The sequence below is a fragment of the Eikenella corrodens genome, from assembly GCF_003990355.1.
GTDB classification, from domain to species: domain Bacteria; phylum Pseudomonadota; class Gammaproteobacteria; order Burkholderiales; family Neisseriaceae; genus Eikenella; species Eikenella corrodens_B.
This window is the reverse complement of the sequence record NZ_CP034670.1, coordinates 2264853-2322523: the sequence shown is the minus strand read 5'-3', so window position 1 is coordinate 2322523 and position 57671 is coordinate 2264853. Positions and strand designations below refer to the sequence as shown.

Sequence of the window (57671 nt, the reverse complement as noted above, 5' to 3'; positions counted from 1 at the left end):
GTTCATTTGTTACTTCGGGCACAATATGATGATTCGTTGCCTCCCGAAGTTTACCAGGGGCAGTTTCACTAAAATCAACACTTCCTCTAATTCTCTGCCCCAAAGGCGATCCGGAAGAACTCATCCTTGACTCTATGGATTGCAAAGTCTTACGCATTCCCTCTCTATTTGCTGGTATAGCCGAGAATGCCCTTCCCGGGGTTGTCATAAATGATCCTGCTGTTGCATATCGTGCAGTACTCGATGATCTGAACAGCATGCCAGCTTTCGGAGCGGCAGATACCCCAGCCGCACCAAGGGAAATGAGAAGTGAAGTTGTTTCAGCAGAATCGCGCGACATCCCTGTTGCCATAAAGGTCTGCACGATTCTTGTTGGTTGTTGCTCACTAGCCCTGCGACCAAAATTGCGTGCTCCGGTAGTCATTTCATCCCCACTCGCGATGATACCAACTCCTGCTCCCATACAACCGAGTCCGGCAGATTCGGCGCAAGCGGCACCTCCCAGAGTTACCGATGAGGCAACTCCTAGTGTTCCAAACACCATCTGAGCTCCCGGTATGACATATCGGAAGAAAGCGCTCTTATCCATTGCTTCCAGACGCTGTCGCTCCCCTCGTATAAAGCTCTCTACCAAATCACTATGATTCGCCAAAAAGCGTTTGGATTGATTAGTTAAATCTGGATATTTATCAGATAATTCTTTATCCTGTAAAAAATTTACAATATATCCAATATATGCCCGGCACTCATTTATTCTAGATCTGTTACCACAAGTGGTATCAATCTGATCTTTCAAAATACGATAAATTTCTCTTGCTTCCTGTTCGGAATGACTAGCGGCTACCGGAGTAAGATAATAATTATTCTCCACCGCATTCCTCCCCACCACCCCGCCAACCTGGGCATTGGCCAGCACATCTACGGCATTACCACCACCATCGCGGCTACCCGACACCCCGCCAACTACGGCCGCTACCGCGCTGCTCAAGGTACGAATCCGTTCCTTATCCTGTTCGGGCAGCAGGTCGGGGCGTTTGGCCGCTTCTTCTCCGTACAGGGTGCGGGTCAATACCATGGCCGCGGCTTCTGCTCCGGCTCCGGAGGCGGCGCCGGCAGCGGGGTCGCCGCCGTTGCTGTAGGCGAGGGCGGCGCCGAGGATGGCGTGGCTGAGCAGTTGGGCGGCTTTGTTCGGATGGCTGCCGTTCTGCCCGAAGGTGTCGCCGATCAGGGTGGCGGCATAGGGGGCGAGGGTGTTGCTGGCTACCTGAAGGCCGCTTTGACCGCCCAGGCTGCCGGTCAGTACGGTGGTGACGGCCTGGAGGGCGCGGTTCTTGCTTCCGCCCACGCCCCATTCCTGTTTGGTTTGCTCCGCCTGTTTGATCCGTGCGCCGGCTTCGGCCTGGGCAACGGTGTCGCCGCTGGCTTCGGCCTGCCGGAAGTCGCGTTCGGCCTGCTGTTTCTGCCGCTCGGCTTCTTTGGCCCGGTTGCTGCTGTAGGTTTGGGCGGCACCGATGATGTCGGCGCTGGCTTGGGAGACGGTGCGCTGCCGTTGCAGCAGGCGCTGCAGGTCGGGCAGTGCGGCGACGCTTTCGTTGGCACCGTCCAGCCGGGTGCGGATGCCGAGTGCTTGGGCGGTGGTGCGTTCGCCGCCGATGCGGATGTCGCCTTCGCTCAATACGGCGTAGGTGGTGCTCTCGCTGCTGCCGCTGTCGCTCTGCGGCAGGCCGGGGTTGTATTGGGGGCCGTCGCTGTAGCCGATTTCGGGTTTGTAGCTGCCGTCTTTCTGTTTGATGCCGGGGTTGTGGCCGTAGCTGCCGGAGATGGCGGCGCTTTGGGCGGAGTAGTCGCTGTGGTTGTGCAGGTTCTCAAAGGTGAGGCGGTTGGCGGTGAGTTCGTTGTGCCCGGCCGGAGCGGCGGAGGCGATGGCGCCGCCTTTGAGGTGCACTTGGTCGGCCCGGATGTGATAACCGCCTTGGCCGGCAAACAGGCCGCTCTGTTCGGCTACGCTGCGGCTGCTGCCGCTGGTTTGGGCGGCGCTGTAGTTGCCGCTTACCTCCCAGGCGGTGCCGAAGGAGACTTGTACGCGCACGCCGCCCTGGCTTTGTTTGCTGCTCTGTTCGAGCTGGTCTTGCAGGCTTTCTACCTGCAGGCGGCCGCCGACATGGGCATCAATGCGTTCGGCTTGGGCACGGGCGCCGGAGAGGGTGGTGTCGCGTTGGCTGTTGATCACTAGGTGTTTGGCTTGCAGCCGGGTTTGGCCGTGGCTTTGGGCGTCGAGGTGGTTTTCTCCTTTCCCGCCGCCGACTTCGACATAGGCGTAAATGCCGGTTCCGGCGCCAACTGAGACGCCGACCCCGCCGGATACGCCGAGGTGGCTGTTTTTGCCGTCGGCGCGTTGGCGGTTGCCGCCGGCTTCGAGGATGATGTCGCGAGCGGAGTCGAGGCTCAGGGTGTCGCCGGCTTTGGCTTGGGTATTTTGCAGCCGGATGTCGCCTTCGCGGCTGGTGAGGCTCAGGTTGTGGCCGGCGGCCAGGGTATTGCTCTGGCTGTGCTCATGGCTCTGTTCCTGTTGGCTGCGGGCGGTTTTGAAACCGAAACCGACTTCGGCTTTAAACAGAGCGCCGTTGCCGGCGACGGTGGAGTAGCCTTTGGCGGCGGCGGCCATGCCCTGCAGGGCGCGGGTGCGGCCGTCTTCTTTGCCCTTGACGGTGCCTTCTACGGCGTTGATCAGGTCGAGGATGGGGGAGGAGATTTTGGCGAAGTTGCCGATTTTGACATCGCGCTCGGCAGAGTAGCGGCTGCCGCGGTTGTGGTCGGTCAGGATGTCGATGCGCTTGGCCTGAATATCGATATCCTGTGCCGCTACGACGTCGGCCACCTGCTGTACGTAGTTTTCACCGGCATGCATGCGTACGCTGCCGTTCAGGCTGCCGAGCTGGCTGCGTACCTGCTCGACCTGCTGTTGCCGCTCTTGGCGGGTGTGTTTCATCCAGCCGTTGAAGTGCTCGGTGTCGGAAATGACGGCCGAACCGATGCCGCTGCTGATCTCGCGCTCGCTGCTGCGGCTGCTGTTTTGGCTGGACAGCAGGCGGATGTCGCCGCCGGCACGGAGGGTGAGGTCTTGTTCGGCTACGGCACTGCTGCCGATCAGGCTGATGTCGCCCCGTTCGGCCTGCAGACTGGCCCGTCCGCCTGCCGACAGTTGGGTGCCGGTGAGGCGGCTCAGCTCGGCATCGCCCTGTGAGCGGTCGTTGAAGGTGCCGCCGGCAGTGAGGTGGTCGCGGTTGTCGATGGAGAAGCCGCTGCGCCGGCTGCGGGAGTGTTGGCTTTGCTCGTCGGCGGCAAAGCCCAAGCGGATGTGCTCGGCTGCCTGCAGCACGGCGTCGCCTTCGGCACTCAGCTTGGCCCCTTGGCTGTTGATGCTGCCTTGTGTGGCGACGATGTTCAGGTTCTTACCGGCGGTGGCGGAGGTGACGACGGCTTCGCTGTGCTGCCGGGATTTTTCCGAAAGGGAGCGGCTGCGCCCGCCGGTCACCACCACCGGGGTGCTGGCGGCCATAACGGCTTTGCTCATGGCGCTCTCGTGCTGCATCCATTTGCCTACCCAGCTGTTGCTGTAGCCGCCGTTGCCTTTGGTGCGCTCGTAGGCATTTCTGGCTGCAGTGTAAACATCATAAGTGAAGCCGACGGCAAAGCCGGACTGTTTGCTGCGTTGCTCGGTCTGCCGGCTGCTGCTGACATGGCCGGCATCCAGGTTGACTTCTTTGCCTTGCAGGTGCAGGTTGCCGCCGGCAGCCAAACGCGCGGCTTGGGCATCCAATTCCTGTCCGGCGACGATGACGGTATCGCCACGGATACTGCCGACCTGGGATAGGGTCAGGCTGCGGTGTTGTGCGTTTTGCTGCAGGCTGTTGTCGGATTTGCTGTAGCCGATGCTGGCCACGCCGTCTTTGAAACCGCCCACCAGGCCGGAGCGCTGCTCGCGTTCGTAAGTTTGGCTGGCGGCGGTGTTTTCTGCGGCACGGATCTGGATGCGCCCGTCGGCGGTGAGCCGGTTTTGCTCGTTAGCAATCACTTGGCTACCTGAAACGGTCATGTCCCGACCGGCATGCAGTTGGAGATGGTCGGCCAATACGCTGCTGCCGACGGCGGTTTGCGCTTCGGTGCGAATGTTGCTGGTATTGGTTTGTTTGCGGCCACCGCCGGTACGTCCGGTATGTTTGGAGGCATCATCCACCAGCTCGGTTTGTGTGCCGCTGCCGATAACGATATCCCGACCGGCTTGGGCCAGCACGGTTTCACCGCTGATGTCGGCGGCATCGGTCTGCAGATCGCGGCCGGCAGACAATAGCAGCTGGCCACGGGTACGGATCGTACTGCCGGCATCCCGTTGCTCGCCACGGATGATGTGGTTATCGTTGTCGAAATGGTTTGTCTGCAACTGTTCGGTACGCTGTGTACCGAGGGTAATGTCCTGGCCGGCACGCAGCAGAGTACGGCCATTTTCGGATTGGTTGGCCAACTCGGCGGCATCCAAACGAATATTACCTTGGGCAGTAGCCGCCAACGTACCATCTTTACCGGCTGTCAGATAAATGCCGGCCACACGGTCGAGATAGGTAATATGACCTTGACCGTTGGCACTGCTAGCCAGCGTACTGCGGCTGTTGATGTCTCCACCGGCCTGCAACAGCATCGTTTGGCCGGCATCCAGTACCCCGCCGGTATTATTGATGTCGCCCGATGTGCGAACCTGTAGGCGGTCCGCACTGATACGGCCCGAGTTTTCCAGTGTGCCGGCATTCAGATACATTGCCTGCCGGCCGGCAATCGTGCCGCCATTATGCAGTGTTTTGGCGATATTGAGTTCGGTTACATTCCCGGCCAGCAGGGCACCGCCGCCGTTTACATCACCCGGCCGTACCCGTAGATAAACTTGCGGTACCCATACCTTTTGACTGCCGCCATTGGGCAGGGAAACCGTTTGCTCCACCAACCACACAATATCGCTCGTCAAGCGGGCAACCTGCTCGCTGCTGAGGGCGATACCGGGGGTCAGATTGAAGGATTTAGCCGCCGTCAGGCCATTGTTCATCAAGGCCTTAAATTGTTCCTCATCATTGCTGTAGCCATTCAAGAAACGGTGGCCGGTCAGCTTGGCAATCTGCTCACGCAGCAGGCGTTGTTCATAGAAGCCGTCACCCAGCCGTTTGTGTATATTGTCTTGATTGAGCCCCAATTGACGCAGCATATAATCGCTACCGAGCCATTGCCGGTAGTTGGTAAACCGAGGATCGGTTTCCACCAGATAGTGCGGTGAATCAGGGTTGACGATAAAGAAACTGCTGCCAGGCAGCTGAATAGCCGTCGTATCAACCCGCACTGATACATCCGGTACATTGGCTGGACGATTGTCCGGAGCCGAAGTACTGGGTAGGGTGGTGGCAAATTCACGATAAGCATGCGAACCTAAAGAGAACTGGCGGACTTGCGGGGCTGGGCGATAGGCTTGTTGACTATGCCCGGTGCTGTCGCGACCCTTTTCCCGATGCCGCCAGTAACTGTGCAAAACCCCTTCGTCGGTTACCGTGGCGGTACCGAAGGTCTCATGTTGGTGCGCATTGCCTTGGGCAGTAGAAACAGCCAATTGGCCGCCGGCAATAATTTGGCTGTCCGAATTGTGCAGTTCATCGGCATCAATTTCCAAACGACCGCCGGCAATGATTTTGCCCGGAGCGGTTTCCTGTACTTCGGTCTGCCGGGTAACCCGGTCGTAATCGTATTTGTGCCAACGTTCATGATTGATGCCGTCTGGTGTATGCAGGTGGTCGGATTCATCGTTATAGACATACCACCCCTGCTGATGCTGCGTACCCTCCTTAAACCGCTCATTACGCCCGTGAGCCTCATATTCGACATGCCGCTCACGGGCGGTTTCAACAATATCAGTGACCAGATGGGCATTGGTATTGCGCACGACTTGCGCGGCAATCCATCCTTCTCCTGCCGCTTCAATCGTGGCACTGCGGTTATCGACTTGTTCGGCCTTGCCTTGCGCCAAATTATTGGCTGTTAACCGGGCACCGATAGACAGCTGATTGGCGCTATACAATACGGCCTGCTCCCGGTTATTCAAACTGCGTACACCGATATCCAGGCGTTCCCGAGCGGCCACAACGGCAGCTTGTGTATTTTGCCCAACTGTTTCTTCTCTGTTGGTGAGTGTATCGGCTGAAATGGCGACATGATTGCCAAATATCCGACCGGTGCCGATGTTGTCGAGCGTTTGCCCGGCCTGTATTTTAGTTAGGCCGTTACTATTAATCAGACCCCGGTTGCTTAGAGTTTGTGCAGCCGCCACTTCGACAAGTTGGCCAGCTTGTATTGTGCCAGCTGCTGTATTATCGACTTTGGCAGCATGAAGCTGCAGCTGATTGCCAACTGCCAAATCAGCCGTGTTAGTTAGTTTGCCTTGAGTGGTAAGGGTTGCGTCACGGCCACTCTTTACGGTCTCGGTTAACAATAAATCCCGTTGCGTAGCCAAAGATAAATCACGCCCTGCTGCCACGGTGCCGCTTTGATCCATTTGCTTGGTCTGTATACGGATATCTTGAGCGGACAGCAGTTGTCCATGTTGATTTCGAACCGTTTCCCCAGATACCTCTAATTGCTCCACGGTTTCTACTTTACCGGCTCGATTATCAAACGCCCGGCTGGAAACATCCGCTTGGACGGCACGAATCTCACCATTTTGGTTGTCTAGTAATTGCCCGGTCGCAGAGAGTTGATTGAGGCTGAGTACACCTTGGTTTTGTAAGGAGCGTCGAGTATGCAGATTGGTGGCACCATTGGCCTCGATTTGCCCGCTGTTGTCCAAGCGTTCAGCGGCATGGATACGGCCATCAGCCAACAGTGGCAGTGAGGTGGTGGTATTCGGCTGCTGCACCAGCTCTCCGGTGCCGGCGGCCTGCCCGGGCAAGGGGGCGCTGCCATTGCTGCCGTTGTTCTGATTGCCAGATGGATTGCCATCCGGCCGGGCTGTCCCGATATGGGCTTCGGCAGTATTGCTTAGCGCCTGGGTGTCGATAGACAGAGACTGCAAACCGGTTTGGCTGATCTGCCCTTGATTATTTAACCGACGGGTATCGATATCCAACCTGGCAGCCTGAATCTGCCCGTTTTGCTGGTTACGTATCGTGTCGGTATGATTCAGCAGCATCTGTCCAGATGCCGCCAACACACCTTGATTGGTGATTTGTTCTGCTTGAACGGTTAAATCTTGTTGTGCCGATACAGTGCCGGTATTTTCCAGGGAATGCGCCTGGATATTGACTGCTGCTGTCGATTGATCTGCTGTGTTGGCATGTGTTTTGGCCGCCGCAATACTGCCTGTACTCTCCAATTTCCCATCGGCTGAAATGCGGATGCCGCCGGCTGTCGCAAACATTTGCCCGGCATTGTTGATACCTACCCCGCGGTCGGTACTGACCAAGGAAATTTTACCGGCATACATACCCCCTAAGCTGCCAGTATCAATAGCAATGGCCGGGGTGGTCGATGAGTTGGATACCGGTTGGTAAGCTCCTCCAGCAGAAGAGTCATAATTCCCGGCAACTACCTCCAAATCCTTCGCCCATATTCCGGCCTGAATCTGACTGGCTTGCGACAGAATTCGGGTATAGTCGGCCGTAGAGGTGTCTAGACCGCTACCGGTCACCGCAATGTCGCCGCGGCGCACCCGGAACCCTTCTAAATTGGCACCTTGAATCACGGGCATCCCGGTAGTCAAGGTCACACCGGACGCATTGATAAAGCCGGCACCATTGACCTGGATACCGGCCGGATTAGCCATCACCACCTCGGCACGGCGGCCGGCGATTTCGATGTATCCGTTCAACAAAGAGGGATTGCTGCTGTTTACTTGGTTGACAATAATCCGTGCTTCCCCTCCAGCCAGTAAAGGGTTGCCTTGTATCCAGCCAGCCAGTTGTGTCGGCACATTGCGCCGGCTGTTATTGAGTACGGCACCGCGGTTGTCCACGTCAAATCGGCGGTACTCATTCACAGAAACCCCGCCGGCAGATGGGGTTTGAATATTAACCTGCGGCAATCCGTTCCCAGTCTGCAAAATAACCGGTTGATGAGCCGCCGGCGCGGTTTTATCCGCCTCAATGCCTGCCGCGAATACAGGTGGAACCAAGACCGCAACAGACAAGGAGGCAATAATCAGGGAAAAAGACAATAAAGAACAGGCAAAGCCGTGACCGCCTCGACTAGCAACACCAGAACCATGACCACCAGAATCCCCTATACTTTTTCCTTCCCGCAACGTGTTTTCAGCAACAACGACGACACTGTTACGTTTTTTGTTAAAAATCACTTTATGCAGATTCTTGTTCATGATGGTATGTAGTTATAGGTTAGGTTGAGAATATGAAGGGGAAGCAGCAAACCGGTCAATACGCAATTGAATGTTCGCGATTTTTTAGTTCATGACAAACATAAAGCAGGCAGAACCGGCATGAGCTCGCTTGCGGACAAACAAACTTTATTGCAAGCAAATGATATGCCACCTTATGGAGACAAGGTGAATTTAAGCACTGGATAACCTATTCGCATCCAAACTTCGTAGATTTAGATTCCAAGCATAGACAAGCACTATTGATTTATATGTTAGCGTCCAATGAATAACTAAAATGCAGAAACCACTAGCACTGTTTACCATTTACCCGCCCTATCTGTCGGTCAATACCAACCGTCGGCAGAAGGCTTCCCAATCGGCAAGGGGCACAACGTACGTGCCGTCTGCTAACGGATGTATATCGGCAGCGCAGGCGGTGTGCCAATAGGTGTAAAACGGTAGTTTGGCGATGTCGGCTTCCGATATGGCAGGAGCATTATCCTGTTCTGGCGTATGCACAATCGGCAGGCCGAAATAGCTGTATTGGCCGTCTGCGGATTTGTCGCCTGTGTGGCCGGTTTGGCCGCGGTGTTTACCGGTACGAACAAACCGGCGGCAGAATGCGTTCCAATCGTGCAGAAAAACGGCGGCTTGTCCGTCTATCAGGCTTTGGGCCGAACCGATGCTGCTGTCCCGCCAAAACGGGTAGAACGGCAATTCGGCGATGTGGCGCTCCATGACGACCGGACAATCGCCCCGTCCTGCCGGCCGCATTACCGGAACGCCGAAACAAGCGGTTTCAGGTAAGGCATGTGCAGGCTGCATGAAGGCGTTTTGCAGGATAACGGCCGCTTCGGCAGGTTCGATACCCAAACTGTCTATGGCAGGCTGCAAGGTTGCAGGCAGGTCGCAAAAGCAGCCTGCACCTTCAGGCAGGCAATACACCGAGTTGTGCGTATGGGCCAGCGGTGCCGCCCATCGGGTAACGGGCGAGGTGCGGATTCGGCTGCCTGCGGCAAAGCGCCCCGAACCGTCTTGGGCGACCGTGCCGTACACCACGGCATACTCGGATTTGCCGGGCGTGTGGTAGCGCGTGAAGGTCCAGTCGGTGAGCTTGCAGGGGGATGTGGCGCAATCGTGGAAATGCACGGATTGAATGCTGGGGATTGGTGTGGAGGCGGTAACGGCTTGTGCAGCAGTGCTTTTACTGTCCAGTTTATTGCTAAAGCCCGACAATCCTTGGGATAAGATGATTTTATCTTCGCGCATGATAGGACTCCTCGGATGGAGGCAGATTAGGCTACCTGAAAAACAGCGGCAAGTATGTTTTGGTAGAAATAGCCCCAGTTTACGATGATGCCACTGATACCTTCCATTTCAAAATGACGCTCACCCACGATGAAAGGTAGGACGATGAATAACGTGAATAATCCAAACTGTATCTTTTTAAGCTGCTTTTCATCAAACCAGTAGCGGCATATTTCTATCACGATAAACCCAATGTTAATGCCAATGAAAAATACAGATGCGATTAAACTGATAAACGGGATCATGATAAAGCGGTAATAGTCTCGACCCAATTCATCTTTCTCTGCCGACATACCTTGCGGTTTGGTGTGCAATTCCTCTGCCTTGGTCGTTAATATCTCTAGAAAATATCCGGCCAATTCCGCCTGTTCTGCCTGTGTGGCCGTGTAAGTATCAGGAGCATAAAGCGGGATCCCTTTCGCATTTAATTGGTGATATTTAACAATATCAGGATGCTGAAAAACTCTTCTGACGACAGACCTGGCAGCAGGCTGGCTCGAAATCCCAGTTTTTCGCTCATACTATCAAGCCATTTTTGCTTGGCTCTGTTACTATGTCTAACGGCATTACCGTATTTCCGGCTGGCATTTTGATATTCATAAAAAGCTTTTCTTAGTCTATCCGTTATAGGAGACAAAATCCCTGAGTTATATTGATATAGGAAGAAATTATTATTGTGGGTCAAACATTGTAAATAATCAGACAGAACTGGCTTTATTTGGGCTTCACCGAGTTTGATTTTATAGGATACAAACGGGAAAAAAGCAGTATCTACAGGATTATAATCTGAGCTAATCCCTATTCCATTACGGCATGATTGTGCATGTCGGAGTAATACACTATGTTTCTGTTTTTGAGGAAGATACTCAAAAACTATGTAATCCGGTTCACTACCTGAAATGGGTTGAATGGTGTCATGCTGAAACAGGTATTTAAACTTTGTCCAAGTGGAGAATTCCGTTTTCGTACCTTCAATATGGGGGTAGACCATTGTAGTTGTAGCAGCAAATGACCATAGCGCGTCCGCCCTGTCTTCGTAAGTGGAAGAACGGACAATTTGTTTGATTAGCATATTTTGGGCAAATGACGCAATCGGAATAGCAACCACACTCAATATCAAGATATACAGCATGATTATAATGCTTACAATAATAGGGTGTTGATAAACCTCTTTAACGTTACGGTTCATGCCCCACCTCATTAACCACCATGAAATGCCCATACCAGATAAGATTTTGCCATACAACTCCAAAGCAGCCAAAGAGAGGGGAGTAAACGTCCGGCTCATACTATCAAACAACCAAAAATTAAATTTAAGAATAAAAATCAAGAATATAATATGTACAATAATGACAGCAATAAGGGCTTTTTTCATATGTGGATAGTTATATGATGAATGGAAATCGGCAGTTGCTTAAACTTATTTGCAGATCGTTTTTGGCTTGATCAAGCGGCAAGATATAAAGCTTTTGTTCAGCATCCGCATCATATCTTACTCGAGCTTCATGACAGTGATAGCTTGAATATCTAAGATAAAGGCTACACATATTGGAAAACGTCGTATTGTTTACACTTTTCCTCCATTATCAAAAACATAGAGATTTTTTTCGTGCTGATTGATATCCTTGATAATATCAAATATCTGCTGAATCGGCTGTTCAAGAAAAAGCTGAAAGTGTAAACAACACTGTTGATTTCTACAACTTTTCGGCATCAATATATATTGTATAATCCCGGTTCTGGTCGAATATCTGTTTTACTAAGAAAAGTATCGCTGTTATCTTCCATAACCCAACCATTATCGGTTAGATAAACAGTAGCATACTGCGGTGCCTTTATTCTAGACATAGCTGTTTGAACTTTTTGATTATTGAACCACGGAGCCTGGTCGCCGAGCGTCGCAGTGTAAGCAACCTCTGAATACGTGCGTTTGCCATCGTTGACTGGCTCGCTGAATGATTCAACCTTGATGGTGTATCTACCTGTACAAAAAGCTGTATATCTATTGTTGAGGACCTTGCGCAAAAATGGTTTCCCCATTTCACTTACCTTAAAGGTATGCCCATCATTAGATTCCGGGTCAATCAAACCAGCATCAGTTAAAATGTCAATACGTTCTTGGGCAACATCATAAGGACTGTCGCCAATAGAAATCTTTTGGCTGTCCTCATCAAAACTAATACCTAGCGGCATTCCTCTCAGTGCATTGATGGTTAAACATTTTCCTGCGCTGTGGTTTGCCCTACCTTCGTCAAAGCCTTTCTGGATAGCTTCCTGAAAATTGCTATTATTAGCATCCTTTTTAGAGCAAGCGACTAATGATACAGTCAACATAGCAATACAAACTAATTTTTTCATCCTTGCTTCCCTTTTCGAAGAAAAAGTGAGTTAAAAGAAATAGTAACCGGTATTTAGGCTACCTGATGATTTTCAGGTAGCGTAAACGTTGGATTAAGGGTTAAGGATTAAAACCAAGCCTTTTTACCTTGTACGTACACGCATTCAAATTCTTCATCGCTACACATCAGGTATTTGATGCCGTCAATCAGGCTTAACACGCTGATCACGAGTATCGGGATTAACAAAAAAGATCCCAGTACGCTGACCAGCAGATAGATCAAACCTACCTTATTGATACCCAAATAAAACTTATGTGCACCCAAGCAACCCAAAAATATGGCCAGTAAAGCCGCTACCAAGCGTTTGCTGATGCCGGTGTTGGATGTGGTTGTACTGGGTGCATTATTTTGGCTTTCAGTCGTCATGACTATGTGCTCCTTGTGGAAAGATTAAAAAGGAAAAAAACGGTTGGCAGTGTTTAATATGCTGTCCAGCCTGAATCGGTGCGTACCAGCACAATAGTAGTTGAACCGGTATTGGCAGGTATTTTCATTCCATTGATTTCATATTCGCCGATTTCGTAGCTGATCGGGCACTCAAAGCGCTTTCTTTCCGTGTCGGCCTTAGCGCAGCTTCCTGCTTTGCTGACAGACAGATTGCTTTGTATCTTTTCCGCGATTTCGGACAGATTGGTGTCACCGCCCGTCATCTGATCTGCCGTCGAATAAATATTCATCTGTGCCGCCAATGTTTTCGCCAGCGCTCCTTTAATGTCGCTATTGCTCGGCTCGCCACCGCACGCGGTCAACAAGCTCACTAAAGGTAATAGGCATATCCACTTCTTCATCAAACGTTCTCCCGTAAAAAATCACACAGTTATCAGGTAGCCTGAAGGGGAGGCTCAAGTTCAAAGATATAGGTTAACAACCTGCATTATCCTATTATCCCAAATTTGGGAATATTGAGCAATGCACTATGATTTTCTTATGAAAAGAATGCGTCCCTCCCTTTATTCCCCCGAAATGGCATGGCTGCGGCAAACCTTAGTCGGCCGCCGTTTGGAGCTGAATTTGACCCAAAAAATGTTGGCAGAACGCATGGGGGTCATTTTGTCGTTTATCGGGAAGGTTGAAACGGGTGAGCGGCGCTTAGACATTGCCGAGTTTGTGAGATACTGCCAAGCACTGGAGCTGAACCCCAGCCTTGTACTGGAAGAGTTCTGTGCCAAACTGGAAGAGCAACATCCGCCTATGATGATGTAGCGCCTCCTTAATGGAGCAGGCCGGTAATGGATACGCATTCATCCTCTGTCTGTGACACATTGCCATATAGCAACGGCAGATGATGATGCAACCTAATTTCGGCATATTGCCTGTTGGCCAAGAACGCCCGGGCCAGAGCCAAGCCCAGCTTTTTTTTGGCATCACGTGGCGACTCTTTTGCCAAAGCACGGATCACTTCGTCATTCAGTTTAGCCGGGGTGCAGTATTCCATCCGGTATTCGGCACGGTAGGAGGCATAAAAACCATCAATCATCCGGTGCATTTGTTCCGTTGTCGGCAACGCGATGTGATAGACGGTTGCCCGAGACAGGATACTGGCCGGAATGCGGTTCAAACTGTTCGCTGCCGTGATCCAGTTGATATAAGCAGCATTAATCGGCAGTTCTAGGAAATCATCGTGAAATTTTCGGGCAGTTTCCGATTCCCATAGCGAGTGCAGTACATTTAAAGGGGAAGGATAGCGCTCGTCTTTCACAGCTTTTTCGATTTCATCAATAAAAAACAGGAAATTGGCAGTATCGCTATCCGACATTCTCTGCACCACCGCACCTGGTGCGCCGTTGGCCCATTTGCTGCTCGTCCCGCTTAAGGCCGCACCGGTGGTCACGTTTTCAAACGATTTCTCGAAGAGGGGCAAACCCAAAGCCACAGCCAACTCGCTGACAAAATGACTTTTGCCCGTTCCCGGATCGCCAACCAATATCATCGGCTGGCAGGCCAAGGCTTGCCCTATCCTTCCCTGCAGCACGACTTGTGCCTGCACATCCAAAATCACTTCTTTGAAATTCGGCATTTTCTGTGCCAACGAATTCAATTTCGCCAGTACATACTCAATATTTTTAAATAAAACCAACTTCTTGGGCTTTACCAATTTTTGCAACATGGCTTTATGGGCAAAGACGCCCTTTTGTTGGCCACATCGCGTGATCAACTGCCGCAGAGACGGTTGTTGCTCCTCATCCACCAAGCAGATTGTTGGAAAGGGATCAGCTGGCTGATCTTCGATTCCTCGGCGGTTGCTCCGACCAGAACCATCAGAACCATGATGATTCAATGCATTCGATTCAGCTGGTGCAAACATCTCCTGCGTTTCTTCATGGGTGGCCACAATGGTGTCAACCCGGATATCGTTAGAGAAGGCCATGGAGGCTCCTTAAATAATCTGTAAATAAGTTCATCTAAGAATTACTTCAGAGAAAATATCAAAAATGCTTTAGTTTGTCAATTAATGTTTTTCAAGTTTAATTTATGAGTGTTATTGGCGGGATTCTACAAATCCTACTAGATGATTTTGTTTAGTACAGATACTTACAGTAGAATCAGTTCTGTTATCCGTAGATGACTCTTGGAAAATGATTGAACAAAAAGAATCAGAGAAAGAATTAGTTGTATTTGACTCAGCGCATTTGGCAGCTTGGTCTGCCCGAAAAATGCGCAAGGCAGCGAAGGCCGAGAAGGCAGCTGCCACCATGGAGGAAGAGTGGAGTGAGCAGATCCTGTTAAACGAGATCCTGAGGGTCTGCCTGCAGAAGGCGGCCGATCTGCTTGGCGTATACAATCCAGATGGCTTGGCCATTACCATGAACGACTGTATCACCTGGGCCGTGGAGGCTGCCATCGCCAAAACGGCTGAGCAGTACCAATTTTATGACAATACATTTAATTTTATAGAAGCACCCGTCATCAACGGCTGGAACAATTTCCGTTTTACCTGCCGTTTTTCCAATGAAAACTTGAAGCAGGAAATGGGGGCGGCACTAACCTGCTGGCGGCGCATGAGCGGCTACAATGTCAGTTCCAGTGTGTTTATCAATTTTGCGATCGTATTATTTTTGCAGCATACCGGCTTTGTATTCTACGATCTTGATGGGCAGGAAATAGCAGACGCTTTCAACATCCTGGCAGCACCAGAATCACAGCTGGGTAAGATCGAAGTACGTTTGGGCAACAGGCCGCAAGTTGTTTTCAGCCAGCGTGCATACGGAGGACGTTTTTTCCCCGCCGTGTTTTATCCGGTCGGGCTACCTGAAAATCCAGCAGAAGAAATTGAAGAATGGGAAGATTTGGCCTTACGGCTACCCCTAACTTTGTACCGCGTGGTAAACATGTGGGCAAGTGCCTGCCAACTGGAAGCAACAGAACGACTACAGCAATACGATCCCGCTGCGGGCATAGCCGTGCAAACTGATGAACGGACTTGGGATTATTCATTTGAAGAAGCCGTCCGCATGGCTATAGACATATATATCCGGCTGGAAGAATACGCGCAGGCGAAACAAAAACCGGTTTGGGGTGAAGCTTGGCAGACAGTATTGCCCGGATCCGGTTTGCCTGAAGCACTGGCACCCAAAACCACCGCACACCCCGAAAAAAACATCGAGTATGTGCGCGTCATTCCGCGAATTGCCAAAGCTAAGCTGGCACAATGGAGACAATATTCCGGTTCGGACAATAATAAAGCGATGATGGCCTTGACCACCATGTTGCAGCTATACGGGCTGTATGTCAGTGATGCCGAAGATGATGGTCTTCCGCCTTTGCAGGTAATGAGTTTATGGCAATATTTCCGCATGGCCAAAGGGCATGAGCTGTACGTCCTGCGCGAACGGGATCTGTTACACCTGCGAGATGACCGCATGACCAACCCGATACGGATTCTGGATGAACTGTTTTACCGCTACGACCAAGATTATTTCATCGGCTCAACAACAGAAAATGAGGAAGTCTCCGCCGAGAGTGTCGTAAAAAGAAGGATACAGCGTTAGCTCGAAAATAGTTTCAGGTAGCCTCAAACATAGGCCGCAGGCACGGCAACCAAATTCTCTGCCAACCAGATTTTTTGCGGGTACTGGTTGATGATCGTGCCGTGGGCGATGCCCAATTCGTTTGCCGGCAGCGTGTTGCGCAGCAGGTTGAAAGCGGCGGCCATTTTTTTATTGGGATTGGCGGTGGCTTTGATTTCAACGGGGTACAGCATCTGCTGATGTTCGATCAGTAGGTCGATTTCTTTTTGATTAGTATCGCGGTAAAAATAAATCGGTGGTTCCTGGCCTTGGTTGTGGAAGGATTTGATGATTTCACCCACGACAAAAGTTTCAAAAAACTGCCCGCTCTTGGCTCCGTTTTGAATGGTTTCCGGCGTCAGCCATTTGGTCAGGTAGGCCATCAGACCCGTATTCAACATATAGACTTTCGGGGTTTTGATGGCGCGTTTGAGGTGGTTGTTGCCGTAGGGTTGCAGCAGATAGACGATGCCCGATGTTTGCAGCACGGTGAGCCAACGCTTGACGGTATCCACCGATACGCCGGTTTCCTGGGCCACGCTGCTGTAATTCAATAGCTCCCCGCTGCGTGCGGCAACAGCAATCATAAACCGTGTGAAATCGCCGCTGCTGCCTACATTGACCAATTGGCGCACGTCGCGTTCGATATAGGTGGCGACATACGAGGCATAGTAAACCTGCCAGTCGGTCTCGGGCTGCTCGTATAAGCGCGGCATATCGCCGCGGTGGATAATCTGCCAGATATTTTCGTGTTCGGGTAACCTGGATACAGGGTTTCGGTCGGCCAAGTAGCCTTCGTCCGGCACAAAGGCCGCCTGAAAATCATCGCCGCGCATTTCGCGCCACGACAATCCGTTTAATTTCAATACCGCAATACGCCCGGCCAGGCTTTCGCTGACGTTTTGCATCAACTCAAAAGCCTGCGAACCGGACAGCAGGTACAGGCCGTTCTGCTTGCGCCGGTCTATATCCATTTTCACCAGGGGGAACAGCTCGGGGGCGTATTGGACTTCGTCCACAATCAGCGGCGGCGTGTGGTTCAATAAAAACAGTTGCGGCTCGTTTTTGGCTTGGTCGAGCAGCAAGGGATCATCTAAGGTAAGGTATCCGTATTCTGGCGCAATGTGCTGAAGCAGCGTAGATTTACCGACCTGCCGCGCACCGGTCAGCAACACGGCGGGGAATTGGGCGGACAGCTTTTGCAGGACGGATTGCAGGTGACGTGGGTAATACATAATAAAATCTAGTTTAATTTAAGACTGAATCTTAGATTAAACTAGATTTTTGTGCAATACATCTTATTTTGTGTAGCAATGATGCCGTAGGCCTCACCGCGAAACAGCCGCTATATACACTCCTCGTTATACAGGCGGACATAGTCCTCGGATGTGATGTGCCGCTCATCCTAGCTGTTGGGCAGATAATCAACAATAGGGATCGGGCTGCATAACACGGTAGATTCTCCGGCGGTACAAAAGGTGCGTGAAGAGTTAACAGCATTAAGCGATCAGCGAGCATAACAGGAAGTAGCTGATGATGCTTACAGATACGCTAACCCGACTAAAAACAGAACCGCTCTTTCCAGTTAGGCAAGCTGACCGACAAAGGCACGTCCGAACCACTGCTGAAACCAGAACATGCTCTTTCGCAGCTACAGAGCGTTTTTGACAGGGTTCAGATGGCGCTAAGGGGTGAACTCATGGACACAGTACGCAGGTCTCTCTGCTTCAAGCACACTCAACAGAACAGCAACGGATACTGCGTTCAACCCGTAGTGATATCAATGCGGTCTTAGCGGCAGTGCAAGGTATCAAATATCCTTTCCATTACGGCTTCTCCGGCAACGCCGAATACAGCCAAAGCAAAATCGACGCCGACCACCTCAGCGCCAGCGAACAATCCGGCCTGTATGCCGGCGACGACGGCTTTCAGGTAGCCGTATCCCGCCATACCGAGCTCAACGGCGGCCTCATCGTTTCCAGCCAAAGCGCCGAACAGAACGGCCGCAACCGTTTCCAAACCGGCAGCCTCGGCCAAAGCGACCTGGCCAACCACAGCCGCTACAGCGGCAAGAGCTTCGACTTCGGCATGAGCGGCGGCATCAACGGCAAAGGCAAACAGGAAATCGGCGACAGCGGCAACATCCGCTGGGCCGCCTAAGGGCAGAGCGACGCCAACGGCATCACCCAAGGCAGGGGCGGCCGCTTCAGCCAAGGCTTCGGCTTCGGCAAAGAGCAGGACAGCCAAAGCAGCAGCACCCAAGGCAGGGGCGGCCGCTTCAGCCAAGGCTTCGGCTTCGGCAAAGAACAGGACAGCCAAAGCAGCACCACCCGAAGCGGCATCGGCACGAGAAACATTCAGATTACCGACGCCGCCGAACAGCAGCGCCGCAGCGGCCAGAGCGTACAACAGGCTGCGGCAGGCATCTACACCGATCGGCGCAGCGAGACCGCCGATGCCACCGCAGGCTACCTGAAAAACGGCTTTGACCGCGAGCGGGTGGAAAAAGAACTGGTCTTGCAGCAGAGCGTCATGCAGCAATTCGATCAACAAACCCGGCTGGGTATCCGCCAAGCCATCATCAACCGTGCCACCGACAAATACATTCGGGCAATGGAAATCCGCGCCCAAAACAACGGGGTGGAAACTGCAGAATCCCGAGTACTGGAAGCCGAGGCTGCCAAACTGGAACGCAACGCTTCATATTTGGATACAGCCTTAGGCATTCTTTGGGCAGGCAAGCCCGACGTGGCCGCCGCACAGGTAACCGCCCAGCATGCCCAATACGCCAAGAATGCCGCCACCCACATCACCGCCGGGCAGATTTACCGGGTTGAATGCACAGGGCCGAACCTGCAATATTTCTGCCGCGACATTTACAACACTCTAGAGGGCGCAGCCAAACATGATGGTAGTCTGATAACCGAGGAGGCCAACGAAAAAGTTCCATTTGATGGCGTTGCCACCCAAATCTTCGATCCGAGAAGCATCATGACAGGCGGCACCATCGTCCGCAAGAATCCCGGCATTTACAACAATAAAGAGCAGGCCTTCCGAAACGCTGTCCTACACAATCCCCGGGCAGCACAGAACGGCACACTCTATGTGGTGGTAAACAACCCTTCTGCCGGCGTTGTCCCCGGCCTAAGCGAAGTCGTCTTCTATGCCGGTTACGACAAAATCAACGAAATGACGGGTGCTCACCTGCCTCTGACCAACGCACAGAAGACAAACGTGCAGCTTAATCTGCTGGCAAGCCAAACCAACACCAAAATCCGTGGTAGCGACCACAGCCGGGGTACGCTCACAGAAAGTGTCAGCCTGCAATACACCAACAACATATTGGGGGTAAGAAATATCCCGCTGGAAAGCGTCAAATTCCACGGGCCGGCAGCCAACGGAGTACGCTTTTTACGCCAATTGCGCGAAAACGGCTATCAAGACAGCAATGGTGTGGCAACCACCTTGTTCCTGGCCAGTAATAATACCGATTTTGTGGGCGGCGGAGTTGGTGCCAATCCCACAACTGCCGGGACATGCGTAGGTTTGCCTTTTGGTAAATGCTATAACCATAGTAGTTATAATGGTTGGGAGACGATAGAAAGAAACTTAAAAGATGCAAATGGTCAAGATATTTTGGATGCTAGAACAGGTAAAGCCATTGTTAATCCAGAGTTTAGAAAAGTAGATGATACTGTTGAAACTCTAAATACGCTAGATGGATCTGGTAGGTATATTAATCCAACTCTACCTAAAATTTTTACGCAGGGAGCAGATGGCAACTTATACACTATTGATCGTTTTGGTAACGTAAGCGCATACGATCCAAGAACTTTAGATAAAATAGAAGGGGTAAAACTTCCTCAAGCAACCAAAATACGGATTAATGGAACAGACTATTTTGAATTCCAAGGAAGGAGATATCATGCAAAACCATTCAATTAATTCTCTGGCAATAATAGTGATATCCAGTCTGCTGCTCAGTGCTTGCAGTATGTCTGATTGGTGGAATGGGCATTATGCAACAAGAGCTGCATTTATTGATTCTATGAGAAAAGAATCAGCCTACTATGCCGCCGAATCGCCGGAACAACGAGAGTTACGTAGAAAAAATCGCTTAATTTGTGATAAAGAAACTGGTTATAACAGGTGTATGCGCCGCTTAGGAACGCCTGTTTGGCACGATGGATTGGATAAGTAATCTTAGTTAGGGCGGTAAATAGAGTTTTATCAATCCATCTCGCTATCTAAAGTTCTTACGCATGGAGCAGATGGCAACTTATACGCTATTGATCGTTTCGGTAACGTAAGCGCATATGATCCAAGAACTTTAGATAAAATAGAAGGGGTAAAACTTCCTCAAGCAATCAAAATACGGATTAATGGAACAGACTATTTTGAATTCCAAGGAAGGAAATATCATGCAAAACCGTTCAATTAATTCTCTGGTGATAATATTGATATCCAGTCTACTGCTTAGTGCTTGCAGTATGTCTGATTGGTGGAATGGGCATTATGCAACAAGAGCTGCATTGACTGATGCTTATAATGAGCAGGTAGCTTATTATGCTGCCGAATCACCGGAGCAACGAGAGTTACGTAGACATAATCAGCAGATTTGTAATGCAAAATACAAAGATGCAGATGCCGCCTATGATAATTGTATGCGCAGATTGGGAACACCAGAATGGCCAGGTTAGAAAATTGAAGTAGATATCATGCAAAAGCATTCAATTTATTCCATGAAGATAATATTGGTATCCAGTCTGTTGCTCAGTGCTTGCAGCATGTCTGATTGGTGGAATGGGCATTATGCAACAAGCGCTGCTATACAGCGAAGTATACAAAGAGAGAATGCTTATTATGCTGCTGAATCTCCTGCTACAAAGGCCCTACGTGAGAAGAACCACCCTATTTGCTGGTCTGAAGCGGTACATGAAAAAGATAGGTCTCTATTTACTCCTGTGTATGATAGGTGTATGCGCCGCAGGGGTACGCCTATGTGGCACGATGGATTGGATAAATGATCTAGTGAAGATAATAGGATAGAAAATAGCATTAGGCTACCTGAAAAATCCCCTTTGTCTCGTCCTTCAGCCTAACCGTTCTTTAACAACCAGCTACTTCAACCCTGTTTGCAACCCCAAAGGCTACCTGAAATTTTCAGGTAGCCGCTACTTGTTTTCTTACCCACCACAGCGACCGACACCAAGCTCGCCGCCAATTCCGCCGAGCAGAGCAGCCACGGCCGCGTCAACATCAGGACCGTCCCCAAAGCTGCCGGCAACACCGGTAGCGGCAGTAATGGCAAAGGCGACGGCGAGCGCACCACCTACCGCCACAGCCACATCGGCAGCAGCATGCAGGGGGGGAGAGGACGCAGTCGTGGGGATGTTCGGATGGGATGGGGCTGGCGGGGATATTGGGCACGGCATGTTCTTTGAGGGGTAGTTTTTAGCTTCCCAGAAACTCAGCCTCGGCTGCGCCAAGACATCGTTTTCAGGTAGCCTCAAATATAGGCTGCGGGCGATATGTGATATAAATACAGTTCAATTTAAGTTTAAATCTTAAATTGAACTGAATCCTTACACAATGTACGGATATGTTATGCGGCAGCCCCGCCTGCTTAGGCTACCTGAAATTCCTCCGAGTAAGCGCTACACCTCAATCAAACACCCGTCCCGATAACCGTTGCGCCCGATTTCGTTGGGATAACCCAAAGGATTGATGACCACGCGGCAGCCTTGAATATTGGCATCATCGCTGTGTGCGTGTGCCCGGCAAACCAGTAGGCAAAGCCGGTCAAATCGACATCGTTGATGAAATAGGGATTGAGCGGCGATTCGGCAAACTGCGGGGCGGTGCAGGCTGCATTCGGCGGGAAGTGGGTCAGGACGACGGTGTCGGCCGCGCCGCGAAACCGCCGTATCCATGCCCATTCTTCGTTATACAGACGGACATAGTCCTCGGGCGTGATGCGCCGCTCGTTTTGGCTGTCGGGCAGGTAATCAAAAATATAGGCGAAATCGGCCACGGAAACCTGTGCCAGATGGCAGTTTTGCTCAAACTGTCCGGCGCTGACTTGGTGCTGCCTGAAATTGCTGAACAGCGTGCCGCCGACAAAGGTCCGGCCGTTGATTTGCACGGTTTTGCCCGCGCGCAGACAAGGTTCGTCGCGCAATTGCAGGTGTACATCGCTTATGTTTTCATGATAATAATCATGATTGCCCAATACAAAAACATAGGGCTTGCCCGCCTCGTTGCAGGCTGCCTGAAACTGCCGCATGGCGGCCAAGCCGTTGCCGAAATCGCCGGCGTGGGCAATCACATCAGCTTCGGGATGAAGGGTATAGGGGCTGCCGTGGGTGTCGGAAAGGAGCTGGATTTTCATGGGGATACGGTTTCAGGTAGCCTGCAACGAGAGATGGGAAACGGTTCGCCGGTATTGTATCATTCCGTCTGAAACCGTTTGACACGATTGGCGCCGAGTATCGGCGTTGATGGTTCACGCTCATCCATCATTCAATTAGGAAACTTATACCATGCCGACAGCCCGCACCGTCCAACTCAACTACATCTCCGATATCCACCTGGAATGGCTGTTCGACAAACGCGGGCTGCTGCAAACCGATGTACCGGACGAAATCTACCTCCCCCTGTTCCGCTGCAATAAGCAGCCTGCAACGCAACACAATCTGCTGATGATTGCCGGCGATTTGACCGAGGCCGGGAAGTTCCACTATTTCGTGCCGTTCCTGGAAAGCGTGATAGCCGACAACGGCTTTGATAAAGTGTTTTACGTGATGGGCAACCACGAATACTACGGCGATGCCCTGCACAAGGTGGTTGGACGGATTCAGGCGGCTTTGGACGGGCCCGATGCTGAAAGCGCACATGAGCATCCTGCACAATCAGTGCGCCATGCTCGACAACGGGCGCGTGCAGATTATCGGCGCACCGTTTTGGTATCAGGTGGCGCATGGGGACGAATATGCGGTGGCACAAAGATTGAGTGATTACCGCTACATCAAGGTCAAACGCGGCAATCGTTACGCCAAACTGCTGTATCGCGACGTGCTGGCGGCACATTATCAAAGCGTGTGCTTTATCGAAGAAACGCTGCGTGCCAGCCCGTCCGGCGTGCAAAACATCCTGTTCACCCACCACCCGACCAGCCGCCTGTTCGGCGATGCCGACCTGGGCTACGGCACGGTACTGCCTGCGAGATGGGCAGCGGATGCGGAAATCGGGCTACCTGAAAAGCTTGCAGCCTGCATCCACGGCCATGCCCACCAACACCTGCCCGTGCATTACGCCAACGAATACGGCATTCCGACGGTGAGCAACACCATCGGCTATTATCAGGAAGAGTTTAAGCCCGACAGCCCGGCGGGGCGGCAGCAAATCAAAGACGGGCTGCCGTTTTTGATGGTGTGAACCAGGTAACGTAATTAAAGCGACAAGAGGGATGGTTTGCCATCCCTCATTTTTTTTCTGCGTCATCAGATCAAAATCAACCGTGTTGTTGATACTTCCGGCTGCTGCCTGAAGGCTGGATGGAGCCGTTATTCTGCATACTCAAAGATATCGGTAGGCACAAATGCAAGATACTTAATTGATAATATTAAATAATTTACTATATCGTTGAATCAAAACGAATATTGCGGGTAATGAAAACAGTATCAACGACGGAAGCATCTACAACGGACCCAGGTACTCTCCGGTCTTTAGGGGAGTGCTGCCGGTCGTTGGTATGCATCATCACCTCTTGCTTAGGTTTTATCTTTTAGTGAGTAAAAGAACCAGGTCCTTGCAATCATCTTTCAGCCAAGCAAAGCTGTCTGCCTCAACACCCCTTTTGATTGCGGACTTGGTCTCGGCAATCTGCCCTTTGCCCGCCGGTATGACTTTCTGCATCGGTGCGGATATGCTGTGAGTAAACACCTTAAAGTGACTTTAACCCGACATGCATCACAGTTGTTGCCGGCAGTGACTTCGGTACGGATTCCATTTGTACTAATACGCTGATCTGATTTTGTCAGCCACCGATAAACCAGGTCCGGATAACGCCAGCGATACCTACATCGGCGCACAGGATATTGGAACCTTGTCCGCTTAATTGGTGCTTGATTAGGTCCAGCAGATGGGGAAGTGTGCCTGACCGGGTTCTCCAGTTAGTGAGTTTTGCCAAGGTCTCGGGCATAAATCACTTCAAAAATATCAATCCATTGATATTTAATGTCATTTTTAATTTATATTAAAAACCATGCTGCGCTCAGCATTAACAGGACCTAGTTCCATTACATGAATACACTTGTGCCCATCGTACTTTTTATAGGGATAACCAGCTACGCCAATCCAAAGTGACCTGTTATCCATTCAGTGAACAAGGGCTTTTCCAAGTTTCAAACCGCCATATGGTCTGCCGATATTCATCCTCCTTTGAGGATGGGCTGAAAAAAATTTTAGGGTTTTTTACTGCTAATATAGTTGGTACCGATATAGGCAATAGATACGTACCTGACATTGTTGCTTATTCCAACGGTAAATCAACCACTCCTATTGATCGTATGAAAGGATTACCATGAATTACGTCTATAACGATTGTATGACTGTCCATCCTACAACGGAGCGCTGTTTAGTATTGATCCATTTAACGGAGCAATCCAGTTTGCTGCTGAATACACAAGATGTGGCTCTGCTGTTTGATTGTAGCTATGACCATGTGTATAAGCGTATTATCAGTCATCCCGAATTTCCCAAAGCCATACGCCAGGTCGATGGTAAAATACGTAAACGTGAAGAGCGGCGCTGGATCGCTGGAGATGTCATTCGCTATATTCGCAGTTTAAATCGACATTAATGCTTTGAATAATATAAAGACAGCCAGAATTGCTTCGGGCTGTCTTTTCGTACGCTGTTCAAATTAATTGGATGCATGCATTTTAGCTGCTAACTCTTTCGCTGTTGGAGAATAATAAGTATTCAGCAGAATACGGGTATCACGATGCCCGCTAATTTTTGCTAAGTCCATCACGTTATATATTTTGGCCAAACGTGTTAAGGCTTCGCGTCTTGAATCATGGAAACGAATTGTATCCTGGAGAAGGCTACGTTGTTTCAATTTTCGGAATAGGGCATCCAGTGATGATCTGGTTAGATTAAAAACCTGATTATTCTTTTTGACTTGCTGCATTTGCCTAATAATGATTTTGGCCCTTTGGCTAAGTGGCACATCACGTGGATGTCCGTTTTTGGTTCTCGGTAGGTGAACATAGTTCTCCTTAAGAAAAACATTATCCCAGGAGAGAGAGCAAATCTCCCCTGCTCGCATTGCGGTTTCCAATGCAAAGTAGAACGCGGCTGCCACACGTTGTGTCGCGGTATCTGGTGTACACATCAAGCTGTAATTGGCAGCATAGGCAATTTGTTTAGCAGCTTGATTAGAAATGCGCTGTGTCCTAGCAGGTGCCCCTGCCGGTTTCTCCAGGCGCAGCATGAAATTTTCAGGAATAAGCCGCCATTCTGTGCTGGCATACGTTAAAACATTAGACAGTACATTCCATTCTCTACGTACTGAAGATGATTTTACTTCCTTCAGCCTTTGATCTGCCCACTGCCGGAAATGCATTTCAGATAAATTCGGTAAACGAACATCTGCCAATGGCAACGTTAAGATTCTATCGAGCAGATTGGCCTCATATCGATAACCACGCTTTTTCACTGAAACTTCTTTTTGATAACGTAGCAATACTTCGGCAAAAAGAATATTGGGGCAACCGCCAAAACGCATGGTACGCCAATCAGTCTCAATTTTGTTTGCCCATGCTTCTGCTTCGACTTTACGTGGGAAGGAGGCTGAACGATTGATTGCAGGCAGACCGTCAGTAGCGCGATGACGTACTTGGGCAAACCACATACCATTTGTTTTTTTACTGATTGAAGCCATGATTAAGTCCTTTCGAGAAAATTAAAGAAAGTATTTGCAGTATAACCAAAAATTGGGGATATTTTATTTAACCACCTAATGCAATCGGTAATGCAAATCTAATGCAATCATAGCCAAAATTGAACAGAAAACGAACTACTCAAAACTAATTGTAAATAAAAGTTAATAGAAAAGGATTAATGGTAATCCTCTGATTTTAGAAAATAAAATAATAAACCCGTACTGTTGCTCAGTAAGGGTTTATTTGAAATCTGGCACGCCCACGGGGATTCGAACCCCGGTTGCCGCCGTGAAAGGGCAGTGTCCTAGGCCTCTAGACGATGGGCGCGTGCGGGAAAGAGCGCGCATTATACCGATGCAACGTGCGCTGTCAAGCGGCGGTGGGCGCGGGCGGTTTTGAATTTGCCTCTAGGCAGAGGCAGGCGCTTGAGCCGTGCAGCCGCGATGCCTTCAATTTGTACAGCCTGGGTTCGCTTATTGAAGTTCACGCTTTCAGGTAGCCTTTGGCAAAAGCAAGCCTGCGCGGGAAGTTTTAGTAGGAACGGCAAACCGGCCGGATTGGCGGTATAATGCCGCGCTTTGAAACAGACGGAAACAACAAGCAAAATGTGGTTTAAACAAGTTAGCTTTTACCCCCTCAACAAAGACAAACTGCCGGATTTGGAAACCCTGTCCGCCAAATTGCAAGAGGCCGAATTTGCCCCGCCGCAGGGTTTGGACTGGTTTGGCGAAGGCTTTGCCCCGCCGGAAGGGTTTTCGCCGGAATTGGTGTTCCCCGCCGATTTCACCTGGAGCGTGGCGCTGAAAAAATCCGAAAAAGTGCTGCCCGCTGGCGTAATCCGCGAGATTTTGGACGATAAAATCGCCGAAATCCAAGAAGCTGAAGCGCGCACCGTGGGGCGTAAAGAAAAGCAGGAGCTCAAAGAACAGATTACGGACGACCTGTTGCCCCGCGCCTTTACCCGCAGCAGCAGAACGCAGGCCGTGTGCGACACGCGCAGCGGCTTCCTGCTGGTAAACCAAGCCTCGGCCACCCGTGCGGAAAATCTGCTGGCCAAGCTGCGTGAAGCCTTGGGCGGGCTCGAAGCCAAACTGCCGAACACCAAACAATCGCCCTCTTCGCTGATGACCGAATGGCTGCTGCAAGGTGCTTGCGGCGGCGGTTTTGAGTTGGATGATATGTGCGAACTCAAAGGCACGGGCGATGCCGCGCCCACCGTGCGCGTGTCGAAACAGGATTTGACCGCCGACGAAGTGGTACAGCACGTGAAAACCGGCAAAACCGTTACCCAGCTCGGCCTGGTATGGCGCGAGCAGATTGCCTTTGTACTCACCCAGGATTTCACGCTCAAACGCATCCAATATCTTGATGTATTGCAGGAAGAAGCCGAAAGCCACGGCGACGATGCCGCCAGCCTGGCCTTTGCCTCGCAAATCCTGATGGCCGAAGCACTCTCCGCCCTGCTGCAGGAATTGGTGTCGCTTCTGGGCGGCTGGCAGGAGTAAACGCCGGTTTTCCAGGTAGCCTGCGTCTCCCAAACAAAGGCTACCTGAAAACAGTAGGAAACATAAAAAGGAAAGAAGATGATGTGGAAAAGTGCTTTACTGGCTTTACTGCTGTTTTCAGGTAGCCTGTATGCCCAAGGGCAACCCAACCACCAGCCCGGTTTCGAACAGATAAAAGAGGGGGATAACCCCGTGTATATAAGCACTATCGGGGTGACGGAAATACCGGAGAAACCAGATGTGGTTACTTATCCGTTAATTTCCAACATCACAGCGGATATTCCCGGCTTCAGCCTAGCTAAAGGCTCTTCCGTGGTGGTTACAATGGAGATGAACTGTCGTACAGGACAGGGTAAGACATATGGTATGAAAATGTATAGCGAGCATTTCGGCCGGGGCAGGCTGACACATGATTTTACTGGTTTACAGTGGGAGCGAGATGCCAGCTTGCCCAATTTGCACAGCCAACCAGCTATTACTACCTATCTGCTGGCTGCTGTTGTGGCCTGTTCCACAGTAGGGAAGCCGCTTGGTGGTACACCTGATGTGCTCCAAAATATTCAAGATATTATCGAACGCGAACAAGCTGCAAACCGGGTTCGCCATAGGCAATAATTTTTAGGTAGCCTGCATTGAGTGGGCTACCTGAAAATCCAACACATCTTCCGCAAAGAGATTAAATATGAAGAACAGGATATTGTTAGCCTTACTGCTACTCTCAGGCAGCCTGCATGCCCAAGGAGAAACTGACGAACCGGGCTTTATCAAAATCGTACAACGGGCAAACCCGTTATATTGGGGTGTGCAAGGCATTACTTCTGTGCCCGGCAAACCGAACACAATCACCTATCCGCTGGTTACTAATATCATTACAGATCAGCCGGGCTACCCCTCAATTAAAGGGCAGTCAATCGTGATGACCGTAGAAATAAACTGCCAAACCGGGCAGGGGCGGGCATATGGTATGCGGGTACATAGCCAACATTTTGGACGTGGGCAGCTAGTGCGCAACTTTACCGCCACAGATGGGGAGGAAACTATTAACCTGCCCGAATTATACAAACAGCCAAATACTTCTATTTATTTGGTTAGCACCGCCATTGCCTGTCAAACGGTTGGCAAACCGCTTGCCGGCGATCCCGAAATCCTGCGGGATATTTTGAATGGACGTGGCAGAAGCACTTCGCCTTGGCAATAAAAACAAACCCCCTTCCCTACCAACACAGCCTTTGGCTGCCTGAAAGAATAAATGGAGATTTTCAGGTAGCCTCCCTCTAAACCAACCCAGGACAAACACCATGAGCATCAAATCCGACAAATGGATACGCCGCATGGCCGAACAGCACGGCATGATTGAGCCGTTTGAGCCCAACCAAATCAAAGAACACGACGGCCGCCGCATCATTTCCTACGGCACGTCCAGCTACGGCTACGACATCCGTTGCGCCAACGAATTCAAAATCTTCACCAACATCAACAGCACCATCGTCGATCCCAAAAACTTTGACCCGAAAAACTTCGTGACCGTGGAAGACGACTGCTGCATCATCCCGCCGAACTCCTTCGCGCTGGCACGCACGGTGGAATATTTCCGCATCCCGCGCAACGTGCTTACCGTGTGCCTGGGCAAATCTACTTATGCGCGCTGCGGCATCATCGTGAACGTAACCCCGTTCGAGCCGGAATGGGAAGGCTATGTAACGCTGGAATTTTCCAACACCACGCCGCTGCCCGCCAAAATCTATGCCGGCGAAGGCGTGGCGCAGGTGCTGTTTTTTGAAAGCGATGAAATCTGCGAAACATCCTACAAAGACCGCAAAGGTAAATACATGGGGCAAACCGGCGTTACCCTGCCCAAGGCGTAAGGCTGACGGCATGAATAAAGGCTACCTGAAAATTTCAGGTAGCCTATTTCGCACTAGGCATCAGTGATGAAACATTTTGAGATTTTAACTGACACACCTTCTATCGAAGCATTACGCCATCTGCTTGGGCTGCCTGTGGTTGAGATTTATACACATCGAATCATTGAGCACCATACTCCTTTGCTCTACCCCTTCGATGAAACTGAACCCCAAGACGATTTCTACATGTCGGATCAACTGTCTGGCAATAGCTGGCTGTTCCCATGCCAAAATCAATATGTGCTCATTGCAACGGATTGGGGCGATTTGCAAGAATTATATTGGCGCGATTTTTATACACGCGATTGCAAAATATTGGCAGCAAAGGATATAAAAGGCTCAACTTTGTTTATTAAGTTAGAACAGCCATTTATCCTGGATAGCGTGAGGCAAATTGAACTTTATGCATGGCAGGCTTCGGAAGATATTGGCTATTTACTAAGCGATTGTGCGATTAGACTGATTGCAGAGAATGGGCAATCTATCATGATTGCAAATGACAGCAACATACTGGGCTCCAGCCGAATTATTCTGCGCCCAGAATTTCAAAAGCGGTTTATAGACAAATTCTGCGCATTTCCAAGAATGCTCATCACACAGAGCGGTGTTCAGTTGTGTGAAATTCCTCCTATGGAACGTTGCAATTGGGATGGTTATCGTTAAAACACGCCACCAAAAAGGCTACCTGAAATTTTCAGGTAGCCTATTTCGTACTAGGCATCAGTGATGAAACATTTTGAGATTTTATAGTGAATTAACAAAAACCAGTATGGCGTTGGCTCGCCTTGCCGTAACGTGTGTACTGTCTGCGGCTCGCCGCCTTGTCCTGATTTTTGTTAATCCACTATAGCCGGAAGAGGATGGTTTGCCGATATTCGGCATGGTTGCATGCTTGGACGGTGATCATTTGATAATCGGGTGAATGTTTTCAGGTAGCCTCTACACGCAAGAGAGGCTACCTGAAAATTTGTTTGCGGTGGGCCGCTGTGTTTGATGTTTACGGCTGTTTGTCTGGCTCGTCTGTTTTGCTTTTTTCCGGGAACACGAAAGAGGCGGCCACGCCCAAGGCCAGCACCGCCAGCACCACTGCCAGCGAGGCGTTGGGCGAAATTTCGTAGCCGTGTTGGAACAGGTGCGCGGAGGCGGAAAGCGCCAGCTTCGCCGCGATAAAGAACAGCAGCGCCACCACGGCTTTTTCCAGGTGCACCAAATAGCCGCGCAGGGCTTCGAGTACGAAATACATGGTGCGCAGGCCGAGGATGGCGAACATCATGGCACTGTACACAATCAGCGGCTCTTTGGATACGGCAATCACCGCCGGCACGCTGTCGAAGGCAAACATCACGTCGGAAATCTCGATAATGGCCAAACACAAAAACAGCGGCGTGGCCACCAGTGCGCCTTTTTTCACCGGCTGCGGGAGGTTCTGCTCCGGGTGTTTCAGGTCTTCGCCGGCCGGCTCGAGGTGCACGTCGGGATTTTGGCGGCAGGCTTCGGTGAGCCCGTGGCTGCGCAGGAAGAAATTGTGCCCGTGGAGGCGCGGCCATACCGGGAAGAAACGGTGCACCCAGCGGTAGGCCAGGTGTTCGGAGTAGTCTTCATTGGCTTCTTCCTCTTCATCGCGGCGCAGCATCATGATGCCCGTCCAGCCCACCACCGCGGCAAACACGAGCTCTACATAAGGCCCCAGCGCCATCAGGCCGGTGCCGATAGCCACGAACACCATGCGGAACACAATCGCGCCGATGATGCCCCAATACAGCACGCGGTGGCGGTAGGCCTCCGGGATTTTAAACCAGGAAAACACGGCCATAATCACGAATAGGTTGTCCACCGACAGCACTTTTTCCAGCGCATAACCGGTGAAAAACAGGCTGGCCGTCTCGCTGCCGTGGTGGAACCACAAATAGCCGCCGAATGCCAGCGATACCGCAATCCAAAACACCGACCACAGCGCGGCGCTTTTGAGCGACATGGGCTTGTCGCTGCGGTGGGCAAACAGATCGATGGCAATCGCGCCCACGGAGAGGACAACGAAAACGGCAACAGTTTCCGGCGGAAAACCTAAATGGGTGGTCATGTGAGGGAATCCTTATGGTGGTGTGTACGGGCTACCTGAAAAACCGGCTACCTGAAATTTCAGGTAGCCTGTTGCGGTGCGGCATTGTAATTCATGCTGCCTGCGGCGGCAGCAAAATTTGCATATTGCTGCAAAATGCAGCACGGCTTGCCTTCTATGCGGGTGGGCAAAGCGTAATTGAGGCTACCTGAAAACTCCGCTATGCAAAAATAGCGGCGTGGCGTTTTCAGGTAGCCTTTGCTATGGTTTGCTAGCCTAGCTTACTGCTTGGGCGGCAGCTCTTTGGCCAGATAGAGCCAGGTTTCAATCACGGTATCCGGGTTCAACGAAATGGTTTCGATGCCTTGTTCAACCAGCCATTTGGCGAAGTCGGGGTGGTCGGACGGGCCTTGGCCGCAGATGCCGATGTATTTGTTCAGCTTGCGGCAGGCTTTGATGGCCAGGTGCAGCATCACTTTCACCGCCGGATCGCGCTCGTCGAAGGTGCCGGCAATCGGGCCGCCGCTGTCGCGGTCTACGCCGATGGTGAGCTGGGTCATGTCGTTGGAGCCGATGGAGAAGCCGTCGAAGTATTTCAGATACTGTTCGGCCAGGATGGCGTTGGTGGGCAGTTCGCACATCATAATCAGGCGCAGGCCGTTTTTGCCACGCTCCAGGCCGTTTTCTTTCAGTGCTTTCACCACGGCTTCGGCTTCATGCAGGGTGCGCACGAAGGGAATCATGATTTCCACGTTGGTGAGCCCCATTTCGTCGCGCACGTATTTCAGGGCGCGGCATTCGAGCGCGAAGCACTCTTTGAAGTCGGGCGAAATGTAGCGGGCGGCGCCACGGTAGCCGAGCATGGGGTTTTCTTCGTGCGGCTCGTAGATATTGCCGCCAAGCAGGTTGGCGTATTCGTTGGATTTGAAGTCGGACATCCGCACGATTACCTTTTTCGGGTAGGCGGAGGCGGCGATGGTGGCGATGCCTTCGGCCAGTTTGTCCACGTAGAAATCCACCGGTGAGGCGTAGCCGGCGATGCGCTCGTTAATCTGCGCCTGCAGTTCGGCATCCTGGCGGTCGAATTCGAGCAGGGCGCGCGGGTGGATGCCGATTTGGCGGTTGATGATGAATTCCATGCGTGCCAAGCCGATGCCCTCGCTGGGCAGGTTGGCAAAGCCGAAGGAGAGCTCGGGGTTGCCCACGTTCATCATGATTTTCACCGGCGAAGCAGGCATGTTGTCCAGCGCCAAATCAATCACTTCCACTTTCAGCAGGCCGTCGTAAATCAGGCCGGTGTCGCCCTCGGCGCAGGATACGGTTACGCTTTGGCCGTGGGCGAGCACATCGGTGGCATCGCCGCAGCCCACTACCGCCGGAATGCCCAATTCGCGGGCGATAATGGCAGCGTGGCAGGTGCGGCCGCCGCGGTTGGTCACGATGGCGGAGGCGCGTTTCATCACCGGTTCCCAATCCGGGTCGGTCATGTCGGTTACCAATACGTCGCCGGGCTGCACTTGGTCCATTTCGGCTGCGCTTTTAATCAGGCGCACGGTGCCCTGGCCGATTTTCTGGCCGATGGCGCGGCCTTCGCACAATACGGCGGATTTGTTTTCGATACGGTAGCGGCGCAGGGTGCTGTTGCGTTCTTCTTGCGATTTCACGGTTTCGGGGCGGGCCTGCAGGATGTAGAGCTTGCCGTCCAAGCCGTCGCGACCCCATTCGATGTCCATCGGGCGGCCGTAGTGTTCTTCAATAATCAGCGCGTATTTGGCCAATTCGGTGATTTCTTCGTTGCTGATGGAGAAGCGTTTGCGTTCGGCTTCGTCCACGTCCACCACCTGTACGGATTTGCCGGTTTCGGCGGTATCTGTGAACACCATTTTAATCAGTTTGGAGCCCATGGTTTTGCGCAGGACGGCGGGGCGGCCGGCGCGCAGGGTGGGCTTGTGCACGTAGAATTCGTCGGGGTTTACCGCGCCTTGCACCACGGTTTCGCCCAGGCCGTAGGAGGCGGTTACGAACACCACTTGGTCGAAGCCGGACTCGGTGTCCATAGTGAACATCACGCCGGAAGCGCCGCTGTCGGAGCGCACCATGCGCTGCACGCCGGCGGAGAGGGCCACCACGTCGTGCTCGAAGCCTTTGTGCACGCGGTAGGAGATGGCGCGGTCGTTATAGAGCGAGGCAAACACATGGTGCATCGCTTCTTTCACGTTTTCCAAGCCTTGGATATTCAGGAAGGTTTCCTGTTGTCCGGCAAAGGAGGCGTCGGGCAAGTCTTCGGCGGTGGCGGAAGAGCGCACGGCCACGGAAATTTGGTCGGTGCCCGCATCGGCCACCAGTTTGTCCCATGCGGCTTTGATGTCGGCTTCCAACTCGGCGGGGAAGGGCGTTTCCAAAATCCATTGGCGGATTTGCGCGCCCACGCGTGCCAGCTCGGCCACGTCGTCTACATCCAGCCCGGCCAGCGCGGCGGAAATGCGCTCATTCAGGCCGTTGTGCGACAAAAATGCGCGGTAGGCTTCGGCCGTGGTGGCAAAGCCGCCGGGCACGCGCACGCCTTTTTCAGCCAGCTGGCTGATCATTTCGCCCAAGGAGGCGTTTTTGCCGCCCACCTGTTCCACGTCGGTCATACGCAGATTTTCAAACCAGATTACATTCTTGCCAGACATGATTCTATTCCGTCCTGTGGGGTAGTTAAGGGAAAACGGCGGTATTGTAGCCGCTGGCCGTATTTCTGTCATGGGCTACCTGAAACTTGAAGCGCAAAAGCTGCTAAAATAAGCCGTTTTCAAACCTGTTTGCCCACCCGCATTTAAAGGCTACCTGAAAGGAATCGACCATGCCTCCCTGCACCCGCCACGCCATCTTTATTTCCGACCGCACCGGCCTCACCGCCGAGGGCATGGGCGACGCCCTGCTCAACCAGTTCGACGACATCGAATTCAAACGCCTCACCTATCCCTTTATCGACACCCCCGAAAAAGCCGAGCGCGTGGTGGCCGAAGTGAATAAAATTACCGACGGCTGCAACCTGCGCCCCATCATCTTCACCAGCATCGTGAACGAAGACATCCGCCACATCATCCGCAACTGCAACGGCCTGCACCTGAGCTTTTTCGATGCCTTCATCAACAAACTGGAAGAAGAGCTCGGCACCCAGGCCGTGCTGCAAGTGGGGCGCACCCACGGCATCCAAAACACCGAGCGCTACGACGCCCGCATGGAAGCCGTCAACTTCTCCCTCAACCACGACGACGGCGTATCCGCCAAAGACCTCGCCGATGCCGACGTCATCCTCATGGGCGTCTCCCGCAGCGGCAAAACCCCCACCTGCCTCTACCTCGCCCTGCAATACGGCATCCGCGCCGCCAACTACCCGCTCACCCCCGACGATTTGGACAGCACCGACCTGCCGCGCATGGTAAAGCCCTTCAAATCCAAAATCTTCGGCCTCACCATCGATCCCGCCCGTTTGCACCACATCCGCACCGAGCGCCGCCCCAACTCCCAATACGCCAGCCCGGAAAACTGCCGGCGCGAAGTGCACGAAGCCGAATCCATGTTCCGCCAGCACGGCATCCCCCACACCAGCACCACCCACAAATCCGTGGAAGAGCTGGCCGCCGGCATCATGCTCGCCTGCAAACTGCAGCGCCGCACATAAACCGCACTGCGGCAATATAAATAAGGCTACCTGAAAGCACGGCTTACCGTTTCAGGTAGCCTCTTTTCAGGCAGCCTTTCGTTTGGCAGCCAATCCAAGCCGCGATATGGCAGGTAATTTAACTGCGCTGCGGAGTTGATTCGTTTTGCCGCACTTTCGCACTGCCTGCGGTTTGCCCTGGTGTCGGAAATCTGTAGCGCCCTTATTGTTTCATCCGCTATAAAAGGCTACCTGAAAACCCTCGCGGGCTTTTTCAGGTAGCCTTTCTTCAAGCCGACGGCCAGTGTTTATTCCTTATGCTGCAAGGCGGCTTTCACAAACGAGGCGAACAGCGGGTGCCCTTTGCGCGGCGTGGAAGTGAATTCGGGGTGGAACTGGCTGGCGAAGAACCAGGGGTGCGCGCCCTGCGGCAACTCGATGGTTTCCACCAAACGTTCGCGCCCGCCGGATACGCCGCTGATCACCAGCCCGGCCTTTTCCAGCACCGGTACGAAATGGTTGTTTACTTCATAACGGTGGCGGTGGCGTTCTTTGATGTTGGTGCTGCCGTAGATGGCGGCGGCCAGGCTGCCGTCGGCAAGCGCCACTTCCTGCGCGCCCAAGCGCATGGTGCCGCCCAAATCGGCGTGTTCATCGCGTTTTTCCACCGCGCCGTCGGCGGTTTGCCATTCGTCAATCAGCGCCACCACGGGATAGGGCGTTTTCAAATCGAATTCGGTGGAGTTGGCGCCTTCCATGCCGGCCATGTGGCGGGCAAACTCGATGAGCGCAATCTGCATGCCGAGGCAGATGCCCAAATAGGGCACTTTGTTTTCGCGGGCATAGCGGGCAGCGGCGATTTTGCCTTCCACGCCGCGCACGCCGAAACCGCCTGGCACGAGGATGGCATCGAAGTTTTTCAGGCAGTCCGTGCCTTCGGTTTCGATGTTTTCGCTGTCGATATAGGAGATGCGCACTTCGGTTTCGGTGTGGATGCCGGCGTGCTTCAGGGCTTCGCTGAGCGATTTGTAGGATTCGGTCAGGTCCACATATTTGCCCACCATGGCGATGTGCACGGTGTGCTTCGGATGCTCGATGGCATACACGATTTTGCGCCATTCGGTGAGGTCGGCCTGGCGGATGTTGAGCTGGAGCTGCTCGCAAATGGCATCGTCGATGCCCTGGCCGTGCAGCATTTCGGGGATTTTGTAGATGCTGTCGGCATCGTAGCAACCGATTACGGCACGCTCTTCCACGTTGCAGAAGAGGGCGATTTTGCGCCGCTCTTCTTCGGGCAGCGGCCTGTCCATGCGGCAGATGAGCACGTCGGGCTGGATGCCGATTTCGCGCAATTCTTTCACCGAATGCTGGGTGGGCTTGGTTTTGATTTCACCGGCGGCGGCGATGTAGGGGACGTAGCTTAAGTGCACGAACAGGGTGTTGGCGCGGCCGAGCTGGCTGCGCATCTGGCGGATGGCTTCCAAAAACGGCAGCGATTCGATGTCGCCCACCGTGCCGCCGATTTCCACAATAGCCACGTCTTTATTGGCCGCACCTTCGTGGATGCGGCGTTTGATTTCGTCGGTGATGTGCGGAATCACCTGCACCGTGCCGCCCAAATAGTCGCCGCGCCGCTCTTTGGCAATCACGTTTTCATACACCTGCCCGGCGCTGAAGCTGTTGGCGCGGGTGAGCTTGGCGTCGATAAAGCGTTCGTAGTGGCCGAGGTCGAGGTCGGTTTCCGCGCCGTCTTCGGTTACGAACACCTCGCCGTGCTGGAAAGGGCTCATCGTACCGGGGTCCACGTTGATATACGGGTCCAGTTTGAGCATGGTAACGTTCAGCCCGCGCGATTCGAGGATGGCGGCAATAGAAGCGGCGGCGATACCTTTCCCTAAGGAAGATACCACGCCGCCGGTTACGAAAATAAATTTGGTCATGATGCAATGCCCGATTTGGAAAGCGTAATTTTACCCCGTTTCCCGCAAAAGCAAAAGCGCGGGGATTTTCGGTTTTCAGGTAGCCCGCCTGAGTAAAGGCTACCTGAAAACCACGCGCCGGCAAAGTGCCCGGCCTTGGCCGCCGCCCTTTCAAAGCCTTGGGCGCTATGCGATAATACGCCCGAACTTCCACCAAAATTTCCCGCACCATGCAAGGCAATATTTTCGTTATTTCCGCCGCCTCCGGCACAGGCAAAACCACGCTGATCGCCCGGCTGCTGCAGCACCACTCCGACATCCGCGTGTCCGTTTCCCACACCACCCGCGCCCCGCGCCGCGGCGAGGAAAACGGCAAACACTACCACTTCGTCAGCGTGCCCGAATTCGAGCGCATGATAGAAGAAGGGCAGTTTGTGGAATACGCCAAAGTGTACGGCAACTATTACGGCACCAGCACCCAAAGCCTGGAAAGCCTCACCCGCCAGGGCGTCGACGTTATCCTCGAAATCGACACCCAAGGCGCGGAGCAAATCCGCCGCCAGCTGCCGCAGGCCTACAGCATCTTCATCGCCCCGCCTTCCCTGGCCACTTTGGAGCAGCGCCTGCACCAACGCGCCGCCGACGCCCCGCAGGTGATTGCCGTGCGGCTGGCCGAAGCGCGCAACGAAATCGAGCAGGCGCGCCTGTTTGACTACTTGGTGGTGAACGACGACCTCGCCGCCGCCGAAGCCGCCCTGCTGCACATCATCAAATCCCAGCGTTTCCATCTGGAAAGCCAAACGCCCTTCCTCACCGGGCTGCTCGGCAGCGGCGGCAACGCTTAATTTTATTTTCAGGTAGCCCCGGCTGCCCGCAGGCTACCTGAAAACATTTATCCCATTCACTCATCACATAAAGGAACACATCATGGCACGCATTACCGTAGAAGACTGCATCGGCCGCATCCCCAACCACTTCAACCTCACCCTGGCCGCCGCCTACCGCGCCCGCCAGCTGGCCAACGGCTCCAAACCGCTGGTGGACGACATCCGCAACAACAAACCCACCGTAACCGCCCTGCGCGAAATCGCCGCCGGCCAAATCGGCGAAGAAATCCTCTCCCGCAGCAAATAACCATGATTGCCCCCAGCGCCGATTATGCCGCCCCCGTTGCCGCCTGGCGCGAGCACCTGTTTGCCCAAACAGGCTACCTGAAAAAAATGGAACGCTGGTCCCTGCTCGAAGCCGCCTGCGTTTACATTTACGATACCGCCGCCAAACAGGGGCAGCCCGAGCGGCTCGAACGCGCCTTCCGCCTCACCGCCGCGCTGGCCGAAGAAAAACAGCGCGTGCACGCCCTGTGCGCGGTGCTGGTGCAAATTGCCATGGAAGACCTCGGCACACAGGCCGATCCCGCCTTTTTGCAGTCCGCGTTCGGCGAAGTGTGCGCCGAAATCGCCGCCCATATCCACACAGATACCGAAGCCGGCCAAGAAGCCCAGCTTGCCCAGTGCCGCCGGCAAATCAACGAGGTATACCGCCTCATCATCGAACGCAGCCGCCAATCCCTGCTGCGCGCCGCAGGCTACCTGAAAACCGAAGACCAAAACCTGCTCAACCGCGCCTGCGATTTCGGCATCCGCGCCCACCAAAACCAATTCCGCAACAGCGGCGTGCCCTACATCACCCACCCCATGGCCGTAGCCCAGCAGCTGGCCGAATGGCATATCGACGCCCAAGGCCTGTGCGCCGGCGTGCTGCACGACGTGCTTGAAGACACCGGCACGAGCAAAGAAGAGCTGGCCGCCGAATTCGGCCAGGCCATTGCCGATATGGTGGACGGCCTCTCCAAGCTGGAAAAACTCGAATACGACAGCCAGGCCGAGCATCAGGCCGAGAGCTTCCGCAAGCTCATCATGGCGATGACCAAAGACATCCGCGTCATCATCGTCAAGCTCTCCGACCGCCTGCACAATATGCGTACGCTGGATGCCAAAAAGCCCGACAGCCGCTGCCGCATCGCCCGCGAAACGCTGGAAATCTACGCCCAGCTCGCCAACCGCATCGGCCTCAACCATGCCTACCGCGAGCTGCAAGACCTCTCCTTCAAATACCTGCTGCCCAACCGCTATGCCGTGCTCGAGCGCGCCCGCCAAGCCAGCCGCCGCAACCGCCGCGATGTGGTGGGCAAGGTATTGAGCGCCTTCAGCCAGCGGCTGGTGAGCGCCAACATCGAAGCCAAAATCCGCGGCCGCGAAAAAAACCTCTACAGCATCTACAAGAAAATGCAGGACAAAAAACTGCATTTCTCCGAAGTGATGGATATTTACGGCTTCCGCGTCATCGTCAACAACATTCCCGCCTGCTACGCCGCCCTCGGCGCGCTGCACAGCCTCTATAAGCCCAAGCCCGGCCACATCAAAGACTACATCGCCATCCCCAAGGCCAACGGCTACCAAAGCCTGCACACCACCCTGGTCGGCCCCTTCGGCCTGCCCATCGAAGTGCAAATCCGCACCCGCGAAATGGATAAAGTGGCCGAAGAAGGCGTGGCCAGCCACCTGCTCTACAAAAACCCCGCCACCGACCCGGCCGCCCAACGCACCCACCAATGGTTGCAAAACATCCTCGATTTCCAAGCCCAGGGCGATAACGCCATCGAATTCCTTGAGCATGTGAAGGTGGATTTATTCCCGCGCGAAGTGTATGTATTCACGCCGAAAGGCAAAATCCTCGTGCTGCCCGAAGGCGCCACGCCCGTGGATTTCGCCTATGCCGTGCACACCGACATCGGCCACCGCTGCATTGCCGCCCGTGTCAACAACAACATGGTTTCTCTGCGCACCCGCCTGCGTACCGGCGACAGCGTGGAAATCATCACTTCCAACACCGCCCGCCCCAATCCGGCCTGGCTCAACTTCGTGATTTCCGGCCGCGCCCGCAGCGCCATCCGCAACAAACTCAAAAACATCGACCGCGGCGATGCCGTGCGCCTGGGCGAGCAGCTGCTGCAACGCGCCCTCACCGCCCTGCTGCCCCAAGAGCTCCTGCTCTCCGAAGACCTCAAGCAAAGCTATCTCGACGACCTCAGCCGCAAAAACACCAGCTTCGAAGACATCCTCTACGATGTGGGCATGGGCCGGCTTGCCCCCGTATCCGTGGCCATGCACATTGCCGAAATTGCTGGCCGCCAGCCCGAGGGCAACGGTGTGAGAATTGCCCCCATCAGCGTGGGCAGCAGCGACAGCGGCCGCGTCCAACTCGCTTCCTGCTGCCACCCCATCCCCGGCGACAGCATCAAAGCCCTGCTCGTGAAAGACCACGGCCTCATCATCCACCGCGACACCTGCCCCAACACCCTCAAAGCCCCGCCCGAGCAACAACTGGATGCCAACTGGGAAGGCATCGAGCAAAAGAAAACCTACCACACCGGCATTACCGTATCCGCCAAACGCGCCCACGGCCTGCTCGCCGCCATGGCACAAGCCGTATCCGGGCATGGTGCAGACATCGAATCGGTCGATACCCTCAGTTCTGCCCAGGAAAACAGCGAAGGCTTCATCGAATTCAGCTTCAGCCTGCAAGTATCCAACCTCGGGCAGCTGGAGCAAATCATCAGCGCCCTATATGCTATTTCGCAGGTGCGCAAAGTGCAGCGCCAATGAAAACGGGATGTTTGCCCCTGCAGCAGCGAGCAACACAGCAGCAGGCATCCCGCTTCCAGCCCACGCCGCCATGTTTCAGACCACGTTAATAAGGACACACATCATGGCCAAAAAATTCCCCATTTTTCCCAAACACCCCGAACGCATCTGCTGGGGCTGCGACAAATACTGCCGCGCCGAAGACCTGCAGTGCGGCAACGGCTGCGAACGCATCCAACACCCCATCGAAACCGACGGCCCCGAATGGTATAAAAACGGCGACTGGAGCAACCTGCTCAGCGAAGAGCAGCAAATCGAACTCGGCCTCAAAACCGCCCCTGCGCCCGCCCCGGAAGCACCGTCCAAACCTGCCAAACCGCACATCAAACTGCCTGTGAAGCAACATTAGCCTGCACACGGTTTTCAGGTAGCCTCTATGTTGCTATAGTGAATTAACAAAAACCAGTACAGCGTTGTCTCGCCTTGCCGTACTATTTGTACTGTCTGCGGCTCGCCGCCTTGTCCTGATTTTTGTTAATCCACTATAAAAGGCTACCTGAACATGCAGCACGGCAGGGTTTCCGCAATGCTCAGAATTTCAGGTAGCCTTTGGCGGGGCAGGGTGTAGGCGGAGAGCTGCAAACCATATTGTTATAGTGGATTAACAAAAACCAGTACGGCGTTGGCTCGCCTTGCCGTACTATTTATACTGTCTGCGGCTCGCCGCCTTGTCCTGATTTTTGTTAATCCACTATACATAAGGGCGTTGGCAACGCCGTATCATTGCAATTTTAATCCACTATAAAAACACCGCCGGGCTTTCCGGCGGTGTTTTCAATACGGCTGCAATCGGGCTTATTCGCCTGATTTAGCGTCTTCGATATCTTCAGCAATGTCTTTTTCCAGCTGGCTCATCAGAGCATCACACTCCTGCTTACGCTGTTCGGGAGTGGTTTTCATCATGTTTTCCTGGATGTTTTTCATGTTCTGGCGCAGAGGGGCGTACATGTCGGCAAACTCTTTGCGGCGTTGCTCGTCTTTGATGCTGCCCAGGTACTCTTCAATTTTGTTTTCCCAAGGCTGGCACCAGTGTTCGCCGGCAGAGGCGGCGGCAGAAGCATTAGATGCAGAGGCAGCGGGTGCGGAAGCAGCCGGGGCAGAAGCTGCGTCGCTGGCAGCAGGTGCGGAAGCAGCCGGAGTAGAAGCTGCGGAAGCGGCAGAGGCAGCGGTCGGAGCGGAGTTGTCACCGCAGGCGGTCAGGGCGAAAGCTGCAATCAAAGCGGCGAATACGGAAGTTTTCTTCATGGTTGGTCCTTTGTATAAAGTTGAAGGGGGAAGGTCTGTTGTAGCAAATGAATAATACTGCCTTAACCGGCTTTGCCAACACTGCTTGGCACTATCTGCGACGCGGCGTTTTGTCTTGGTTTTTATTCGTGCGCTATAAAAGAATGTGCTTATCTTAACATAAACAATTTTCCGCCCCAAGTACAACAATACAAAATCGTTCTCAGGCAGCCTTCGGTTTTGGTAAAGATGCCGATTTGTCACGGCCAAAGGCAATGGTTTGGCCGCTCCTACAGCAACGGGCTGGCCAGCCGCACGCAACGTTCGGCAAAGCGGCGGATGCGCGGGCGCTGCTGCCATTTTTTCAGCTCCACTTCTTCGCAGTCTTTCAGGTAGCCTTGCAATAGCGCGGCCACGGCGGCCACGGCGTCTGGCGAATAAAGGGCAAGGCTCACTTCGAGGTTGAGGTAGAAACTGCGCATATCCATGTTTACCGTGCCGAACAGGGCAAAGCGGTTGTCCACCACCACCGCCTTGGTGTGCAGCAGGCCGCCGCCATACATTTTCAGCCTCACGCCCGCATCCAAAAGCGGCTGGTAGTAGGCGCTGCTGGCGTAGCGCACCAGGCGCGAATCGTTGCGCTTGGGCAGAATCAGGGTTACTTCCACGCCGCGCCGGGCGGTCATGGTGAGCGTGTTGAGCAAGGCTTCGTCCGGCACGAAATAGGGCGTGCTGATGAGCACGGATTCCTGTGCCACGTTCAGCGCGTTTGCCAGCACATCGTACACCAGCGAAGTATCGCCGCCCGGATGCGAGGGCAGCACTTGTACGATTTCATTGCCGCTGCCGGCGAAGCGTTCGGGCGTGCTGCTGAGGTAGCCGCCGAGGTATTCCAGGGTGGCATTGAGGTTGTGCGCGTTTTCCACCGCCCAATCGCCATAGAACACCGCCGCCAATTCCTGCGCCGCCACGCCTTCGCAGCGCAGCACCGCGTCCACCCATTCGCCCACGCCCGCGCCCTGCTTGAAGAGTTTGGGGTCGACCAGGTTGTAGCTGCCGGTATAGGCGATGCGGTAGTCTGCCACCAAGATTTTGCGGTGGTTGCGCAAATCGGCGCGCACCCACAGCGAGCTGATCAGCCCGAAGGGCAGGGCGGGGGTAATCTCCACCCCGGCCTCGCGCAGCCGCTCCGGCCAGTCCGACAGCCAAAAGCCCTGGCTGCCCAGCGAGTCGGCCAGAAGCTGGCAGCGCACGCCACGATCCGCCGCGCGCATTAGTGCATCCAGCACCGCCTCCACTCGGCCGCTGCCTTCCACGATATAAAACTCCAGCAGGCAGCAATGCTGTGCCGCATCAATATCGGCCACGAAGGCCTGCAAAATTTCGTCGGTATCGGACAGCAGGCGCACGCTGTTGCCGCCCGTGGGCGCGTAGCCCGCCTTGCCCTGCACGAAACGTGCCAACTGGCTGAAACGGATATCCTCCACCGGCGCCGCTTCTGGCGGCAGGAAACGGTCGGCAAATTCGTCGTGGAAGGCTTGCAGCTCCGCCCGACGCGCCGCACGCAAACGCCCCAGCTTCGGCTCACCGATCAGCAGATAGGCCGCCACGCCCACAAACGGGAAGGCAAACAGGAGCGTGAGCCAGGCCAGCGCCGCACTGCCCGAACGGCGGGCGTAAATCACCCGCAGGGCAATGCCCAGCGTGAGCAGAAAGTGCGCGCTTAGAAAAACGTTCGACCAACTCATATGTTTTGAAACTGAAAACCGGGAAAAGCGGCAGTATAGCCGCTGTGAAGGCTACCTGAAAACATAGCCGCAACAAAATGGGATCGTGCGCGGCAGCGTTGCGGCCAAGGTAAATTGCCATGTCAATGCCATCCGCACAGGCCGCCGCAAGCCGATAGGGGCTACCTGAAAACAGGCCGCGCAGATTTTCAGGTAGCCTTTCCGCCTGCCCCGGTTTCGCGCTATACTCGCTGCAGGCCATATCGTCTTCCATCCCTGTTTCAAGGAGCCGCCCATGCACATCGTCTTCCTCGACCGCGACACCCTTCCCGCCCGCCCGCTCTCTTTCCACTTCCCCCACACCCTGCACGAATTTCCCGCCACCGCGCCCGAGCAAACCAACGCCCACCTCGCCGGCGCGCAAATCGCCATCACCAACAAAGTTGCCATCCGCGCCGAACACCTCGCCGCCAACCCCCAACTCAAACTCATCGCCGTGGCCGCCACCGGCTACGACCACATCGACCTGGCCGCCGCCAAAGCCGCAGGCGTTACCGTGTGCAACGTGCGCAACTACAGCAGCGAAAGCGTGGCCCAGCACGCCTTCATGATGCTGCTCGCCCTCATCCGCCGCCTGCCCGACAGCATGCGCGACATCGCCGCCGGCGCCTGGCAGCAATCCCCCCAATTCGTCCATTTCAACGCCCCCATGCACGACCTCGGCGGCAAAACCCTCGCCATCTTCGGTCGCGGCAACATCGGCCGCACCCTCGCCGGCTACGCCCAGGCCTTCGGCATGAAAGTCATCTGGGGCGAACACAAACACGCAGCCGCCGTGCGCGAAGGCTACACCCCGTTTCAGGTAGCCTTGCAGCAGGCCGATGCCGTTTCCCTGCACTGCCCGCTCAACGAGCACACCCGCCACATGATCGGCGAGGCCGATCTGCGCCTGATGAAACCCACCGCCATCCTCATCAACACCGGCCGCGGCGGCCTTGCCGACGAACAAGCCGTATCCGCCGCCCTGCAACAAGGCCGGCTCGGCGGCGCCGGTTTCGACGTGCTCAGCCAAGAGCCGCCGCACCAAGGCAACCCTCTGCTTGCCCCGCTGCCCAACCTCATCGTTACCCCGCACATCGCCTGGGCCAGCCAGGAAGCCCTGCTCAACATGACCGAAATCCTCGAAGCCAACATCACCGCCTTCGCCGAAGGCAGGCCGCAAAACGTGTTGTAGGCCGTGTGGGCAAGATAAAGGCTACCTGAAGATTTCAGGTAGCCTTTGCCCACCAATCAATCCTGTTTCCACTTTCCGTGAAGATAAGGCCGCCGTTTCCGGCAGCCCTGTTAGGTTGGCGTGTGCTAATTCCCTTTGCGCTGCAGCTGCCGCTGCAATTTGTGCGCAAGCATAAACGCGATGTCGGCAGACTGGGAAGAAAGCACGGTGAAGTGCCCCATCTTGCGCTTCGGGCGGGCGTCTTTTTTGCCGTAGAGATGCAGCCGTACGTCGGGGCGTTGCAGGAGCGGCAGCCAGTTTACTTTGCCTTCGGGCAGCCAAATGTCGCCCAAGAGGTTGGCCATGCTGCAGCAGGAGAGCAGACGGGTGTCGGCAGGCGGCAGGCCGCACATGAGGCGCACTTGCTGCTCGAATTGGTTGCTGGCGCAGGCATCCAGGGTGTAGTGGCCGGAATTGTGTGGGCGCGGGGCGATTTCGTTCACAATCAGTTTGTGGTCGTTGCCGATAACAAACATTTCCACGGCCAGCACGCCGACATAATTCATGGCTTCGGCCAGCTGGCAGGCCATTTCCTGCGCCTGCTTCTGCACTTCGTCGGGCAGGCGGGCGGGCACGATGGAGTAGGCCAGGATGCCGTCTTCGTGGCGGTTTTCGGCGGGCGGGAAGCATTTCACCTGCTGGCTGTTGAGCCGGCACACGATTACGGAAATTTCGGAATGCAGGTTGAGCATTTTTTCCAGCACGCAGGGCACGCCGCCGAGCTGTTTGAAGGCGGCGCGGGCTTCTTCCGGGCTGGACACGCGCACCTGGCATTTGCCGTCGTAGCCGAGCATGGCGGTTTTGACGATGCCGGGCAGCAGCGGCTCGACGGCTTCGTCGGTGAGGTCGGCTTCTTGGGTAACGGGCAGATAAGGCGCGGTTTGGAGGCCGGCTTTGGCTATCCAGGCTTTTTCCTGAATGCGGTTTTGGGCAATTTCCACACTGTCGCCGCTGGGGCACACGCGGGTTTCCAAAGCCAGGGCGCGCATGGCTTGGGCATTGACGTTTTCAAATTCGGTGGTAACGGCGGCGCAAGTGGACAGGTCGGCCAGGGCGCCGAGGTCGTCATACGGGGCGCAGATGTGTTTGTCGGCCAGGGCGGCGGCGGGGGAGTTGGGGTCGGGATCGAGCACGGTTACGCCGTAGCCCATTTGTTTGGCGGCCACGGTAAACATCCGGCCCAACTGGCCTCCGCCCAAAATGCCCAGCATGGCGGGCGGTAAAATCGGCGTTGTTTTTGCTTTGGTCATGTTCCACTTTCTGCACCCCGAGGGCGCGCTGTCGGCCGGGCTGAAGCAAACGCCAGCCTCTGTTTGCTTGAGGTTCCGGCGGCGGCTGGCGGTGTGTTTGCTTGCAGCAAACGCATTACCTTAATGTGGCGCATTGTACTCAAATCTCGACACCAAGCCTAGTGCAGGCAGACTACATAGCAGGCAATTCATTGGTTTGCCTGCCTTTCCCAAAAAGGCTACCTGAAAATAGATAAACTGCTTAACCCTTGTTTTAGCTTCGCAGAAGCTCGTCTGCTTTCGGTAACCTCGGTCCGCTCCGCAGAAACTCGGCTGCTTTCAGCAAACTCGTTTTAGCTCCGCAGAAACTCGGCTGCCTTCGGCAACCTCGTTTTCAGGTAGCCTTCCGTTTCATTCCATCCTTTTCCGCTATAATCTCGTCATCTTTCATTCAACCAAACAACGGACACACGCCATGCAAACCGCTCTTTCGCAAATCCCGCTTCACGGCTTTACTATTGCCAACCACCGCCCCTTCGTTTTGTTCGGCGGCATGAACGTGCTGGAAAGCCGCGATTTGGCCATGGAAATTGCCGAAACTTATGTGGAAATTTGCCGCAAGCTGGATATTCCCTATGTGTTCAAAGCCAGCTTCGACAAGGCCAACCGCTCCAGCCTGCATTCTTTCCGCGGGCCGGGTTTGGAAAAGGGTTTGCAATGGCTCGCGGATATTAAATCAGCCTACAACGTGCCGGTAATTACCGACATCCACGAGCCCTACCAAGCCGCACCGGCGGCGGAGGTGGCCGATATTTTACAGCTGCCGGCCTTTTTGAGCCGCCAAACCGATTTGGTGCACGCCATGGCGTGCACCGGCGCGATTATCAACGTGAAAAAGGCGCAATTCCTCGCCCCGCACGAAATGCGCCACATCATCAATAAGTGCCTGGAAGCGGGCAACGATAAAATCATCTTGTGCGAGCGCGGCTCTGCCTTTGGTTACAACAATTTGGTGGTGGACATGCTCGGCTTCGACACCATGAAGCAGATGAACGTGCCGGTGTTTTTCGACGTAACCCACAGCCTGCAGCAACCCGGTGCACGCAGCGATTCGGCCGGCGGGCGGCGCGAGCAGATTGTTACCTTGGCGCGCGCCGGCATGGCGGTGGGGCTGGCCGGGCTGTTTTTGGAAGCCCACCCCGATCCCGAGCAGGCCAAGTGCGACGGCCCCTGCGCCCTGCGCTTAAGCCAGCTCGAGCCTTTCTTGAGCCAGCTCAAGCAGATTGACAATCTGGTGAAAGGTTTTGCCGAGCTGGATACGCATTAACCCCCTGCAAGGAGTGTCATCATGACTACGCAACCCGATTCCGCCTACCCCGTGCCCACTGCCAACACGCCCACGCCCGAGCAACGCAACTATATGTATGTGATTTACGGCTTGTATGCATTGGGTGTAATCAGCTTTGCCATGCCCACCATCATCGGCGCCATCGTGGCTTATGTGAAGCGCGACGATATGCGCGGCACGATTTATTTCGACCACATCCAATTCCTGCTGCGCACTTTTTGGGGCAGCCTAATCGGCTTTGCGGTGGGCTTCCTGCTGATCATCACCTTGATCGGCACGATTATCGGCGTGCCGCTGGTGGTGCTGGTTTGCTTTTGGTATCTCTTCCGCGTAGTGGTCGGCGTTGTGCGTTTAATTGACAATCAACCCGTTACGCCGGACGGCTGGCTGATGTAACCAAAGGCTACCTGAAAATAGCGTTTTCTGTTTTCAGGTAGCCTTTCCCAAGGCATCCCGCTTATTTTCAGGTAGCCTCTTTCCATCTCATAAGGAAACCCCATGCAAACTTGGCACGAAGCCATCGGTGCGGAAAAGCAGCAACCCTATTTCCAACACATTATCCATAGCGTGCACAACGAGCGCACAGCCGGGCAGATTGTGTACCCGCCCGCCGCCGACGTGTTCAACGCCTTCCGTGCGACCGAGTTCGGTCGGGTGCGCGTGGTCATCCTCGGGCAAGACCCGTATCATGGCGCCAACCAAGCACATGGACTAGCCTTTTCCGTGCGCGAAGGTGTGGCCGTACCGCCATCTCTAGTGAATATTTACAAAGAGTTGGCGCAAGACATCCCCGGCTTTCAAATCCCCAAACACGGCTATCTGCAAAGCTGGGCGGAGCAGGGCGTGCTGCTGCTCAACACCGTGCTCACCGTACGCGCCGGACAGGCGCATTCCCACGCCGCGCTGGGCTGGGAAACCTTCACCGACCACGTGATTGCCGTGCTCAACGAAGGGCGCGAACACTTGGTATTCATGCTGTGGGGCAGCCATGCCCAGAAAAAAGGCGCCATTATCGACCGCGCCCGCCATCTGGTGCTCACCGCGCCGCATCCCTCGCCGCTTTCCGCCCACCGCGGCTTCTTCGGTTGCCGCCATTTCTCGCAAGCCAACGCCTATTTGCAACAGCACGGCCTGCCGCCGATTGATTGGCAAATTTGAGCCCCTAACACCCCATGAATTTCCCCGCTCACTGGTTCCCCCTGCCTTGGTTGCTGGCCGCCGATGTGCTGTGCCTGCTGCTGTTTGCCGCTGCCCTACGCCCGGCCTTGGCAACATGGCGCACGCACCGCCAAGCGGCATGGGTTGGGCTGTTGATTGTGGCGCTGTGCTGGAGCCTGCGCGCCGCACCGGTTGGCGGGATGCTGGGCGGGTTGAGCTACCATCTGCTGGGTACCGGCTTGCTGGCCTTGATGGTGGACATTCCGGCTGCATTTTGCCTGGCCGTATTGCTGCTGTTGCCCTATATCTGGCTGTGGCAGGGCGTGGACGATTTGAGCGTGGCGGGGCTAACGGTTTTGGCCGGTATCGTGCCACCGCTGGCCGGTGTGGCGCTGGCGCGGCAAATCGTGCGTCGGCTGCCGCGCAACCTGTTTATCTACATCTTCCTCAACGGCTTTTTCGCCGCCGCGGCCGGTATCTTGCTCAGCGCAGCGGTCAACGGAGTGTTGCTGTATTTGGCCGGGGTATTTCCCACCGCCATCCTTCTGGGCTCGGTGCTGCCGGTGTTCTTTCTGATTGCCTGGGGCGAAGCCTTCCTCACCGGCCTGCTGTCGGCCATCTTCATCGCCCTCAAGCCGCATCTGATCACCACCTTCTCCGATGCCGACTACCTGCGCCAAAATACGCGGCAAATCTGGAAATAGGCCGCTGCAAAGGCTACCTGAAAACCGGTTTTTCAGGCACAATACGGCCTGTTCGGCATCTTGCATTGTCGGCCTTTTATTTGAATTTCGTTGAAGCCCACGTTTTCAGGTAGCCTCCGCCCGGGTTTCCCGGCAGACGCCTACTCCCGAAACCCTTTTCGTGGCATTTTGCCGTGTCGGTTTGCGCGCAACTCAAGCGTCCTGCCGGCCTGCTTGAATTTCGTTACCGCCTATATTTTCAGGTAGCCTTCAGCCTTTGCCGGCCGCATTTATCCAAACCGCCGCCAAAGCCTATCCCCATTCCCCGCAGCCGCCCATCGTGCAGCTGCCACACGGAGCAAATATGAACAATCCCTTCACCAATCTCGGCCTTTCCGCCGAAATCACCGCCGCGCTGGCCGACCAGGGCTACGAACAGCCCACCGCCATCCAAACCGCCGCCATCCCCAAAGTATTGGCCGGACACGATCTGCTGGCCGCCGCCCAAACCGGTACCGGCAAAACCGCCGCCTTCATGTTGCCCAGTCTGGAGCGCCTGCGACGCTATGCCACCACCAGCACCTCGCCCGCCATGCATCCGGTACGCATGCTGGTGCTCACCCCCACCCGCGAACTGGCCGACCAAATCGACCAAAACACCGCCGCCTACATCAAAAACCTGCCGCTGCGCCACACTGTGTTGTTCGGCGGCATGAATATGGACAAACAAACCGCCGACCTGCGCGCCGGCTGCGAAATCGTGGTGGCCACCGTGGGCCGCCTGCTGGATCATGTGCAGCAAAAAAACATCCGGCTGGATAAAGTGGAAATCGTGGTGCTCGACGAAGCCGACCGCATGCTCGACATGGGCTTCATCGACGACATCCGCCGCATCATGCAACTTTTGCCCAAGCAGCGCCAAACCCTGCTGTTTTCCGCCACTTTCTCGCCGCCCATCCGCAAGCTGGCGCAGGATTTTATGAACCGGCCCGAGCAGGTGCAAACCGCGCCTCAGAACACCGCCAGCGCCAGCGTCGAGCAGCACATCATCGCCATCGACACCGCCCAAAAGCGCAACCTGCTGGAGCGGCTGATTGTGGACTTGCACATCAATCAGGTAATCGTGTTCTGCAAAACCAAGCAGAGTGTTGATCAGGTAGCCCGCGACCTGAAACGGCGCGGCCTCAGCGTGGCGCCGATTCACGGCGACAAATCGCAGCAAACCCGTTTGGAAACGCTCAACGCTTTCAAGGCTGGCGAACTGCGCGTGCTGGTGGCCACCGACGTGGCCGCGCGCGGGTTGGACATTGCCGAGCTGCCCTTCGTGATCAACTACGAAATGCCCACCCAGGCCGAAGACTATGTGCACCGCATCGGCCGTACCGGCCGCGCCGGAGCAGAGGGCGTGGCCATCTCGCTGATGGACGAAGACGAGCAGAAAATGTTTGAAGCCATTAAAGAACTTATTGGCAAAGAACTGCCGGTGGAGCGGATTGAAGGCTTCGAACCGCGCTGGTGGCCGCAGCAACAGGAAGGCGGCCGCCCCGCTGCCGAACACGCCCCGCGCGACACACGCGAGCCGCGTGAAGCACGCAACAGCCGCCGCGGCCGCAACGCAGACAGCCGCAGCAAATCCTCCGCACGCGGCAGCTACGCCGACAACAGCCCCGAGCAGGAATGCGGACGCATCCCCGGCCGCCGTCACCGCAGCCGCCGCCACCGCCCGGTGTGCGCATTGGTGCAACCGAATTACGGCATTGATGGTTGAGCGGCCTGCCTGCACCATTGTGAATCTGCCCTGTATTCAGGCGAAAAAGTGACGGAATTTGTCAGTCTGTCTTGCCTGATACACATAATTTCGGAGGCTACCTGAAAAATAAACCGCGCCGGTTTCAGGTAGCCTCCAAGCCGCATACCGAATAACGATATTTTCAGGTAGCCCCTGCCGCCGACCATTATGGATATTCAAGACCAAGACAACGAAAGCCTCGCCCTGCCGCCGCACTCCATGGAAGCCGAACAGTCGGTATTGGGCGGGCTGATGGTGGATTCCTCCGCCTGGGACCGCATTGCCGGCACCATCTCGGAAGAAGATTTCTACCGCTACGAACACCGCCTGATTTTCCGCGCCATCGCCCATCTGGCCGAACGCAACCGCCCGGCCGACACCATTACTGTGGAAGAGGTGTTGCAGCGCGAAGAAGTGCTGGAAGAAGCCGGCGGCTTTGGCTATCTGGTGGATTTGGCACAAAATACCGCTTCCGCCATCAACATCTCCCGCTATGCCGAAATCGTGCGCAGCCGCTCCATCATGCGCCAGCTCGCGCAAGCTGGCACAGAGATTGCTAGAAATGCTTACAATCCGCAAGGCAGGGACGTCAAACAAATGTTGGACGAGGCGGAAGCCAAAATCTTTAAAATCGCCGAAAGCACCAGCAGAGTGCAACACGAATTCTTAGAGATGCCTGCCATGCTGAAAGAAGCCGTCGACAAAATCGATAAGGCTTACTCAAGGGAAAATAAAGACGATGTAACCGGCATTCCGACCGGATTCATCGATCTAGATAAAAAAATAGCCGGGTTGCACGGCGGCGATCTCATCATCGTTGCCGGGAGGCCGGCAATGGGGAAAACCGCTTTTTCATTGAATATCGCGGAAAACGTTGCTATCAGTACGCACCTGCCCGTTGCCATCTTCTCGATGGAAATGGGCGGGGTGCAGCTGGTAATGCGTATGCTCGGTTCGGTTGGGAGACTGGATCAGAGCCTGCTCAAAACCGGTCAATTGCAGGACGAACATTGGGCCAAGCTCAATGAAGCCCTGCACAAACTGTCAGACGCCCCCATCTTTATCGACGAAACCCCTGCCTTGAATTCGCTGGAAGTCCGCGCCCGCGTGCGCCGATTGGCCAGAAGGAAAGGTAAATTGGGGTTAGTGGTTATCGACTACTTGCAGCTGATGAGCGGCACCGGCCACAACAGCAACAACCGCGCGGCGGAATTGGGGGAAATCTCCCGTTCGCTCAAATCGCTGGCCAGAGAGTTGGATATTCCGATTATCGCCCTCTCGCAGCTGTCGCGTACCGTCGAATCCCGCACCGACAAACGCCCCATGATGTCCGACCTGCGAGAGTCCGGTGCCATCGAGCAGGATGCCGACCTGATTATGTTCATGTATCGTGATGAATACTACCACCCCGATACCGACAAAAAAGGCATGGCCGAATGCATCATCGGCAAACACCGTAACGGCCCCACCGGCAAAATCCCGCTGGTGTTTACCGGCGAATTCAGCAAATTTGACAACGCCGTTTACAATGGGCATACTTACTTTACTGAAGAATAAGAACAATCTTAATCAATTCGCCTATTTTTATGCCCCATTTCCCATTTTAAAGTGATGGCCATGAAGACACGACAGCATACACAGGGCTTTACCCTGATAGAACTGATGATTACCATAACCCTGATCGGGATTATGGCTACGATTGCCATACCAAGCATGCGGGATTTCCTCGTTCGACAGCGCTTGGCGAGCGACGTAAACCGCGTAACTACCCTGTTTAATTTCGCCCGTTCCGAAGCTGTGCGCCGTAACCAGCCAGTATTGATCTGTGGTGGTATCACTATAAAATCAGACGGCAAACCGAACAACGGCTGCGGGACCATACGGGGTTCCAACAAAGCATTTTTGGCATTCGTCGATAAAGACAACAACAACAACTACAACAACAATAATGATGAAGCTTTGCGCTCCGCGCTGTTGAGCCGGGACGGTGATATTCGAATCATCACGCTAGGCCTTGATTTTACCCCTAAGGACGGCAACCAGAAAGCAGCCCGTTTTTCCTTTCTGCCCAACGGTACTTTTGCCGTCGGTCTAATGCAAACTGGCTCCTCAATCCCAACATACGATTATTCCGCCAATTACGCCCGAATTACCGCCAGTAATGGCAACCATGTATATATGTCCTTAGTGGCACCGAGTGGTCGCGTGATTTCCTGCGGCTCCCTGACCAAGGCACAATTTGATTCGCTGTTGGGGAATGATTATAAAACCTATTGCGCGTTTAACTAACTTCATACTCAAGGGATTCGTACATGTTTTCCAACCGTTCTCCCCTGCCGCCGCGCCGGGTAATGCGTGGCAGTACCTTGCTCGAAGTGATGGTGTCCGTGTTCATCATGGCCTTCGGTATCATGGCGCTGATGCTGGCGCAGATCAAATCAGTCAGCAACGTACGCGAAGCCGAAATGCAAACCCGCGTGGCGCAGGTAGTGCAAAACCTGGTGTCTGGCATGCTGAATACGCCGGTTCCCTTCAACACCGTCGCCGCCGCCAGTGCTGCCGCCGTTTCCTCCCCAAGCCTTTCTTACGCCAATTATAAAACCAGTGGTTGGCAGAATGTTGCTCCTCTCAGTGACGTTAGCACTCCAAACAACATTGCTGATTGCGGTGATAACCAAGTAAAAACAGATGCCGCTATAAAGGCCTGTTACACCCGAAATTTTGCACTGGAACTGGCCAACGCCCTGCCCAACGCCAAACAAATCCGATACCAAATCACCTCCAATGCCAATACTACCACCGTTTCCGTCCAATGGACGGAAAGCGACAGCGGCAATGCCGCCGATGACTACACCTTTAACTACAGCGCAGTTGTGGGAGATTAATTCATGCTTATCAGAAATATCAACAAGCCGGCTCCCCAGCCTCAAGCAGCCCGCGGCTTCACTCTGATCGAATTCATGGTGGCCAGTTCCTTGGGGCTGGTAGTGTTGCTCGCCATCGGCACCACCTACGGCATCACCGCTAGAATGCGCCGTGCCGCCGAAGCGCGTGTGGCCGTGCAGCAGGATTTGCGCAATGCTTCCGAGCTGATTCTGCGCGATGCGCAGATGGCCGGTTCGTTCGGCTGTTTCAACTTAGGCAACATGCGCCCTAAAGTGCAGCAATCGGCCGATGGCCAGACAGGTTTTGTTCTTCCCAACACCAATAATCAGGTACAAATTCTCGCCGCAAACACTGAGAAAACCAGCGGCGTCTATATAGTAGATGCCAATCAAATCAACAATCCTGGCTTCCCTTTTACCGTGGAGGGGCAAGCGTTGATCTTTACCTATGGTCTGCATCCCGTTCCCCTTGACGTAGCTCAAAACGGGGCGCAAACCGATGGCGACGTGGCACCGGAGTTGCGTTATGCAGCAGGAGGTATAAATAGAGCTGGTCCGCTGGCACTGGCTTCTTGCTCCAGCCTGTATATTGAAAAAAGTGGTTTGTTGATGCCTGCTGCTCCTGGCAACACAGGCCCGCTTAAAATTGCTATCAACCGCGTAAGAACCGATAAGGTTACCGACTCCCCGGGCTCGTTCTATCTCCCGCAAACCGCGCTAATGCAGGTGGAAACTGTGCTTTATGCCGTTGGCCAGGGAGGCAACGCTCCCTCACGTGGGTTCTACCGTTTTACCCTCCAGCGTAACGGTGCCTGGGGTAGCCCGCAGCTGCTGGCGGCAAATGTAACCTCTATGGCCGTGCGTTCCCTATATTCCGGCTGTACTGACAAAAACTCCAAGCCGTCTTTCTCCACTGAATTTGCTGCCATCAACAGAGACCTAACCCTGTCTCGCCGCTCCCTCATGCCCACCTCCGTTGAGGTACGCCTGACGGTGCCGAACGATGACAACACCTATGGCAACATCAGTCAATATCTCATCCGCGCCAATGTACGAGGAGGCAACGTATGCGCCAACCAATATTAAAATCCAAGCAGCAAGGCTTTACCCTGTTTATCGTTCTCATGATGATGCTGGCTATCGCCATCATCGTGGTGGCCAGTATGCAGTCCACCAACACCGAAATGCGTATCAGCTCTAATGAGGCAGACCGCAAATACGCCTTCTCGACCGCTGAGCAGGCGCTCCGTAACGGTGAGAACCATATCATTACCGTAGGTAACGACGCATTTAAAGACGCAGACTCCGGCTGCAAGGATGGTATCTGCGGCGGTAAAGCCTCCGCCACCACCCCGGTATGGAAACGTACCGATGCCGTAAACCTGAATGAAAACGGCAAAGGCCGCCGCTGCCTCAACGGCAATACCAACCGTAACAACGCCTGCTACATGATTGAGCGCATAGGCCCGGTAACCCACGATAACGTTGCCGGCCTTGATAAAGCGATTTACCGCGTAACCGCCCGCTCATGGGGGCAAAACAGCAACACGGTGGTTACTCTGCAATCCCATGTAGAGTATACCATCGCTCAAAATCCAGCCACCCCATAAGCAAGCGAGCCAGACATGAGCAAACAAACCGGATTCACCTTGTTGGAGCTGATGATTGTGGTGGCTATTATTGCCATACTGGCCACCATTGCCTTACCCTCCTACCAATCTTATGTGGAGCGCACTAAGCTGGCCGTCGCTAAAAATGAGCTAGTGGATATTGTGGCGAACATGCGCCGCTATAAACTAATGAACAGCCCCAACTACTCCAAAGCCGGGCTTGGGCAGCTAACCGCAGGAAGAACCGCCGCCGGCGCACAAACACCTTATGGTTATTATTCCCGGGTACCGAACAACAATATCCGTGAATTTTATGTTGTTGCCGGCCCTAAAGTAGGGCAGACGGGCTTTAGGAAGGCGCTCTACGCCACGGCAGACGGCAGGGTATTCCAATGTGACTCCCTTCAGGATGCCCTCCAACGCAGCAACACGTGCACCAAACTGAATTGATCTTTTCCTGCCAACCGTTTAGAAAAAAGGCTGCCCGATCGGGCAACCTTTTTTTGTTTATGAACTCCTTCAATGGTGGCTTTCCATACCACCCTGTATCATTATAGTGAATTAAATTTAAACCAGTACAGCGTTGTCTCGCCTTGCCGTAACGTGTGTACTGTCTGCGGCTCGCCGCCTTGTCCTGATTTTTGTTAATCCACTATACAAAGGCCCGGTCAATCATGCTTTCGGTGTGGCCTGTTATGAGAACGGTATTGGTCAAAAGTTTACCCGGGTTGCCCGTCCGCAAACCAACGGTAAGGCGGAACGGGTTATCCGCACCCTGATGGAGATGTGGCATGAGAAACAATCGTTTGACAGTCCGGAACATCGGCGAAAGGAGTTGTGCCGCTTTGTTAATTTCTATAATACAGTGAAGCCGCACCGCAGTTTGAACGGCGATACGCCGTTTGAGGTCTTACAAGCTTACTTTTCTCAACCTGTGGTGTAAACAACGCGATGATTTCCTACATAAAGTTTACGGCACGCTGCCTGGTATGCAAAATGCGCCGCAGCCATAGGGCGGGTTTTCAGGTAGCCTTTTCCAGCAGGCGGGCGATTTCGGCCACGATGGCATCGGCGGTGTCGCGTTTGCCCATTTCCGGCAGCGCGATTTCGGCCGAGTCGCTGATGAGCGTTGCTTGGTTGCTGCCGCTGCCCATGGCGCTGACGGCGTGGTTGGCCACGATCAGCGGCACGCCTTTGCGCAGCCGTTTGGCGCGGGCGTGTTCGAGCACGTTGTGGCTTTCGGCGGCAAAGCCCACGCAGAAGGGCGCGTTGGGCAGCCGAGCCACGGCGGCGAGGATGTCGGGATTTTCGGCTAATTCGATAACGGGCGGCGTGCCACTGCCGTCTTTTTTCAGCTTTTCGGCACTGCGGTTGGCCACGTGGTAGTCGGCTACGGCGGCCACGCTGATGAATACATCGCAGCTGCCTACTTCCCGCATCACAGCTTCGTGCATTTCACGTGCGCTGTGGGTATGGTGCACGGCCACTCCGGCGGGCGGGGTTACCTGAAGCTGCCCGGCCACCAGCACCACTTCCGCCCCGGCGGCGCGGCAGGCCTGCGCCAGCGCCACGCCCATGCGGCCGCTGGACAGGTTGGTGATGCCGCGCACGGGGTCGATGGCTTCAAAGGTGGCGCCGGCCGTGAGCAACACGCGTTTGCCAGCCAGCAGTTTGGGTGTCCACAAATCGGGCAGCAGTTCGGCCAATTCGGCGGCTTCAAGCATGCGGCCTTCGCCGGTTTCACCGCAGGCCTGGCTGCCGCTGGCGGGGCCGAACACGGTGATGCTGTCGGACTGCAGTTGAGCAATGTTGCGCAGGTTGGCCGGGTTGCGCCACATTTCCACGTTCATGGCAGGGGCAACGGCCAGCGGGCAGGCGCGGGCGGCTGCCAGGGTGGAGAGCAGGTTGTCGGCCATGCCGTGGGCGATTTTGGCCAGGGT

At 54.2% G+C, this 57671-nt stretch carries 49 protein-coding genes, 1 tRNA gene and 1 pseudogene (2 of these 51 cut by a window edge); 31 read left to right on the top strand and 20 right to left on the bottom strand.

Translation table 11 applies throughout. The annotated features are described in order from the left end of the window. From ELB75_RS11760 to ELB75_RS11730, 7 genes are all read right to left on the bottom strand, one after another. Window positions 1–8401, bottom strand: partial view of a hemagglutinin repeat-containing protein gene (locus ELB75_RS11760; protein ID WP_126984052.1) — the 5' portion only. Its footprint begins 356 nt before the window's first position; only the first 8401 of its 8757 coding nucleotides appear in the window; its start codon is at window positions 8399–8401; its stop codon lies off the left edge, out of view. A gap of 333 nt (window positions 8402–8734) precedes the next feature. Beyond that, complete coding sequence (locus ELB75_RS11755) at window positions 8735–9670, bottom strand: hypothetical protein (protein WP_241236086.1); 936 nt, start codon at window positions 9668–9670, stop codon at window positions 8735–8737. Between the two features lie 26 nt (window positions 9671–9696). Beyond that, window positions 9697–10023: a hypothetical protein gene (locus ELB75_RS11750; protein ID WP_126984051.1), complete on the bottom strand. Its 327-nt coding sequence runs from the start codon at window positions 10021–10023 to the stop codon at window positions 9697–9699. Window positions 10024–10133: 110 nt separating this feature from the next. Beyond that, window positions 10134–11084: a hypothetical protein gene (locus tag ELB75_RS11745; RefSeq protein WP_126984050.1), complete on the bottom strand. Its 951-nt coding sequence runs from the start codon at window positions 11082–11084 to the stop codon at window positions 10134–10136. A 338-nt stretch (window positions 11085–11422) separates the two neighbouring features. Next, window positions 11423–12067 carry a hypothetical protein gene (locus ELB75_RS11740; RefSeq protein ID WP_023887361.1) on the bottom strand — a complete coding sequence of 215 codons (645 nt, stop codon included), beginning with the start codon at window positions 12065–12067 and terminating at the stop codon, window positions 11423–11425. Window positions 12068–12174: 107 nt separating this feature from the next. After that, on the bottom strand, window positions 12175–12474 hold the full coding sequence (locus ELB75_RS11735) for a TM2 domain-containing protein (protein ID WP_126984049.1): 300 nt from the start codon (window positions 12472–12474) through the stop codon (window positions 12175–12177). A 53-nt stretch (window positions 12475–12527) separates the two neighbouring features. Continuing rightward, a complete protein-coding gene (locus ELB75_RS11730) occupies window positions 12528–12896 on the bottom strand; it encodes a hypothetical protein (RefSeq protein WP_126984048.1) in 369 nt (122 codons plus the stop codon). Window positions 12897–13035: 139 nt separating this feature from the next. On the opposite strand from ELB75_RS11730, the gene ELB75_RS11725 reads away from it, so the two are divergent. Beyond that, window positions 13036–13311: a helix-turn-helix domain-containing protein gene (locus ELB75_RS11725; protein WP_035573502.1), complete on the top strand. Its 276-nt coding sequence runs from the start codon at window positions 13036–13038 to the stop codon at window positions 13309–13311. Window positions 13312–13318: 7 nt separating this feature from the next. On the opposite strand, the gene ELB75_RS11720 is transcribed toward ELB75_RS11725, so the two are convergent. Then, window positions 13319–14476, bottom strand: coding sequence for an AAA family ATPase (locus tag ELB75_RS11720; RefSeq protein ID WP_126984047.1), 1158 nt, complete (start codon window positions 14474–14476; stop codon window positions 13319–13321). 208 nt (window positions 14477–14684) lie between these two features. On the opposite strand from ELB75_RS11720, the gene ELB75_RS11715 reads away from it, so the two are divergent. Continuing rightward, the gene (locus ELB75_RS11715; protein WP_126984046.1) at window positions 14685–16097 is read left to right on the top strand and encodes a hypothetical protein; all 1413 of its coding nucleotides are present in this window, start codon (window positions 14685–14687) and stop codon (window positions 16095–16097) included. Between the two features lie 23 nt (window positions 16098–16120). Here ELB75_RS11715 and ELB75_RS11710 read toward each other — a convergent pair whose 3' ends face one another. Further along, window positions 16121–17350, bottom strand: coding sequence for an ATP-binding protein (locus ELB75_RS11710; protein WP_126984045.1), 1230 nt, complete (start codon window positions 17348–17350; stop codon window positions 16121–16123). Window positions 17351–17915: 565 nt separating this feature from the next. Here ELB75_RS11710 and ELB75_RS11705 point away from each other — a divergent pair. The 4 genes from ELB75_RS11705 (at window position 17916) to ELB75_RS11690 (ending at window position 20815) form a co-directional block, all read left to right on the top strand. Continuing rightward, entirely contained in the window at window positions 17916–18275 is a 360-nt protein-coding gene (locus ELB75_RS11705) for a hypothetical protein (protein ID WP_126984044.1), read from the top strand. A 372-nt stretch (window positions 18276–18647) separates the two neighbouring features. After that, window positions 18648–20060, top strand: coding sequence for a hypothetical protein (locus tag ELB75_RS11700; protein WP_126984043.1), 1413 nt, complete (start codon window positions 18648–18650; stop codon window positions 20058–20060). After that, window positions 20041–20316 (top strand): hypothetical protein, encoded by a 276-nt coding sequence (locus tag ELB75_RS11695; protein WP_126984042.1) that lies wholly within the window; start codon window positions 20041–20043, stop codon window positions 20314–20316. Before ELB75_RS11700 ends, ELB75_RS11695 begins: the two co-directional genes overlap by 20 nt. A 220-nt stretch (window positions 20317–20536) precedes the next feature. Then, window positions 20537–20815 carry a hypothetical protein gene (locus tag ELB75_RS11690; RefSeq protein WP_126984041.1) on the top strand — a complete coding sequence of 93 codons (279 nt, stop codon included), beginning with the start codon at window positions 20537–20539 and terminating at the stop codon, window positions 20813–20815. 968 nt (window positions 20816–21783) lie between these two features. On the opposite strand, the gene ELB75_RS11685 is transcribed toward ELB75_RS11690, so the two are convergent. Further along, complete coding sequence (locus ELB75_RS11685) at window positions 21784–22506, bottom strand: metallophosphoesterase (RefSeq protein WP_241236085.1); 723 nt, start codon at window positions 22504–22506, stop codon at window positions 21784–21786. Between the two features lie 151 nt (window positions 22507–22657). Here ELB75_RS11685 and ELB75_RS12965 point away from each other — a divergent pair, with 151 nt between their 5' ends. Further along, a complete protein-coding gene (locus ELB75_RS12965) occupies window positions 22658–23131 on the top strand; it encodes a metallophosphoesterase (RefSeq protein ID WP_241236084.1) in 474 nt (157 codons plus the stop codon). Window positions 23132–24699: 1568 nt separating this feature from the next. Then, window positions 24700–24978: a hypothetical protein gene (locus ELB75_RS11670; protein WP_126984039.1), complete on the top strand. Its 279-nt coding sequence runs from the start codon at window positions 24700–24702 to the stop codon at window positions 24976–24978. Window positions 24979–25041: 63 nt separating this feature from the next. Here the strand turns inward: ELB75_RS11670 and ELB75_RS11665 are convergent, their stop codons facing one another. Continuing rightward, complete coding sequence (locus ELB75_RS11665; protein WP_126984038.1) at window positions 25042–26064, bottom strand: tyrosine-type recombinase/integrase; 1023 nt, start codon at window positions 26062–26064, stop codon at window positions 25042–25044. 252 nt (window positions 26065–26316) lie between these two features. Then, window positions 26317–26392 (bottom strand) — tRNA-Glu (locus ELB75_RS11660). Window positions 26393–26670: 278 nt separating this feature from the next. Here ELB75_RS11660 and ELB75_RS11655 point away from each other — a divergent pair. From ELB75_RS11655 to ELB75_RS11635, 5 genes are all read left to right on the top strand, one after another. Beyond that, window positions 26671–27570, top strand: coding sequence for a recombination-associated protein RdgC (locus tag ELB75_RS11655; RefSeq protein ID WP_126984037.1), 900 nt, complete (start codon window positions 26671–26673; stop codon window positions 27568–27570). A gap of 78 nt (window positions 27571–27648) precedes the next feature. Continuing rightward, window positions 27649–28185, top strand: coding sequence for a surface-adhesin E family protein (locus ELB75_RS11650; protein WP_064088927.1), 537 nt, complete (start codon window positions 27649–27651; stop codon window positions 28183–28185). A 67-nt stretch (window positions 28186–28252) separates the two neighbouring features. Next, window positions 28253–28768, top strand: coding sequence for a surface-adhesin E family protein (locus ELB75_RS11645; protein ID WP_126984036.1), 516 nt, complete (start codon window positions 28253–28255; stop codon window positions 28766–28768). A gap of 100 nt (window positions 28769–28868) precedes the next feature. Next, on the top strand, window positions 28869–29435 hold the full coding sequence (gene dcd / locus ELB75_RS11640) for a dCTP deaminase (protein ID WP_126984035.1): 567 nt from the start codon (window positions 28869–28871) through the stop codon (window positions 29433–29435). 66 nt (window positions 29436–29501) lie between these two features. Beyond that, a complete protein-coding gene (locus tag ELB75_RS11635) occupies window positions 29502–30137 on the top strand; it encodes a hypothetical protein (RefSeq protein WP_126984034.1) in 636 nt (211 codons plus the stop codon). Window positions 30138–30471: 334 nt separating this feature from the next. Here the strand turns inward: ELB75_RS11635 and ELB75_RS11630 are convergent, their stop codons facing one another. Continuing rightward, window positions 30472–31554, bottom strand: a complete 1083-nt coding sequence (locus ELB75_RS11630) for a TerC/Alx family metal homeostasis membrane protein (RefSeq protein ID WP_126984033.1) — start codon at window positions 31552–31554, stop codon at window positions 30472–30474. Between the two features lie 260 nt (window positions 31555–31814). Then, window positions 31815–34208, bottom strand: a complete 2394-nt coding sequence (gene ppsA, locus ELB75_RS11625) for a phosphoenolpyruvate synthase (protein ID WP_126984032.1) — start codon at window positions 34206–34208, stop codon at window positions 31815–31817. 170 nt (window positions 34209–34378) lie between these two features. Here ppsA and ppsR point away from each other — a divergent pair, with 170 nt between their 5' ends. After that, entirely contained in the window at window positions 34379–35203 is an 825-nt protein-coding gene (gene ppsR / locus ELB75_RS11620) for a posphoenolpyruvate synthetase regulatory kinase/phosphorylase PpsR (protein ID WP_126984031.1), read from the top strand. Between the two features lie 287 nt (window positions 35204–35490). Here the strand turns inward: ppsR and pyrG are convergent, their stop codons facing one another. Next, window positions 35491–37122, bottom strand: coding sequence for a CTP synthase (pyrG, locus tag ELB75_RS11615; protein WP_126984030.1), 1632 nt, complete (start codon window positions 37120–37122; stop codon window positions 35491–35493). A gap of 197 nt (window positions 37123–37319) precedes the next feature. Between pyrG and gmk the strand changes: the two genes are divergently transcribed. The 4 genes from gmk (at window position 37320) to ELB75_RS11595 (ending at window position 41154) form a co-directional block, all read left to right on the top strand. After that, the gene (gene gmk, locus ELB75_RS11610) at window positions 37320–37946 is read left to right on the top strand and encodes a guanylate kinase (RefSeq protein ID WP_431306062.1); all 627 of its coding nucleotides are present in this window, start codon (window positions 37320–37322) and stop codon (window positions 37944–37946) included. An 82-nt stretch (window positions 37947–38028) separates the two neighbouring features. Next, window positions 38029–38235 (top strand): DNA-directed RNA polymerase subunit omega, encoded by a 207-nt coding sequence (gene rpoZ, locus ELB75_RS11605; RefSeq protein WP_126984028.1) that lies wholly within the window; start codon window positions 38029–38031, stop codon window positions 38233–38235. A 2-nt stretch (window positions 38236–38237) separates the two neighbouring features. Continuing rightward, the gene (locus ELB75_RS11600; RefSeq protein WP_126984027.1) at window positions 38238–40766 is read left to right on the top strand and encodes a RelA/SpoT family protein; all 2529 of its coding nucleotides are present in this window, start codon (window positions 38238–38240) and stop codon (window positions 40764–40766) included. Between the two features lie 103 nt (window positions 40767–40869). Beyond that, complete coding sequence (locus ELB75_RS11595) at window positions 40870–41154, top strand: DUF3079 domain-containing protein (protein ID WP_126984026.1); 285 nt, start codon at window positions 40870–40872, stop codon at window positions 41152–41154. A 446-nt stretch (window positions 41155–41600) separates the two neighbouring features. On the opposite strand, the gene ELB75_RS12740 is transcribed toward ELB75_RS11595, so the two are convergent. Then, a complete protein-coding gene (locus ELB75_RS12740) occupies window positions 41601–42050 on the bottom strand; it encodes a hypothetical protein (RefSeq protein ID WP_206501458.1) in 450 nt (149 codons plus the stop codon). 269 nt (window positions 42051–42319) lie between these two features. After that, window positions 42320–43777 (bottom strand): cardiolipin synthase, encoded by a 1458-nt coding sequence (gene cls, locus ELB75_RS11585; protein WP_126984025.1) that lies wholly within the window; start codon window positions 43775–43777, stop codon window positions 42320–42322. 274 nt (window positions 43778–44051) lie between these two features. Between cls and ELB75_RS11580 the strand changes: the two genes are divergently transcribed. Then, on the top strand, window positions 44052–44990 hold the full coding sequence (locus ELB75_RS11580) for a D-2-hydroxyacid dehydrogenase (RefSeq protein ID WP_126984024.1): 939 nt from the start codon (window positions 44052–44054) through the stop codon (window positions 44988–44990). 125 nt (window positions 44991–45115) lie between these two features. Here ELB75_RS11580 and ELB75_RS11575 read toward each other — a convergent pair whose 3' ends face one another. After that, window positions 45116–46279 (bottom strand): 5-(carboxyamino)imidazole ribonucleotide synthase, encoded by a 1164-nt coding sequence (locus ELB75_RS11575; protein WP_126984023.1) that lies wholly within the window; start codon window positions 46277–46279, stop codon window positions 45116–45118. 454 nt (window positions 46280–46733) lie between these two features. On the opposite strand from ELB75_RS11575, the gene kdsA reads away from it, so the two are divergent. From kdsA to ELB75_RS11550, 5 genes are all read left to right on the top strand, one after another. Next, window positions 46734–47585: a 3-deoxy-8-phosphooctulonate synthase gene (gene kdsA, locus ELB75_RS11570; RefSeq protein WP_126984022.1), complete on the top strand. Its 852-nt coding sequence runs from the start codon at window positions 46734–46736 to the stop codon at window positions 47583–47585. Between the two features lie 21 nt (window positions 47586–47606). After that, on the top strand, window positions 47607–48002 hold the full coding sequence (locus ELB75_RS11565) for a DUF4870 family protein (protein ID WP_206501457.1): 396 nt from the start codon (window positions 47607–47609) through the stop codon (window positions 48000–48002). Window positions 48003–48104: 102 nt separating this feature from the next. Continuing rightward, window positions 48105–48764 (top strand): uracil-DNA glycosylase, encoded by a 660-nt coding sequence (ung, locus tag ELB75_RS11560; protein ID WP_126984021.1) that lies wholly within the window; start codon window positions 48105–48107, stop codon window positions 48762–48764. A gap of 14 nt (window positions 48765–48778) precedes the next feature. Next, window positions 48779–49468: an energy-coupling factor ABC transporter permease gene (locus tag ELB75_RS11555; RefSeq protein ID WP_126984020.1), complete on the top strand. Its 690-nt coding sequence runs from the start codon at window positions 48779–48781 to the stop codon at window positions 49466–49468. A 343-nt stretch (window positions 49469–49811) separates the two neighbouring features. Beyond that, entirely contained in the window at window positions 49812–51215 is a 1404-nt protein-coding gene (locus ELB75_RS11550) for a DEAD/DEAH box helicase (RefSeq protein ID WP_126984300.1), read from the top strand. A gap of 36 nt (window positions 51216–51251) precedes the next feature. Here ELB75_RS11550 and ELB75_RS12570 read toward each other — a convergent pair whose 3' ends face one another. Next, window positions 51252–51416 carry a hypothetical protein gene (locus tag ELB75_RS12570; protein ID WP_164726901.1) on the bottom strand — a complete coding sequence of 55 codons (165 nt, stop codon included), beginning with the start codon at window positions 51414–51416 and terminating at the stop codon, window positions 51252–51254. On the opposite strand from ELB75_RS12570, the gene dnaB reads away from it, so the two are divergent. The 7 genes and pseudogenes from dnaB to ELB75_RS11515 all read left to right on the top strand — a co-directional run. Next, window positions 51405–52793 carry a replicative DNA helicase gene (gene dnaB, locus ELB75_RS11545; protein WP_126984019.1) on the top strand — a complete coding sequence of 463 codons (1389 nt, stop codon included), beginning with the start codon at window positions 51405–51407 and terminating at the stop codon, window positions 52791–52793. The two genes, ELB75_RS12570 and dnaB, sit on opposite strands and share 12 nt — an antisense overlap. A 60-nt stretch (window positions 52794–52853) precedes the next feature. Then, on the top strand, window positions 52854–53525 hold the full coding sequence (locus ELB75_RS11540; RefSeq protein ID WP_241236083.1) for a GspH/FimT family pseudopilin: 672 nt from the start codon (window positions 52854–52856) through the stop codon (window positions 53523–53525). Window positions 53526–53548: 23 nt separating this feature from the next. Then, window positions 53549–54121, top strand: a complete 573-nt coding sequence (locus ELB75_RS11535; protein ID WP_126984018.1) for a type IV pilus modification PilV family protein — start codon at window positions 53549–53551, stop codon at window positions 54119–54121. Between the two features lie 3 nt (window positions 54122–54124). After that, a complete protein-coding gene (locus ELB75_RS11530) occupies window positions 54125–55207 on the top strand; it encodes a PilW family protein (protein WP_126984017.1) in 1083 nt (360 codons plus the stop codon). After that, complete coding sequence (locus tag ELB75_RS11525; protein ID WP_126984016.1) at window positions 55189–55731, top strand: pilus assembly PilX family protein; 543 nt, start codon at window positions 55189–55191, stop codon at window positions 55729–55731. The genes ELB75_RS11530 and ELB75_RS11525 overlap by 19 nt, the downstream gene beginning before the upstream one ends. 15 nt (window positions 55732–55746) lie before the next feature. After that, on the top strand, window positions 55747–56181 hold the full coding sequence (locus tag ELB75_RS11520; protein ID WP_126984015.1) for a type IV pilin protein: 435 nt from the start codon (window positions 55747–55749) through the stop codon (window positions 56179–56181). Between the two features lie 205 nt (window positions 56182–56386). After that, window positions 56387–56694: pseudogene (locus tag ELB75_RS11515) on the top strand (integrase core domain-containing protein); the annotation flags it as partial. A gap of 59 nt (window positions 56695–56753) precedes the next feature. Here ELB75_RS11515 and coaBC read toward each other — a convergent pair. Beyond that, window positions 56754–57671, bottom strand: the 3' portion of a protein-coding gene (gene coaBC / locus ELB75_RS11510; protein WP_126984014.1) for a bifunctional phosphopantothenoylcysteine decarboxylase/phosphopantothenate--cysteine ligase CoaBC. It continues 270 nt past the right edge of the window; 918 of the gene's 1188 nt are visible here — the last part of the coding sequence; its start codon lies off the right edge, out of view; its stop codon occupies window positions 56754–56756.

What these genes read in the sequence shown, in the direction of transcription:
- ELB75_RS11645 (WP_126984036.1), top strand. Translation starts at nt 28,253, where the DNA reads ATGAAGAACAGGATATTGTTAGCCTTACTGCTACTCTCAGGCAGCCTG.
- ELB75_RS11600 (WP_126984027.1), top strand. Translation starts at nt 38,238, where the DNA reads ATGATTGCCCCCAGCGCCGATTATGCCGCCCCCGTTGCCGCCTGGCGC.
- ELB75_RS11685 (WP_241236085.1), bottom strand. Translation starts at nt 22,506, where the DNA reads ATGAAAATCCAGCTCCTTTCCGACACCCACGGCAGCCCCTATACCCTT.
- ELB75_RS11740 (WP_023887361.1), bottom strand. Translation starts at nt 12,067, where the DNA reads ATGAAAAAATTAGTTTGTATTGCTATGTTGACTGTATCATTAGTCGCT.
- pyrG (WP_126984030.1), bottom strand. Translation starts at nt 37,122, where the DNA reads ATGACCAAATTTATTTTCGTAACCGGCGGCGTGGTATCTTCCTTAGGG.
- ELB75_RS11650 (WP_064088927.1), top strand. Translation starts at nt 27,649, where the DNA reads ATGATGTGGAAAAGTGCTTTACTGGCTTTACTGCTGTTTTCAGGTAGC.
- ELB75_RS11540 (WP_241236083.1), top strand. Translation starts at nt 52,854, where the DNA reads ATGAAGACACGACAGCATACACAGGGCTTTACCCTGATAGAACTGATG.
- ELB75_RS11580 (WP_126984024.1), top strand. Translation starts at nt 44,052, where the DNA reads ATGCACATCGTCTTCCTCGACCGCGACACCCTTCCCGCCCGCCCGCTC.
- ELB75_RS12740 (WP_206501458.1), bottom strand. Translation starts at nt 42,050, where the DNA reads ATGAAGAAAACTTCCGTATTCGCCGCTTTGATTGCAGCTTTCGCCCTG.
- ELB75_RS11755 (WP_241236086.1), bottom strand. Translation starts at nt 9,670, where the DNA reads ATGCGCGAAGATAAAATCATCTTATCCCAAGGATTGTCGGGCTTTAGC.
- ELB75_RS11655 (WP_126984037.1), top strand. Translation starts at nt 26,671, where the DNA reads ATGTGGTTTAAACAAGTTAGCTTTTACCCCCTCAACAAAGACAAACTG.
- ELB75_RS11700 (WP_126984043.1), top strand. Translation starts at nt 18,648, where the DNA reads ATGCAGCAATTCGATCAACAAACCCGGCTGGGTATCCGCCAAGCCATC.
- cls (WP_126984025.1), bottom strand. Translation starts at nt 43,777, where the DNA reads ATGAGTTGGTCGAACGTTTTTCTAAGCGCGCACTTTCTGCTCACGCTG.
- ELB75_RS11745 (WP_126984050.1), bottom strand. Translation starts at nt 11,084, where the DNA reads ATGAAAAAAGCCCTTATTGCTGTCATTATTGTACATATTATATTCTTG.
- ELB75_RS11715 (WP_126984046.1), top strand. Translation starts at nt 14,685, where the DNA reads ATGATTGAACAAAAAGAATCAGAGAAAGAATTAGTTGTATTTGACTCA.
- dcd (WP_126984035.1), top strand. Translation starts at nt 28,869, where the DNA reads ATGAGCATCAAATCCGACAAATGGATACGCCGCATGGCCGAACAGCAC.
- ELB75_RS11565 (WP_206501457.1), top strand. Translation starts at nt 47,607, where the DNA reads ATGACTACGCAACCCGATTCCGCCTACCCCGTGCCCACTGCCAACACG.
- ELB75_RS12965 (WP_241236084.1), top strand. Translation starts at nt 22,658, where the DNA reads ATGCCGACAGCCCGCACCGTCCAACTCAACTACATCTCCGATATCCAC.
- rpoZ (WP_126984028.1), top strand. Translation starts at nt 38,029, where the DNA reads ATGGCACGCATTACCGTAGAAGACTGCATCGGCCGCATCCCCAACCAC.
- ELB75_RS11725 (WP_035573502.1), top strand. Translation starts at nt 13,036, where the DNA reads ATGAAAAGAATGCGTCCCTCCCTTTATTCCCCCGAAATGGCATGGCTG.
- ELB75_RS11670 (WP_126984039.1), top strand. Translation starts at nt 24,700, where the DNA reads ATGAATTACGTCTATAACGATTGTATGACTGTCCATCCTACAACGGAG.
- ppsA (WP_126984032.1), bottom strand. Translation starts at nt 34,208, where the DNA reads ATGTCTGGCAAGAATGTAATCTGGTTTGAAAATCTGCGTATGACCGAC.
- dnaB (WP_126984019.1), top strand. Translation starts at nt 51,405, where the DNA reads ATGGATATTCAAGACCAAGACAACGAAAGCCTCGCCCTGCCGCCGCAC.
- ELB75_RS11520 (WP_126984015.1), top strand. Translation starts at nt 55,747, where the DNA reads ATGAGCAAACAAACCGGATTCACCTTGTTGGAGCTGATGATTGTGGTG.
- ELB75_RS11735 (WP_126984049.1), bottom strand. Translation starts at nt 12,474, where the DNA reads ATGACGACTGAAAGCCAAAATAATGCACCCAGTACAACCACATCCAAC.
- ELB75_RS11720 (WP_126984047.1), bottom strand. Translation starts at nt 14,476, where the DNA reads ATGGCCTTCTCTAACGATATCCGGGTTGACACCATTGTGGCCACCCAT.
- ELB75_RS11555 (WP_126984020.1), top strand. Translation starts at nt 48,779, where the DNA reads ATGAATTTCCCCGCTCACTGGTTCCCCCTGCCTTGGTTGCTGGCCGCC.
- ELB75_RS11535 (WP_126984018.1), top strand. Translation starts at nt 53,549, where the DNA reads ATGTTTTCCAACCGTTCTCCCCTGCCGCCGCGCCGGGTAATGCGTGGC.
- ELB75_RS11730 (WP_126984048.1), bottom strand. Translation starts at nt 12,896, where the DNA reads ATGAAGAAGTGGATATGCCTATTACCTTTAGTGAGCTTGTTGACCGCG.
- ppsR (WP_126984031.1), top strand. Translation starts at nt 34,379, where the DNA reads ATGCCTCCCTGCACCCGCCACGCCATCTTTATTTCCGACCGCACCGGC.
- ELB75_RS11630 (WP_126984033.1), bottom strand. Translation starts at nt 31,554, where the DNA reads ATGACCACCCATTTAGGTTTTCCGCCGGAAACTGTTGCCGTTTTCGTT.
- ELB75_RS11635 (WP_126984034.1), top strand. Translation starts at nt 29,502, where the DNA reads ATGAAACATTTTGAGATTTTAACTGACACACCTTCTATCGAAGCATTA.
- ELB75_RS11695 (WP_126984042.1), top strand. Translation starts at nt 20,041, where the DNA reads ATGCAAAACCATTCAATTAATTCTCTGGCAATAATAGTGATATCCAGT.
- ELB75_RS11710 (WP_126984045.1), bottom strand. Translation starts at nt 17,350, where the DNA reads ATGTATTACCCACGTCACCTGCAATCCGTCCTGCAAAAGCTGTCCGCC.
- ELB75_RS11575 (WP_126984023.1), bottom strand. Translation starts at nt 46,279, where the DNA reads ATGACCAAAGCAAAAACAACGCCGATTTTACCGCCCGCCATGCTGGGC.
- ELB75_RS11525 (WP_126984016.1), top strand. Translation starts at nt 55,189, where the DNA reads ATGCGCCAACCAATATTAAAATCCAAGCAGCAAGGCTTTACCCTGTTT.
- kdsA (WP_126984022.1), top strand. Translation starts at nt 46,734, where the DNA reads ATGCAAACCGCTCTTTCGCAAATCCCGCTTCACGGCTTTACTATTGCC.
- ELB75_RS11550 (WP_126984300.1), top strand. Translation starts at nt 49,812, where the DNA reads ATGAACAATCCCTTCACCAATCTCGGCCTTTCCGCCGAAATCACCGCC.
- ELB75_RS11690 (WP_126984041.1), top strand. Translation starts at nt 20,537, where the DNA reads ATGCAAAACCGTTCAATTAATTCTCTGGTGATAATATTGATATCCAGT.
- ung (WP_126984021.1), top strand. Translation starts at nt 48,105, where the DNA reads ATGCAAACTTGGCACGAAGCCATCGGTGCGGAAAAGCAGCAACCCTAT.
- ELB75_RS11665 (WP_126984038.1), bottom strand. Translation starts at nt 26,064, where the DNA reads ATGGCTTCAATCAGTAAAAAAACAAATGGTATGTGGTTTGCCCAAGTA.
- ELB75_RS11530 (WP_126984017.1), top strand. Translation starts at nt 54,125, where the DNA reads ATGCTTATCAGAAATATCAACAAGCCGGCTCCCCAGCCTCAAGCAGCC.
- ELB75_RS11595 (WP_126984026.1), top strand. Translation starts at nt 40,870, where the DNA reads ATGGCCAAAAAATTCCCCATTTTTCCCAAACACCCCGAACGCATCTGC.